The organism is Paenibacillus piscarius, from assembly GCF_022234545.1.
In the GTDB taxonomy this organism is placed as follows: Bacteria; Bacillota; Bacilli; order Paenibacillales; family Paenibacillaceae; genus Paenibacillus_AQ; species Paenibacillus_AQ piscarius.
The window spans coordinates 1-57,671 of the sequence record NZ_JAIEUI010000021.1; the positions used below are offsets into that span (position 1 = coordinate 1).

The 57,671-nt window shown below is 55.2% G+C and carries 52 protein-coding genes (1 of these 52 running past the window's edge); 11 read left to right on the forward strand and 41 right to left on the reverse strand.

All coding sequences use genetic code 11. The features are described 5' to 3' along the window. Positions 1-174 precede the first annotated feature (174 nt). The 3 genes from K1558_RS25675 to K1558_RS25685 form a co-directional block, all read right to left on the reverse strand. The gene (locus K1558_RS25675) at positions 175-873 is read right to left on the reverse strand and encodes an SDR family oxidoreductase (protein WP_238654808.1); all 699 of its coding nucleotides are present in this window, start codon (positions 871-873) and stop codon (positions 175-177) included. Positions 874-896: 23 nt separating this feature from the next. Next, positions 897-1,376 (reverse strand): VOC family protein, encoded by a 480-nt coding sequence (locus K1558_RS25680; protein WP_238654809.1) that lies wholly within the window; start codon positions 1,374-1,376, stop codon positions 897-899. Positions 1,377-1,517: 141 nt separating this feature from the next. Further along, positions 1,518-2,348 (reverse strand): metallophosphoesterase family protein, encoded by an 831-nt coding sequence (locus K1558_RS25685; RefSeq protein WP_238654810.1) that lies wholly within the window; start codon positions 2,346-2,348, stop codon positions 1,518-1,520. A 401-nt stretch (positions 2,349-2,749) separates the two neighbouring features. On the opposite strand from K1558_RS25685, the gene K1558_RS25690 reads away from it, so the two are divergent. Then, on the forward strand, positions 2,750-3,034 hold the full coding sequence (locus tag K1558_RS25690) for a hypothetical protein (protein WP_238654811.1): 285 nt from the start codon (positions 2,750-2,752) through the stop codon (positions 3,032-3,034). A 37-nt stretch (positions 3,035-3,071) separates the two neighbouring features. Here K1558_RS25690 and K1558_RS25695 read toward each other — a convergent pair whose 3' ends face one another. The 3 genes from K1558_RS25695 to K1558_RS25705 form a co-directional block, all read right to left on the reverse strand. Further along, positions 3,072-4,214, reverse strand: a complete 1,143-nt coding sequence (locus tag K1558_RS25695) for an ABC transporter permease (RefSeq protein ID WP_238654812.1) — start codon at positions 4,212-4,214, stop codon at positions 3,072-3,074. Further along, entirely contained in the window at positions 4,211-5,137 is a 927-nt protein-coding gene (locus K1558_RS25700; protein ID WP_238654813.1) for an ABC transporter ATP-binding protein, read from the reverse strand. The genes K1558_RS25695 and K1558_RS25700 overlap by 4 nt, the downstream gene beginning before the upstream one ends. A gap of 166 nt (positions 5,138-5,303) precedes the next feature. Continuing rightward, positions 5,304-7,682 carry an ABC transporter ATP-binding protein/permease gene (locus K1558_RS25705; RefSeq protein WP_238654814.1) on the reverse strand — a complete coding sequence of 793 codons (2,379 nt, stop codon included), beginning with the start codon at positions 7,680-7,682 and terminating at the stop codon, positions 5,304-5,306. 154 nt (positions 7,683-7,836) lie between these two features. Here K1558_RS25705 and K1558_RS25710 point away from each other — a divergent pair, with 154 nt between their 5' ends. Continuing rightward, positions 7,837-8,511: a response regulator transcription factor gene (locus K1558_RS25710; RefSeq protein ID WP_238654815.1), complete on the forward strand. Its 675-nt coding sequence runs from the start codon at positions 7,837-7,839 to the stop codon at positions 8,509-8,511. After that, entirely contained in the window at positions 8,508-9,554 is a 1,047-nt protein-coding gene (locus K1558_RS25715; RefSeq protein WP_238654816.1) for a HAMP domain-containing sensor histidine kinase, read from the forward strand. Before K1558_RS25710 ends, K1558_RS25715 begins: the two co-directional genes overlap by 4 nt. A gap of 554 nt (positions 9,555-10,108) precedes the next feature. Here K1558_RS25715 and K1558_RS25720 read toward each other — a convergent pair. From K1558_RS25720 to mobB, 14 genes are all read right to left on the reverse strand, one after another. Continuing rightward, the gene (locus K1558_RS25720; RefSeq protein ID WP_238654817.1) at positions 10,109-10,681 is read right to left on the reverse strand and encodes a hypothetical protein; all 573 of its coding nucleotides are present in this window, start codon (positions 10,679-10,681) and stop codon (positions 10,109-10,111) included. Between the two features lie 295 nt (positions 10,682-10,976). Continuing rightward, a complete protein-coding gene (locus K1558_RS25725) occupies positions 10,977-12,059 on the reverse strand; it encodes a Gfo/Idh/MocA family protein (protein WP_238654818.1) in 1,083 nt (360 codons plus the stop codon). Between the two features lie 114 nt (positions 12,060-12,173). Further along, positions 12,174-13,778, reverse strand: a complete 1,605-nt coding sequence (locus K1558_RS25730; RefSeq protein ID WP_238654819.1) for a response regulator transcription factor — start codon at positions 13,776-13,778, stop codon at positions 12,174-12,176. Positions 13,779-13,823: 45 nt separating this feature from the next. Continuing rightward, complete coding sequence (locus K1558_RS25735) at positions 13,824-15,587, reverse strand: sensor histidine kinase (protein WP_238654820.1); 1,764 nt, start codon at positions 15,585-15,587, stop codon at positions 13,824-13,826. Between the two features lie 100 nt (positions 15,588-15,687). Next, entirely contained in the window at positions 15,688-16,536 is an 849-nt protein-coding gene (locus tag K1558_RS25740; protein WP_238654821.1) for a carbohydrate ABC transporter permease, read from the reverse strand. After that, on the reverse strand, positions 16,533-17,495 hold the full coding sequence (locus K1558_RS25745) for a carbohydrate ABC transporter permease (RefSeq protein WP_238654822.1): 963 nt from the start codon (positions 17,493-17,495) through the stop codon (positions 16,533-16,535). The genes K1558_RS25740 and K1558_RS25745 overlap by 4 nt, the downstream gene beginning before the upstream one ends. A 171-nt stretch (positions 17,496-17,666) precedes the next feature. Then, complete coding sequence (locus tag K1558_RS25750; protein ID WP_238654823.1) at positions 17,667-19,010, reverse strand: ABC transporter substrate-binding protein; 1,344 nt, start codon at positions 19,008-19,010, stop codon at positions 17,667-17,669. 610 nt (positions 19,011-19,620) lie between these two features. Next, positions 19,621-20,772, reverse strand: a complete 1,152-nt coding sequence (locus K1558_RS25755) for a DUF4367 domain-containing protein (protein ID WP_238654824.1) — start codon at positions 20,770-20,772, stop codon at positions 19,621-19,623. Next, positions 20,754-21,311: an RNA polymerase sigma factor gene (locus tag K1558_RS25760; protein ID WP_238654825.1), complete on the reverse strand. Its 558-nt coding sequence runs from the start codon at positions 21,309-21,311 to the stop codon at positions 20,754-20,756. The genes K1558_RS25755 and K1558_RS25760 overlap by 19 nt, the downstream gene beginning before the upstream one ends. Positions 21,312-21,477: 166 nt before the next feature. Then, positions 21,478-21,969, reverse strand: coding sequence for a pyridoxamine 5'-phosphate oxidase family protein (locus tag K1558_RS25765; RefSeq protein WP_238654826.1), 492 nt, complete (start codon positions 21,967-21,969; stop codon positions 21,478-21,480). A gap of 108 nt (positions 21,970-22,077) precedes the next feature. Continuing rightward, positions 22,078-22,785: a DNA alkylation repair protein gene (locus tag K1558_RS25770; protein ID WP_238654827.1), complete on the reverse strand. Its 708-nt coding sequence runs from the start codon at positions 22,783-22,785 to the stop codon at positions 22,078-22,080. A 52-nt stretch (positions 22,786-22,837) separates the two neighbouring features. Continuing rightward, entirely contained in the window at positions 22,838-23,323 is a 486-nt protein-coding gene (locus K1558_RS25775; protein WP_238654828.1) for a molybdenum cofactor biosynthesis protein MoaE, read from the reverse strand. Between the two features lie 4 nt (positions 23,324-23,327). Then, positions 23,328-23,936, reverse strand: coding sequence for a molybdenum cofactor guanylyltransferase (gene mobA, locus K1558_RS25780; protein WP_238654829.1), 609 nt, complete (start codon positions 23,934-23,936; stop codon positions 23,328-23,330). A gap of 21 nt (positions 23,937-23,957) precedes the next feature. Next, positions 23,958-24,548, reverse strand: coding sequence for a molybdopterin-guanine dinucleotide biosynthesis protein B (gene mobB / locus K1558_RS25785; RefSeq protein WP_238654830.1), 591 nt, complete (start codon positions 24,546-24,548; stop codon positions 23,958-23,960). A gap of 189 nt (positions 24,549-24,737) precedes the next feature. On the opposite strand from mobB, the gene K1558_RS25790 reads away from it, so the two are divergent. Beyond that, positions 24,738-25,460 (forward strand): YwiC-like family protein, encoded by a 723-nt coding sequence (locus K1558_RS25790; RefSeq protein ID WP_238654831.1) that lies wholly within the window; start codon positions 24,738-24,740, stop codon positions 25,458-25,460. A gap of 77 nt (positions 25,461-25,537) precedes the next feature. Here the strand turns inward: K1558_RS25790 and ilvB are convergent, their stop codons facing one another. The 12 genes from ilvB to K1558_RS25850 form a co-directional block, all read right to left on the reverse strand. Continuing rightward, on the reverse strand, positions 25,538-27,217 hold the full coding sequence (gene ilvB, locus K1558_RS25795) for a biosynthetic-type acetolactate synthase large subunit (RefSeq protein ID WP_238654832.1): 1,680 nt from the start codon (positions 27,215-27,217) through the stop codon (positions 25,538-25,540). 31 nt (positions 27,218-27,248) lie between these two features. Further along, complete coding sequence (gene moaA, locus K1558_RS25800) at positions 27,249-28,265, reverse strand: GTP 3',8-cyclase MoaA (protein ID WP_274528897.1); 1,017 nt, start codon at positions 28,263-28,265, stop codon at positions 27,249-27,251. Positions 28,266-28,290: 25 nt separating this feature from the next. Next, complete coding sequence (locus tag K1558_RS25805; protein WP_238654833.1) at positions 28,291-29,535, reverse strand: molybdopterin molybdotransferase MoeA; 1,245 nt, start codon at positions 29,533-29,535, stop codon at positions 28,291-28,293. Between the two features lie 48 nt (positions 29,536-29,583). Beyond that, a complete protein-coding gene (locus K1558_RS25810) occupies positions 29,584-31,074 on the reverse strand; it encodes a nitrate/nitrite transporter (protein ID WP_238654834.1) in 1,491 nt (496 codons plus the stop codon). A 197-nt stretch (positions 31,075-31,271) separates the two neighbouring features. Further along, positions 31,272-31,799, reverse strand: a complete 528-nt coding sequence (locus tag K1558_RS25815) for a hemerythrin domain-containing protein (RefSeq protein ID WP_238654835.1) — start codon at positions 31,797-31,799, stop codon at positions 31,272-31,274. A 25-nt stretch (positions 31,800-31,824) separates the two neighbouring features. Beyond that, positions 31,825-32,472 (reverse strand): response regulator transcription factor, encoded by a 648-nt coding sequence (locus tag K1558_RS25820; protein WP_238654836.1) that lies wholly within the window; start codon positions 32,470-32,472, stop codon positions 31,825-31,827. A 30-nt stretch (positions 32,473-32,502) separates the two neighbouring features. Beyond that, complete coding sequence (locus tag K1558_RS25825) at positions 32,503-33,513, reverse strand: sensor histidine kinase (protein ID WP_238654837.1); 1,011 nt, start codon at positions 33,511-33,513, stop codon at positions 32,503-32,505. Between the two features lie 32 nt (positions 33,514-33,545). Beyond that, complete coding sequence (locus K1558_RS25830; RefSeq protein ID WP_238654838.1) at positions 33,546-34,004, reverse strand: GAF domain-containing protein; 459 nt, start codon at positions 34,002-34,004, stop codon at positions 33,546-33,548. Positions 34,005-34,057: 53 nt separating this feature from the next. Then, positions 34,058-34,744 carry a respiratory nitrate reductase subunit gamma gene (gene narI / locus K1558_RS25835; RefSeq protein ID WP_238654839.1) on the reverse strand — a complete coding sequence of 229 codons (687 nt, stop codon included), beginning with the start codon at positions 34,742-34,744 and terminating at the stop codon, positions 34,058-34,060. Next, positions 34,741-35,307, reverse strand: coding sequence for a nitrate reductase molybdenum cofactor assembly chaperone (gene narJ, locus K1558_RS25840; RefSeq protein WP_238654840.1), 567 nt, complete (start codon positions 35,305-35,307; stop codon positions 34,741-34,743). The genes narI and narJ overlap by 4 nt, the downstream gene beginning before the upstream one ends. Then, on the reverse strand, positions 35,300-36,871 hold the full coding sequence (narH, locus tag K1558_RS25845; protein WP_238654841.1) for a nitrate reductase subunit beta: 1,572 nt from the start codon (positions 36,869-36,871) through the stop codon (positions 35,300-35,302). The genes narJ and narH overlap by 8 nt, the downstream gene beginning before the upstream one ends. Continuing rightward, positions 36,861-40,535 carry a nitrate reductase subunit alpha gene (locus K1558_RS25850; RefSeq protein ID WP_238654842.1) on the reverse strand — a complete coding sequence of 1,225 codons (3,675 nt, stop codon included), beginning with the start codon at positions 40,533-40,535 and terminating at the stop codon, positions 36,861-36,863. Before K1558_RS25850 ends, narH begins: the two co-directional genes overlap by 11 nt. 314 nt (positions 40,536-40,849) lie before the next feature. Here K1558_RS25850 and K1558_RS25855 point away from each other — a divergent pair, with 314 nt between their 5' ends. Further along, complete coding sequence (locus K1558_RS25855; RefSeq protein WP_238654843.1) at positions 40,850-41,266, forward strand: hypothetical protein; 417 nt, start codon at positions 40,850-40,852, stop codon at positions 41,264-41,266. Here K1558_RS25855 and K1558_RS25860 read toward each other — a convergent pair. Further along, positions 41,223-41,711 (reverse strand): RrF2 family transcriptional regulator, encoded by a 489-nt coding sequence (locus K1558_RS25860; RefSeq protein ID WP_238654844.1) that lies wholly within the window; start codon positions 41,709-41,711, stop codon positions 41,223-41,225. The genes K1558_RS25855 and K1558_RS25860 overlap by 44 nt on opposite strands. 267 nt (positions 41,712-41,978) lie before the next feature. Here K1558_RS25860 and hmpA point away from each other — a divergent pair, with 267 nt between their 5' ends. After that, positions 41,979-43,160 carry an NO-inducible flavohemoprotein gene (hmpA, locus tag K1558_RS25865; protein ID WP_238654927.1) on the forward strand — a complete coding sequence of 394 codons (1,182 nt, stop codon included), beginning with the start codon at positions 41,979-41,981 and terminating at the stop codon, positions 43,158-43,160. 67 nt (positions 43,161-43,227) lie between these two features. On the opposite strand, the gene K1558_RS25870 is transcribed toward hmpA, so the two are convergent. From K1558_RS25870 to K1558_RS25885, 4 genes are all read right to left on the reverse strand, one after another. Further along, the gene (locus K1558_RS25870) at positions 43,228-43,620 is read right to left on the reverse strand and encodes a DUF488 domain-containing protein (RefSeq protein ID WP_238654845.1); all 393 of its coding nucleotides are present in this window, start codon (positions 43,618-43,620) and stop codon (positions 43,228-43,230) included. A 57-nt stretch (positions 43,621-43,677) separates the two neighbouring features. Further along, complete coding sequence (locus K1558_RS25875) at positions 43,678-44,310, reverse strand: serine/threonine-protein kinase (RefSeq protein ID WP_238654846.1); 633 nt, start codon at positions 44,308-44,310, stop codon at positions 43,678-43,680. A 151-nt stretch (positions 44,311-44,461) separates the two neighbouring features. Next, a complete protein-coding gene (locus K1558_RS25880; protein WP_238654847.1) occupies positions 44,462-45,499 on the reverse strand; it encodes a Gfo/Idh/MocA family protein in 1,038 nt (345 codons plus the stop codon). Position 45,500: 1 nt separating this feature from the next. Then, positions 45,501-47,033: a DUF5605 domain-containing protein gene (locus K1558_RS25885; RefSeq protein ID WP_238654848.1), complete on the reverse strand. Its 1,533-nt coding sequence runs from the start codon at positions 47,031-47,033 to the stop codon at positions 45,501-45,503. A 271-nt stretch (positions 47,034-47,304) separates the two neighbouring features. Between K1558_RS25885 and K1558_RS25890 the strand changes: the two genes are divergently transcribed. Beyond that, positions 47,305-48,351 (forward strand): LacI family DNA-binding transcriptional regulator, encoded by a 1,047-nt coding sequence (locus tag K1558_RS25890; protein WP_238654849.1) that lies wholly within the window; start codon positions 47,305-47,307, stop codon positions 48,349-48,351. Here K1558_RS25890 and K1558_RS25895 read toward each other — a convergent pair. Both K1558_RS25895 and K1558_RS25900 read right to left on the reverse strand, forming a co-directional pair. Next, positions 48,338-49,777 (reverse strand): PAS domain-containing sensor histidine kinase, encoded by a 1,440-nt coding sequence (locus K1558_RS25895; RefSeq protein ID WP_238654850.1) that lies wholly within the window; start codon positions 49,775-49,777, stop codon positions 48,338-48,340. The genes K1558_RS25890 and K1558_RS25895 overlap by 14 nt on opposite strands. A gap of 152 nt (positions 49,778-49,929) precedes the next feature. Next, the gene (locus tag K1558_RS25900) at positions 49,930-51,198 is read right to left on the reverse strand and encodes a DUF1963 domain-containing protein (protein WP_238654851.1); all 1,269 of its coding nucleotides are present in this window, start codon (positions 51,196-51,198) and stop codon (positions 49,930-49,932) included. A gap of 320 nt (positions 51,199-51,518) precedes the next feature. On the opposite strand from K1558_RS25900, the gene K1558_RS25905 reads away from it, so the two are divergent. Then, on the forward strand, positions 51,519-53,393 hold the full coding sequence (locus K1558_RS25905) for an ATP-dependent DNA helicase (RefSeq protein WP_238654852.1): 1,875 nt from the start codon (positions 51,519-51,521) through the stop codon (positions 53,391-53,393). Positions 53,394-53,604: 211 nt separating this feature from the next. Here the strand turns inward: K1558_RS25905 and K1558_RS25910 are convergent, their stop codons facing one another. Continuing rightward, positions 53,605-54,672, reverse strand: coding sequence for an SGNH/GDSL hydrolase family protein (locus K1558_RS25910; protein WP_238654853.1), 1,068 nt, complete (start codon positions 54,670-54,672; stop codon positions 53,605-53,607). 142 nt (positions 54,673-54,814) lie between these two features. On the opposite strand from K1558_RS25910, the gene K1558_RS25915 reads away from it, so the two are divergent. The 3 genes from K1558_RS25915 to K1558_RS25925 all read left to right on the forward strand — a co-directional run bounded on the left by K1558_RS25915 (position 54,815) and on the right by K1558_RS25925 (position 57,455). Further along, on the forward strand, positions 54,815-55,696 hold the full coding sequence (locus tag K1558_RS25915) for a helix-turn-helix domain-containing protein (protein WP_238654854.1): 882 nt from the start codon (positions 54,815-54,817) through the stop codon (positions 55,694-55,696). Between the two features lie 110 nt (positions 55,697-55,806). Next, positions 55,807-57,087: a glycoside hydrolase family 27 protein gene (locus K1558_RS25920; RefSeq protein ID WP_238654855.1), complete on the forward strand. Its 1,281-nt coding sequence runs from the start codon at positions 55,807-55,809 to the stop codon at positions 57,085-57,087. 161 nt (positions 57,088-57,248) lie between these two features. Next, complete coding sequence (locus tag K1558_RS25925) at positions 57,249-57,455, forward strand: hypothetical protein (RefSeq protein WP_238654856.1); 207 nt, start codon at positions 57,249-57,251, stop codon at positions 57,453-57,455. A gap of 83 nt (positions 57,456-57,538) precedes the next feature. Here K1558_RS25925 and K1558_RS25930 read toward each other — a convergent pair whose 3' ends face one another. Continuing rightward, a protein-coding gene (locus tag K1558_RS25930) for a 2,3-diaminopropionate biosynthesis protein SbnB (protein WP_238654857.1) crosses the window boundary here: on the reverse strand, positions 57,539-57,671 show its 3' portion. 842 nt of this gene lie beyond the right edge of the window; 133 of the gene's 975 nt are visible here — the last part of the coding sequence; its start codon lies off the right edge, out of view — the gene reads right to left on this strand; its stop codon occupies positions 57,539-57,541.

A 57,671-nucleotide genomic window follows, 5' to 3' on the forward strand; every position in this document is an offset into this window, starting at 1 on the left:
GCGTGGCTTTCGCCTTTCCAAGCAGGGGTTCCACCTGCTAAGTTACTCAACCTAGGCTCGGTCGCTCTATGAAATACAATAGAATCTCATTTTACGGTGAACTATGTGTATTCTATTGCACGAAATACAATCAGCTACTTGAATGAATGAGTTGAATCCGGCTACGTGTGCAGCCTATATCTCCATATCCTTGCCCGTGTAATCCACGAACCGGAAATGACCCTGCGGCCCGGTTCTCTGCTCGATCAGATCAAGAATGCCCTCGGCGCTGATGCGCGGGTCAAGCGGTGCCTTAGATCCGCCCATATCAGTAGGCATCCAGCCGGGATGCACGCTGAGCACATGGATGCCCCGGTCCTTGAGTGTGACATGCAGCTTCTGGCTGAACATGTTAAGTGCAGTCTTGGAGATGGTATAGGGGTAGCTGTTCGGGTAAGCATTCGTGATGCTGCCTGCCTCCGATGAGACGTTGATGATCGAAGCCCCAGGTTCGGTAAGCAGCGTCAGGAGGTGCTTGACCACACGCATCGGCCCGTACAGATTGGTATCGATGGCCCGCTGCATCTCCTCCATGTCCAGCGCTTCAAGCACAGTATCTGTGGCATTCAGTACAGCGGCATTGTTGATGATCGCACCAAGCGTCTGCCCCTGCTCCTTCAGGCTGGCGGCAAGCGCTGCGATTCCAGCTTCGTCCGCGACGTCCAGCACAGCAAGTGTCAGCTTGTCCCCGTATGTGGCAGCAAGCTCCGTTAGGGCTGCCTGGCCGCGTGCCGGATCACGTACTCCGGCAATGACGGCATGTCCACGTCCAAGCGCAGCGGCGGTCAGCTCAAGCCCCAGTCCGCGTCCGGCTCCGGTAATCAGAATATTCATAGGTATGGCCTCCTGTATCCGGTTTATTTTGACAATGAATCGTTCTCGTTATCGCGGTCGTTCTCCAGCAGCTCAAGCATCACCTTCAATTCCTTGAACGTATCCATATAAGCATACCGTCCACCGGTGTATTCACCCTTCTGCAGGAGCTGGAATCCCTTGCCTTCAAGCAGCATAATCTTCTCCTTCATACCTTCGACCACGAACGCAATATGGTGAACCCCTTCTCCGTGCTCATTCAGATAATCCCGCCAGGTGCTCGGCTCATGATCCGGTTCAATCAGCTCCAATTGCAGCGAACCCATTTCAAAGAAAGCCAGCTTCGCCCGCGCCCCGCTCCCTCTACCGTTATACTCCGTCTGAGCAATGTCGGCCGTGTCCGTGATGCCGATCTGAGGCTTGTCCAATCCGAAAAAGTCCGCATACGCCTGACTCACCTTCTCAATATCGTGAACCAGGATCCCAATCTGTGTCATGAAGTGATTGCCTAGTAACCCTGACATTCGGCTCTGCCTCCTTATCATCGTGTCCAGACAACCATACCTAACCTGTGAAAGGGCTGTCAAGTTCATCCCTGGCACAGCAGCAGCAACAAAAAGAGAATGTCCTCAGGACACTCTCCCGTTGCCAATCCGGCTTAAGTCTCAGTGCGCGATGTAAGCATCCACTCTGTAGCTTGAACCGCTGCTGGTTAATGTGGCATTATAGTAGCCCATATTCCCGCCAGGCTTGCATTTGTAGTCCCCCGAGCAGCCGGTGACGAAAAATTTCGTCTTCGTATACCCCGGATAGATGTTATTCAGCTTCCGGTAGAATTTATGGGCATGATGAGTGAAGATCGCAAGCACCTTCTCTCTGGCTTTTGGCGGGATAGCCGTGAAGAACTTGGAGGTCTCCGCTGCGCTGAGCACATGGCTGGAATCCACCGTAATGCCCTGCACCCGCAGCGGCCAATGGAAATCAATAATATACGAATGCTTGTCATCCAGATTCCGCAGCAGGTTGAGGCTGGCCGGGGTGAATTGTCCCAGCGCGCAATCCAGCCATACATACTTCACCTTCCCCTGTGTCCCCGGAAAATTCATCTGTCCCGCCACCGGCCCTAAGTACTGCGTGAACAGGGACCGTGTGCTGGCCTCCCAGTTACCAATTGAAGCCTTGTACGGGATGCTTCCCAGCGTACTGGTCACTGTGTCCTTGAATTCCTTATAGTACGTCCCGGCATTATTCCCGTGATCCGCCCCCGCCTGTGTATTATCTCCCCCGAAGATGAAAAACCGTTTGTTCCCGCTGCTCACCGCTTTGGGCAAAAGACTCCTAAAAATACTCAGGCTGTTGCCGTATCCCACATGGCTGTCACCGAATACCGCAAACTCCACTGTCTGTGCCTTGATTCTGCGCTTCACTCCCGGGGCTGCCTTCCGTCTTACGGGAACCACCCGCTTCCGCTTCGCCCCTGTCCGTCTTTTCATCATTCATCCGCCTCACCCTCACAAGATCTGAATCCATATATAAGAAGCACTAAAGCTTTGACCTTGAAGCGTAATCGTCACTACGGTGAATATTTGGACTTCCGGCCGCTGTTGTTAACAGATTTCCTGATTTGATCCGCTGTCTGTGGTTGAAATCCGTTAACAAAGGCGGACGCTACCGCTCCTCCAGCTCCAAATTCCCCCTCCGTTTCTATTCGCTTTTCGTTAATTGCTTTAATGCTTCTTAATATAATATCTTCTATATATATGCCGGACGGACGGGTAGCTCTTGGACCCGTGAATCATGGAGGAACGCCTGCATCTCGCATATCTGTAAGGCTTGTAGTACAATAATGTCTTGGTTGTGCACGACGCATAACACTAGATGAACAAGAGGTGCCTGAATGGCTATTAATTTCACAAGACCGGTGCTGGACCGCTTAAACCAGGAGATCGCAGAAATGGAATCCCGTATTGCCGCATTGCAGAAGAAGACGAAGTCCACCCGCAGCAAGATCACTCAGCTCGAAAAAGACTGCAAGCTCTCCCCCTCCCCCAGCGCCCTCAGCAGCAAAATGACACGGATCACCAAGCACCAGGCCGAGCTCAAAAAAATCTCCCGGCAGCAAACGGAGCTGTCCAAGGAGATTAATAAAAAGAAAACGATGCGGGCTACGTTGCAAAGCTAGACTGCGGTCAGTTTACCGGCTCTTGCTGTCTGTAACCTCATGCGTACATGATTCTACGTCTGAATAAATAGATCCCGGTTAAAAAATATCCTGCTGATAATACCATCAGCACTATAATTTCGGGAAGAACCTCGTTAATGCCTGCATTATTGATCAGAATTTTGTTCATGGCACTTACAGCATCCAGCGTCGGCATGAAGGTCAGCAACTCAATCTCTTTGCCCATAACCGTAAATAACTTCACCGGCGGAACCCTGAAAAAAATCCCGGCCAGGAACATCATAGGTGTCAGCACAACATTGCCAAGGATAAAGGCCTCCAGTGACGTCTTGCAGAAGGCAGCGATGACCAGGCCGATGCCTATAGCTGAGAAGGTGGCAATCAGGCTGACTGCATAAGCCAGAATATAGGAGCCGGAGGATGAGAAGCCCATCAACAGGCTGGAGGCAAATACTAGAGGCAGCATAGCCGCCGCTAGTACCATTTGTGAAAGCGTGATGCCTGCACAGAACTCAAACGCGCTGGCTTTTGACAAAATAATCCGCTGCATCGTCCGGTTCTCCAGCTCTCTGGTCACTACCATAGAGCTTAGGATGAGCAGGAAAAAGACGGAAAACACCATCAGTCCCGGCGCCATATTGGCAAATTCGGACGATACCTGTGCTTCACCGGTCTCCTCATAGATCAGCTGAACCGGACTTATTGCTGTGCCGTATGACCACACAAAGTTATGGATGTAGTTCTCCACCAGACTGCTGATGATGCTGTATGTCAGATTTGCAGGATTGCCGAGCATATTCACCTGTACCGTTGGGGACTGGCCGGACGGCTCATGGTTGAGCAAAGATTTACTGAAGCCGGGCGGAAGATACAAATGCGCAGCGTAGCTGCCTTTTCTAATCCCCTCCAGTATCTTCTGCTTATCATAATCCGTCTGAATGACCGTAAACATCTTGTTTCCATTGGGATACTTGCTGCCTGCAATCTGGTGCACCAGTCTGTTCCCAAGCTTCCCCTGATCTTCATTAGTAATCCCGAGCGAATACGTATAGAACCCTTGCCCGAAGGCCAGTCCAAAGATGACTATGAACACAATCGGTGACAGAATAGTTAGCAGAACTGCCTTATAGTCCCGAAACTGCTCGACCAGGCTTTTCTTGAATACAGCCCATAGCCTCATTCCCGCAAGCTCCTTCCAGTCAGCTTAATAAATACATCTTCAAGTGTACTCTGCCTCAAACTGAACGTAAGAGGATTACCGTACAGTGCTGCCAGCTTATTGAGAATATGCGGGACATACTCTGTCAGATGGTCTCCGGTAACTTGGAGGCTTGATTCCTTGAACTGTAAAGTATATTCCGGGGTATTTAGCTGTACGCTCTTCTGCACAGGCTCCTGATAATAAATCTCCAGCGTCTCTTCAGGAGCATACCTCTGCTGAAGCGCAGCAGGCGTGTCGCATACCAGCACTTGTCCATGGTCCATCACCGCCACCCTTGAAGACAGCCGCTGGGCTTCGTCCATATTATGGGTGGTAAGCAGCACAGCACTGGAACGTGACAGTGATACAATGAAATCTCTAACCAGTACTCTGCTCTGCGGATCAAGCCCGGCTTCCGGCTCATCCAGGATAATCAGGTCCGGGTCATGAATAATAGACAGAAGGATATGCAGCCTTCTCTGCATACCGCCTGATAGATTCTTTGCCAATGTCTTGCGCTGATCAGAGAGTCCGACGCTTTCCAGCAGCACAGCAGTACGCCTTGTAATCTGTTGCCTGTCCATTCCATGCAGTCTCCCTGCAAAATGAAGCTGCTCCTCACAGGTCAGCATCGGCCATATCTGTAACTCCTGACTGCACACTCCCATCTGCTTATGTTCAGAACGGTTATATCGGGAAGTTGTGCCTCCGATCCGGATATCCCCGCTATCAGGCTTAAGTGTTCCGGCAATCAGGCGAAGAGCCGTTGTTTTACCTGCACCGTTTGGGCCGAGCAGACTAAAGATCTCCCCCTGCTTGACGATGAAGGTTAAACCATCCACCGCTTTAAGGTGACCAAAGCTTTTATTCACTTGCTTCAATTCCAGCAGTATTCCATTCACCTCCAACACCTCTATCCCAAGGAATTCCAGTTCCTGTTATCTTATCCGACCCTGTCTATGCTTGTCTGTGATCTATGGTAATCAACGCAAAAAGAACCAAAGGAACGGATTCCCCTGGTTCTTCGTCATTACGTTATTACTATCTGATGGATCAGACTACACCTGCTTACTCACTGCGCAGCGCAGCCACCGGGTCCTTTTTCGCGGCCATCTTGGCCGGAACGGCACCGCCGAGCATGGTCAGCAGCACGCTGATGACTCCCAGAATAAGCGCATGGAGCGGGTTCAGCTGCGCTACATTCTTCAGCTCCGTCAGGTTGAACAGGATCGCGTTCACCGGAATGGTCAGCAGGTAGGTAATGCCGATCCCCAGTATGCCTGAGCAAGCCCCTATGATGAAGGTCTCCGCATTGAATACCCGCGTAATATCCTTCTTACGGGCCCCCAAGGCGCGCAGTACCCCGATCTCCTTCGTACGCTCCATCACGGAAATGTAGGTGATGATCGCAATCATAATCAGGGACACCACCAGGGAGATCGCGGCAAAAGCAATCAGCACCATCGTAATCCCGTCCATTATTCCCCCGGAAATATTGGTGACAATGGCCGCCAGGTCGGTGTACTGTACCTGATCCTCCGCTGCCTTGCCTTCATTCCATTTGTCCAGATAAGCATTTACGGATTCCTTCGCACTGAAATCAATCGGGTACAGCGAGACTGCTGTCGGGATATCCGTAGCGCCGAGAGCCGCAAGCGCATTCTCCTTTGTTACAGTGGCCATATTGCCTGCCGCTGCCATTCCGGCATTCATGAGCGGAGAGCCGCCCATCGCACTGCCGGAGCCGCTGCCTGCAACTTCATCGGCCAGTCCTTGACCTGTCAACACGTTAATGTCCGCCTTCTCCTGAGCCTGTACAATCTCGGATTCCCGCGCGTCGGCGATGAAGGATGCAGCCAGCTCATCAGAATAGACCAGACCTGGAGACAGGGTCGAGATCTTGGAGCCTTCCTGCCCGCGCACCACTCCGGCAATTTTCAGCGTAACTGCCCTAGGACTGTCGTAGAGGTCATCCAGGTTGCCGCCGGGAGCATTGACCACGAATTGTTCGCCGTTCTTTTTATAGTAATCGTTGTTCATAATCAGCTTAACCTGCTTGCCGACCAAGCCGTTCAGATCGATGCTCTTGGCTTCATAATCCAGCCCCAGCGCATCCACTGCCGCATTAGTCAGACGGTTATATTCATCGACGATCAGGACCAGATCGGTCTTATCTGCCGGGAATGAGCCTGCCAGCAGATCGTAATATTGCTCCAGATAGCTGTCCGAAGCGCTGCCCTGCTTGCTGGGGTAGGGAGCCAGAGTGATTTTGCTGGTATCCAGCGCGACCGTCTTGTCCCCATCCTTGACCAGCATGTTCATCTTCACACTGCGGGTATACGACACACCGTCCAGCAGCTTGGGATCGATCCCGTCCAGATACTGCATATACTCCTTGGTCAGCACATTCACATGCATAGCGGAGTTAACCGTCGGATCGTACGGGTAGAGCTGCTTGTCGGCAGGATAAGCTGGAAGCTCCGGATTCTCCTTGCCGGGAGGACCGGCATTCTGCAGATTGACCGCCGTCTGGTTGATTGAGACCGGGAAGTTGGACAAAGCTCCGGTCTCGTAGGAGCTGATCTGCTTATCGAAGCCATTGGACAGGGACAGGATCAGGGCAATGCCGATAATTCCGATACTGGAGGCAAAAGCGGTTAGCCCGGTGCGCCATTTTTTGGTCGCAATATTCTTGCCGGATAGTTTCAGCGCCGTGAGGAAGCTCATGCTTGTCTGCTTCAGCTTGTAAGCACTTGAGAGCTTCTGGGTAGCCAGCGGATTGCTGTCGGCGATGGCATGTCCGTCTGAGAAGCGGATGACACGGTCAGCATAATTCTCCGCCAGCTCGGGGTTGTGGGTGACCATGATAACGAGCTTATCCTCCGCAATCGATTTGATCAGCTCCATGATCTGTTCGCTGGTCTCGGAATCCAGGGCCCCGGTCGGCTCATCGGCCAGGATAATATCGGGATTGTTCGCAAGCGCCCGTGCGATGGCCACACGCTGCATCTGTCCGCCGGAGAGCTGGTTCGGCTTTTTGTGCACATGGTCCTTCAGCCCGACCTTCTCCAGTACCTCCAGCGCCTTGCGGTGCTTCTCGGCTGCCGCCACTCCGCTGAGCGTCATCCCCATCTCCACGTTATCCGTGATGCTTAGGTGCGAGATCAGATTATAGCTCTGAAAAATAAAGCCGACACTATTATTGCGGTACGCATCCCACTCGCTGTCCTTGAAGTGCTCGGTCGATTGGCCGTTGATGATCAGCTCTCCGCTGTCGTACTGGTCCAGCCCGCCGATGATGTTCAGCAGCGTGGTTTTGCCTGATCCGCTCTGGCCCAGAATGGCGACGAACTCGCTTTCTCTGAAATTCAGATTGACCTTGTCGAGGGCAACCTGGGTGAATTCGCCGGTTTTGTAGCTTTTGGTGATGTTTTTTAATTGCAGCATGGTCATTCTCCCTTTCTATGTCTATACTCTCACAGTATAACCGCCTAATATCAACTAAACCTAAACTCATAGTTGAGCTTGAGTTGATCTGAATGAGGTATACTACTTACAAACTGTTCGTTCTATTACTTGAGCTGTCCCAGGAGGAAACCTTATGTTTACGATTCTTGTGGTTGAGGATGATGCCAAGCTGCGGCAATTGTTCTGCACCGTACTGACCCGGCACGGCTACCGTGCGGTCCCGGCCGGGAACGGCGAGGAGGCGCTGGAGATGCTGGATAAGGAATACATCGATCTGTTGATCTGCGATATTATGATGCCCCGGATGGACGGCTTCGAGCTGACCCGGACGCTTCGCGATCACAACCAGCAGCTCCCGATTCTGATGGTGACAGCGCGGGAGCAGTTTGCCGATAAGCAGCAGGGCTTCCTCGTCGGTATTGACGATTATATGGTGAAGCCGGTCAATGTGAACGAAATGATCCTGCGGGTCGGAGCGCTGCTGCGCCGGGCCAAAATCATCAGCGAACGCAAAATCGAATGGGGCGGCACCGTGCTGGACTACGATACGTTAACTGTGCTTCAGGGGCCGGAGAGCACCTTACTGCCGCAGAAGGAATTCTATCTTCTCTATAAAATGATCTCTTATCCCAATAAAATTTTCACCAAGCAGCAGCTCATGGATGAAATCTGGGGGATGGACTCTGAATCGGACGAGCATACCGTGGTGGTTCATGTGAACCGTCTGCGGGAGCGCTTCCGGGACAGCGCGGATTTCGAGATTGTTACAGTCAGAGGGCTGGGCTACAAGGCGGTGAAGCGGGGATGATCCGGAGGAAACACAGAGGCTTATGGTGGTATTTCGTATCGATGGTGTTCGTGAACATATTATTCTTCGCCTGCATTCTGTCTGCGCTGGCCTACTTATATCTCCGTGTGGGCCATCATACGATCGGGCACCGCACGATGTTTCCGCCTCTCCTGACCACGGTGCTGTTCAGCCTGGTTGTCGGGACTACGATCAGTATTATGGTCGGCAAAAAAATTCTCGCCCCGATTACCGACTTCAGCCGCGCCGCCAAAGAAATTGCCAGAGGCAACTTTGACATCTATCTGAATGAATCGCACCGGGTCAATGAGATCAGCGAAGTAGCGCATCACTTCAATCTGATGGTACAGGAGCTGCGGAGTATCGAGACCCTGCGCAATGACTTCGTGGTGAATGTCTCCCACGAGTTCAAGACGCCGATTGCCGCGATCGAAGGCTATGCCATGCTGCTTCAAGAGGAGAATCTAAGTAAGGAGGAGCATGATGAATACACCAGGATGATTATCGAGAGCTCGCGGCAGCTGTCCAATCTGTCCGGTAACATCCTCAAGATATCCAAGCTGGAGAACCAGGAGATGCTCACCGGGCTGGCCGAGTATCCTCTGGATGAACAGCTCCGTCAGGCACTGCTGCTGCTGGAATCCCTGTGGTCAGCCAAGCAGCTGAACCTGAATATTGAGCTGGGGGAGCAGCGCTATTACGGCAATGAGGAGCTGATGATGCAGGTGTGGCTCAATGTGCTGGGCAATGCGGTCAAGTTCACGCCGGCGGGCGGAACGATCTCGGTCACGCTCCACTCGGACGGGACCTGGATCTCGGTGGTCATCGCGGACACCGGCATCGGTATGCCCCCGAAGGTGCGCAAGCACATCTTCGAGAAGTTCTATCAGGGCGACCCCGCCCGCGCCGAAGGGGGCAACGGCCTCGGCCTGCCGCTGGCTGCGCGCATCATCAGCCTGAGCAAAGGCATGATCGAGGTGCGCAGCGAGCCCGGGCAGGGCTCGGTGTTCACGGTTAAGCTGCCGGTGGGAGGCGCTTGCTAGGCCTGCGCATGGTTGCGGCGGGCGGTATGAGGGATTTATCCCTTTCATTTCCTCGTCACGCGCGCTTATGGCGGAATCAGAGGGATTTATCCCTTTTATTTCCTCGCCACGCGCGCTTATGGCGGGATCAGAGGGATTTATCCCCCTCATCTCCTCGACACGCCCACTTTCGGCGGGATCGGAGGGATTTATCCCTCTTATTTCCTCGTCACGCCCGCTTATGGCGGAATCAGAGGGATTTATCCCTTTTATTTCCTCGCCACGCGCGCTTATGGCGGGATCAGAGGGATTTATCCCTTTCATTTCCTCGTCACGCGCGCTTATGGCGGAATCAGAGGGATTTATCCCTTTCATTTCCTCGCCACGCCCACTTTCGGCGGGATCAGAGGGATTTATCCCTTTCATTTCCTCGTCACGTCCACTTTCGGCGGGATCAGACGTTGCTATCTACGATAATTCATTATCCATAACAGATGGAACAAGCTCATACCGGCAGATTCTATTACTCCCTTGCAGTAACACTGGAGTTAGCTTGCCTTTCTCACACAAACTATTCAAGTTTTCTTCACCGTTCGAGGATCAATCCCCAGCCCCCTCACCACATCCACCGGCCGCAGGTAACCCTTCATCCGGCTCGCCATGCGCAGCATGTCCCGCTCTATCCTTGTATACTGGCGGTCCCCCTCAGCGCTCTGTTTCAACAAACATGGGGTGAGCAAAGCCTTCAGCAGCGGGATGATTAGTTCGGGTGCAGACTCCAGATCATCGTACGGGATGGCGATGACGCGGTATCCGGCAATCTGCAGATAGGTCTCCCGATTCAGCTCCTGGCGGTAGCGGGTGCGGTCCGTGTTCTGGACATGCGGCCCATATCCCTTCACCTCGATTGCTACTTTAACCGCTCCCGGGTTCCACACAAAGTCAACAAAATACGGCCGTCCCCGCCAGTCTGCTACCTCATACTCCGGGTACAGATCATCCATGTTGCCGAAAATCGGCCACCATACCCGTTCCACAAACATCTGCTCCCCGTGCCGGTGCCCCCGCTCCAGCCGGTCCAGACGCTCGCCGGTCCTCCGTTTCTTATGATGCTCCAGCCATTTGTCACGCTCCTCAACAAACCCCATTCCCACTTCCTCCTCTTCAAACTTACTTGCATAAGCACGCACAAAAAATCCCGCACCCAATCAGCCGGGGTACGGGATGTGCTTCATCCGTTTGTAGAATTATAGTACTGGCTTGCAGCCGCCGTCAATGAGAACTTCCAGTTCCGGGGGAATTACGCTCAAACGCAGATGCTTTAATCCTAACGGTCGTTGTAGCGGTGGTTGTAACGATGGGTGCCGCACAGGAGTGGATAACGTTCAAGCAGACTATTAACCCAAGCCGCCTATGTCGCCCAAGCAACCTAGCCACATCCCCCTACTTCCCCTCCGCCCAGCACATCCGCTCTGCTCTTACCGTGCCGCCGGTCTCAATCGCCTGCTGCATCATCTTCCCGAGGTATACATCCTGCGAGGCTTCCGGCAGGCCGTAGAAGCCGGGTCCGCCGGCGGCGTAGAGCGCCATCTGGTCCAGACAGGAAGCAATGGCGATCTCATCATCGTACAGCCGGGCCGGGGCGAACGGGTTGTTATACAGCCACTGCTCTCCGCACAGGATGCCTTGCAGATAATAGCCCTCCGCATTCTCCTGCTCGCCTTTGTTCATGCGCTTCAGCTCCAGCTCCAGCGGCACGAGGTTCTCCTGCTGGATCAGCACCCGGTTATCGAAGATCTCCCCGCGTTCTCCGCGCACGCTAAGGTGATTCGAGCGAGTCCAGGAGCGGTGCTGGTCCTTGGTGAAATCGTAAATGCCTAAGCGGTCGCCGAAATCCAGCCAGGCCAGCTCCCGCTCCAGCGGGATCAGCCTGTCCTCTGTAGGCGGACCGCTGCGGGTGGGGCCGCCCACCCAGCTGGAGGTGAACTTCATCGCCCGGATATCGGCCTCCTCGAAACCCAGGCCCAGCATCCGGCGTATCAGGGCCGCCCCATGATACAGATGCGATACCGAGACGGTGGCCTCGGTGATCCGGCCCAGCCTGCCCGAGCGGATCAGCGACAGCCTGGCCTCCTGCACCGGATGGTACGGGTACTGCTCGGCGACCTGAACCCAAGCCCCATGCACGGTCAGCTCCTTATGCAGCAGCTCCAGGTCCGCCACACCGGCAGCGGGAGGTGTCTCCACAAGCGCCGGAAGACCAATCCCGGCCAAGCGGTACAGATAGTCCATGATCGCCTCTCCGCTGACAGAGACCACCGCGAAATCCGGCTCCTCCTGCCGCAGCAGCTCTTCCAGAGTGCGGTACGTCTGAACGCCCCACGCCGCTTCCATCGCCTGTCCCTGTGCCCGGTCCCTGACAACAAGGCCGCCGACCCGGAACAGCTCCGGCAAGGCTCTGGCAATTCTTAAGTAATATTGCGCGCGGAATCCCGCTCCGCCGATAATGCTGAAGTTAACGGGCATACCCCTTCCCTCCCTAATCACACATTGATGTTGTTGCAGGCCAGCCATAAGTCCGGCTGCTCCTTCATAGCGGCTTCTACAATCATACTCTTGTCCGTTGGATTGTATGTGTGGTCATTTGATCAGCTCGGTGGGATTCATGCCGGTGATCTTTTTGAACAGGGTGCTGAAATAAGGGATGTTCTTGTAGCCCACCCGCTCCGCCACCTCATAGACCAGCATATTGCGCTGCATGAGCAGCTCCCGGGCCTTCTCGATCCGCACCCGGGTCAGATAGTTATTGAAGGTCTCACCGGTAATATTCTTGAAAATAATTGACAGATGGTTGCGGGAGATAAACACCTTATCCGAGAGATCGGCCAGTGTAAGCTCATCGGCATAATGCTCATGAATGTAGTTGGTCATGAAATCAACCACCTGCCTGTGCTTGCTGCTGCCCTTCCACTGGCGGCTGGCACAGATTGCTGTGATCTTGGCGGACAGCCAGCCGGCCAGCTGGTCCGGCAATACCAGATTGCCGATCTCCTGGGCGATCTGGTCATTGGTGAACAGATCGTCCAGCACAAAGCCCGACTCATATAAGGAGTAGGTGATGATTCCCCATAGCTCACTGCCCAGCATCTGCACGTAGCTGGCAGATACCCCTTGCTGCGCTTGCAGCTCTGCAATGTATTCATACACAAGCTGCTGCGCCTCCGCCTCCTGTGAAGCCTTCATCGCCGCGGCCAGCTTGTAGGAGAACTTAACCGGGAACATGGCTCCACGTTCCTGCGTGCTGCCGTGGCTCTCCCGGTAGCGGTACACTTCATAGGACGGACTGATCCGTGCAGCTCCCTGATCCATGGCACGGAATGCCTCCTCCGTGGATTCGGATATTCGCGTCCACGTATTCTTCACCCCTCCAATGCCGACGCGGATGACCAGCTTCAGATAGGAGCTGATGCTGTCAATCAGCCGCGTCCCCAGCTCCTCCAATTGCTTCGCACATTCCCCGGCGGGATGGACTATCAATAATGCCCTGTGGCTGTTCAGCTCCGTGTATTCCATCTCCGGATAGACTTTACGCGTCACCTCACAGGCAATATTACTGACCGCGAAGCGGAACAGATTCCAATCGGACACCGAGAACGAGCAGGCCCGGTCATCGCGGAGCATTTCAATCCCGATGGTGACATGGCCCCGCTCCAGCCAATACTTATAAGTGGATGGAATATGAGTGTCCGTCCTGTAGGCGGGGTCCAGAGTGCCGACAGCGGCGGAGCGGACCCACTCCTTCTCCACGAAGGGCTCGTACAGCATCATTTTCAGCTCCAGCTCGCCCTGCCGGATCTGCTTCTCCTTCTCCTGCACCAGCTCGGCGATGACCCGCTGGAGGATCGTTCTTAGCGTAGGCAGGCTGATCGGCTTGGAGACATAGTCGCTGACCTGAAGCCTGAGCGCCGCTCTGGCATGCTCAAAGTCCGAGTATCCGCTCAAAATAATAATTTTACCCGTGAACCCCTCGTTCCTTAAATGCTCCATCATCTCCAGGCCATTCATGACCGGCATATATATATCGGTGATTACAATGTCCGGGCTGACCCTACGGATCATCTCCAGCCCGTCCTCCCCGTTCAGCGCCTCTCCGGCCCATTCCGCCTCCAGCTCCGCCCAGGGAATCGCACGCTTCATGCCCTGTAACACCTGGCGCTCATCATCTATAATCGCGATCTTCCACATCTCTTGTCGCCTCCTTAAGCTTCTCTAGCTCCTGCTGCAGCGGGATCATCCGTCCCTCCTGGTGAGAGAAGCCGGCAGCTTCTGCGCTGGAGCCTCCGGGAGCAGCGGCAGACTGATCTCTACCCGGGTCCCTCCCTCTTCACGCTCCATCAGCGTAATCCCATAGCCGGTTCCAAAATATCCGGCGATCCGCTCTCTCACGTTGTGTATACCGTAGCCGCCGGTATGACGCTTGCGCGGCTGCTCCTTAGGCTGCTTCAGCCCGGCTCCGTTATCCTCAATGACAATCTGCAGCGCCCCACCCGCCGTGGCCATGCGGATGATAACCTGGCCGCTGCGCTGCTTGTTGAACCCATGAACAATAGAATTCTCCACAAAGGGCTGCAGAGTTAGCTTGGGGAGGTACAGCTTCTGAAGCTCCGGCTCCACCTCAATTCTGTACTCCAGCCCTTCTCCCCAGCGGAGCTGCTGGATCTCCAGATAACAGCCGATATGCTCCAATTCCTCCGAGACCTTGATGAAGCTTGCCCCGTTGGATAAGCCGATGCGGAACATCCGGCCCATCAGCTCCAGAATCCGGCTCAGCTCATCCTGCCCGGCTTCAATCGCCATCCAGTTGAGCTGGTCCAGCATATTATAGAGGAAATGCGGGTTGATATTGGCCTGCAGCGCTTCAATCTCCGCCTTGCGCTGCTGCTCATACCGCTGCTCGAGCGACCGGTACAGCTCCTCGATGCGCTCATTCTGCTTGCGGTAGCCGGAGAATAAATAACCGAATTCATTCTCGTAATCCACGGGCAGCTCCTCTTTGCTTGTGCCAACCGAATACATTCTCATGGCACTGACAAGCTGCTTGATCGGCTTGGTGAATTGCCGGCTCAGATAGTGGGTCAGGAGCAGCACCAGCAGAATGGCGCCAAGGCCGATCAGGCCGATCCATTCCGCCAGCTTCAGGCTGCTTGCCGTAATCTGGCTCCAAGAAGTGAATTCGATCAGCGTCCAGATCGAGTTGTCCATCCGCGAATAGACGAGCAGCTTATTACCCGAATCCTCATTGCCGGGAATATGGACATAGCCCGATTTGTTGCTCTTCAGGTCGATCCACTTCGACCACTCCCCGGGCTCGAGCGTCTCCCCGATCTTCAGAATCTGCTTGCCCCCGCTGTCGGTCATAATACGGTTCGACCCGGAGGAGTTGCCGGTCAGCAGCTCGCGGATTTCCTTTGCTTTGATATGGATGACGAGCACACCCAGGTAATCGTTCTCCACCATAATTTTGCGGGCGAAGCTTAGCACCGGAACGTCCCCCTGAATACTGGGAATGCTATGCTCCCCGGACCAGGCGAAGTCGCTCTTCTGCAAGCTTGCGGACCAAGGCTGCTTATCCATATCGGGCAGGTTGCGGAACTGGATGTAGCTCTGGCTGTCGTTCGGCACCGGCTGATCCATATACAGGTCAATCCCCTGGATTAATGGAATGGCATAGGTCAGATTACCGAGCGCACTCTCTACGCCGACGCGCTTGCGGTAGCGTTCGAAATCATCCTGCCTGTTCTGCAGGTAGGCCGTCAGCTCATTGTCCCGCGAGGTGGACAGTGAAATCTGCTCAATCATATTCAGCCGGGTCGAAATCTCATTGTTCAATTCATCCAGCAGCCGCTGCTGATAATGCGAGGTCGTCTTGACAAGGGCCTTCGAGGAATTGCTGTAGCTGGTCCAGGCCGTAACAGCGATTACAAGAATCAGCACAATGGCGAAGCTGTGAAAAAACAGACGGTCGATCCTGTACTTCTTAAAAGGATTGGTCAAGCGCTTCCCTTCCTTTGTCTCCGGTTCACACTAAATAAACGGTAAAGCGGCGTATAAGAATCAGGCGCTTTACCGTTATCGGAGTGATGTTTTTTACATCTTATCCCTTTATGCCCGTTGTCGCAATCCCGTCTACGAAATACTTTTGCAGGAAGGTGAACACCAGGGTGGCCGGAATAATAGAGACAAGCGACATCGCCAGGAGCTGGCCCCATTCAGCCGCAGACTGGGAGTCATTGATCATGCGCAGCGCAAGACCGACCGTATATTTCTCAACCGTGTTGATGTACAGCAGATGGCCCAGGAAGTCATCCCAGTTCCACAGGAAGCAGAAGATGGTCACCGTAACGACCGCCGGGAAGGCCAGCGGCATAACCACTCTCCAGAAGATGCCGAACCAGGAGCAGCCGTCGATTTTGGCCGATTCGTCCAGCTCCTTCGGCACACCGCGGATGAACTGGATCAGCAGGAAGACGAAGAAGCTCCCGCCGGCCCCGCCCGCCAGCAGATGGGGAACGATGAACGGCAGATACGTATTCACCCAGCCGAGCTGGTGGAACAAGGCGTACTGAGGGATGATCAATACTTGTCCAGGCATCATCAGTGTCAGCATCAGAATTGCGAACCAGAACTTTTTCAGCGGGAAATCCAGTCTTGCAAATCCGAAGGCCACCAGTGTCGTCGACAGCAGAGTTGCGATCAGCACCATAATTTCCAGGTAGAAGGTGTTAACGTAGAAGTCCGTGAACGTATGGCCGGGAACCGAATTCCAGCCGTTGGTGAAGTTCTCCCATTTCAGGGATGACGGGAAAATTCCCGGCGAGCCCAGCTCGGTGCTGTCCTTCAGCGAGGCACCAATCCACCAGACAATCGGATAGACCATGACGAAGCTGAAGAGAATCATGAATACATGCCGCAGTGCAGGCTTCCAGTTCAGAGATGTTGTCATTTGCGTTTTTTCCCTCCTGTGTCCGTTTCGTAGAATACCCAATACTTCGAGCTGAAGGAGATCAGGAGCGTTGCAGCCACAATAGCGATCAGCATAATCCAGGCCAGAGCAGAAGCATAACCGAGTTCATAGCGGCTGAATGCCCTTTCATACAGATACATCGCATATACATAAGTCGCGTTCATCGGTCCGCCGTTCGTAATCACGAAGGCTGAGGTGAACATCTGGAAGGCGTTGATGACGGCCATAATCAAGTTAAAATAGAGAATCGGCGACAGCATCGGCAGGGTGATCCGGAAGAATTGGACAATCTTATTGGCTCCGTCCACCGATGAGGCCTCGTACAGGTCATTCGGAATCTGCTTCAGCCCGGCCAGGAAGATCACCATGGTGGAGCCGAACTGCCAGACCGTCAGCAGAATCAGTGTGCTAAGCGCCGTATCCGGGTTAGTGATCCAGCTCTTGCCCTCGATGCCGAAGACCGCAATCAGCTTATTGAACACGCCATCTACGCCGAAAATATTCCGCCACAGCAGCGAGACACCGATACTTCCTCCGATCAATGAAGGGAAGTAGATTGCTGTGCGGTAGACGCCAATCCCTTTTACGGCTTTGCTGAGTACCATCGCCACGAGCAGGGCGGCGGCAAGCTTCAGCGGCACGGAGGCCAGCACATACATGAACGTGACCTTGGCGGACTGGATAAATTTCGGGTCAGCGGTGAAGATCCGTTCGTAGTTGCGGGCCCCGATCCATTGCATCGGCTGCATCAGCGTGTAGTCAGTGAACGAATAATACAGGGATAAGAATAACGGATACGCCGTCAGCGCCAGGAACCCGATCAGCCAGGGAGAAATAAATAAATAGCCGGCAAGCGGAGCGTTCCATCGGCTTTTGAAGTATGAGCTTTTCTTCAGCGATGGCGCGCCTTCGGCTATAGTGGTTGTGGAACGGTTCATCTGTGGTCACCTCTTGTCGTCAGTTTTATAGCTTAAGTATATAATTCACAAGCGCTTCTGCTAAAGGAGGGCAATGCTCGAATTCTTTCAAAATATAACGATATGTTCAGCAGCGGATGCTCAAAGCAAAAGCCCGGGCATCTGTCTGCCCGGGCTTCCCTGATCTTTCACTTATTTCTCGTAGGACATGGAAGCTTCTTTAAGCTGCTTGAAGGCTTCTTCCGGTGTAACCTTGCCGAAGCTGAGCTGATCGCGGACAAGCACCCAGTCCTTGTCGATGAAGTTCGTCCAGCCGCCGGCTCCGGCAGACCAGACTTGACCGTCCGGCTCAGTGGCACGGAGAAGACCGAGACCCACCTTATCCAGATCGCTCATGTTCGCTTCCAGCAGAGCGGCATTGTCCTTATTGGCCGGCAGGCCGCGGAAGGTTTGGGTAATCTTAGCCGCTTCAGCATCATTCACGAACCAGTTAATGAATTTCTTCGCTTCTTCTGCATGCTTGGAGGTCTTGGTTACCGCCATGTACATCGACGGCTTCAGCCAGCCACCGGCTTCTTCGGCGCGCGGCATGGTCACCAGAGCGTAAGCGCCCGGCTTGATACTGTCCCAAGTCCCCAGATTGTTGGAGAAGCTGTAGCGGAACAGCACTTTGCCGGCAGCCAGCAGGTCAAGCTGCGGGTCATTCTCCTTATCGGATGCGTTCACATCTGCCGGAGGAACCAGTCCCTCCTTGCGCAGCTCTTCGAACTTGCGGGTCCAATCCAGATAGGTGGGTTCATCTACGTTGAAATGACCGTCATTCGTGATGACCTGGCCTTTGCCTTTGGCATATTGGTAAGCGGAATACATGAAGTAGTTACCGCCATAATCCAGAGTGAAATATTGGCCCTGCGGCAGCTTGGACTTGGATTCCTTCGCCAGGGCGAAGAAGTCATCCCAGGTCCAGCCGTTGGCCGGATTGGCAATGCCCAGCTTATCCATCGCGGCTTTGTCGTAGACCATACCGAAGGCTACAGAACCGAGCGGAACAGCATACTGCTTGCCGTCCAGCTGTCCGCCGGACAGCAGCTTGGCATCGAATTTGCTTACATCCACTTCGGGAGCCAGGTCAGCCAGCTGCTGGCGTGCCATCCAGTCCGGCATCCAGCCCGGATCGAGCTGCACTACATCGGGAGCGTTATTGGCTGCTGCCTGGGTGGACAATTTGTCCAGATATCCGTCCATCCCGGAATATTCCGGCTCGAACGTTACATTAGGATTGTTCTTCGTATACAAGTCCAGCGCTGCCAGCGTAGCCTCATGCCGCGGCTGGGAGCCCCACCACATAATCCGCAGCTTCACCGGCTCGCCGCCGCTGCTTGGCGCTTCCGTAGCAGCCGCTGCATTGGTGCTGGCAGGCGCTTCCGTAGCTGCACCCGCATTATTCGTTTTATTCCCTCCGCCGCCGCAGGCAGCCATGGTTCCCAGTATAGCTGTCATGGCCAACACCGAAAGAGAACGCTTCCATTTCAACATCTTTAACCCTCCTGTATACATCTGTATTCTCTTGCTACATAGCTATAGTAACAATATGGAATTAAAGTTCATAGGAGAGCAATGCACGAATTATTATAAAATCTTACGGAAAAATCACTCTGAGCCAGCTTGTCGTGTTCGGTTTTCCGATTACATTTACCCCACGCGCCGGGCATAGTGCTTGTGTGGACGTTTGTGTATGGGCGACGCTGCGATTGTATTTCCTGCAATAGATTATGATTTCATTGGTCCAATAACTCATTCTGCTGTATTTCATACACTAGATTTCTGCATATATGCTCCAAATGGCCGCCTGTGCAAAATTCTACTGTACAGAATGCAGCAGATGCTATTTTTCGAGAGATTTTTGAGGAATCTAGTGTACATAATGCAGTTGCACCATCTCGGGTTGAATCTCACAAGCAGGAATGGCTACGTTACGTGCCCTTAGGACTGCTATCCTCTCTGCTTGCTCCCATACACAATCTTCTTGATTCTGTCATCATAGTCAAATTGTGTTCGGCTTTCCGATTACATCAGCTAACAAAAACGCCAGAGCTGCCCCCCATCTTAGATAAAGAGCAGCCCTGGACAATATAGAATGATATACCTATTTCATCATGCTTGCGGCAATCTGGATGATCTCATCCTTCGTCAGCTCCGACTTCTCCTGGCGGACCGAGATATTATAGATGATCTTCGCTTCCGGATCTGCCCAGACCAGTCTATTCTTAAACCCTAGCTCGATCTTCTCGTTAGCCGAGGTTTCGAGATAAATAAGCTGCTTGCCGTCAATCTCAATGTTCTCGACCTTGGTCGTTTTGGTCCACATCAAGCTCTCTCCTGGCTTACTTTCATCAAAACGTGAGGCACTGATTTCCACATTAGCCTCACCCTTCTTGTACAGCAGGAAAGAATAATTATAGGCAATGTTTTCCGCTTTTTCTTTTCTCCAAGTCATCTTGAACTTATCTCCCAGGTCAATCTCCTTCAAGTCTGTAAGCTGCAGAATTTCATCCATCTTGATGAAAGAGGGAATGATGGTTGCCTGCCCGAAACCGTAACCGTCCGGCAGATACTCAGGCTTGTTCAATGCCGGAGCTTTGTACTTCTCCACAGTGGTTTTGAACGCAGAATATTCCTTTAACTGAATCGGAGGGCAGTAGATGCCAAGAAGAGATTCTTCCTTCGCTCCTCCGCTTTTGACTACAAAAGTAGCATATTCTCCGGGAAGCAGCAGCTTCTCTATAGTATCGTGGCCCTTTTTAAATTTTAATTGGAAAAGTTCGTCTTCCTTGCTTGGCTTTGTCTCCCGGGATAGGTCCTTGCCGGGGGTTACCGGGTATTTCGATTTCACAATCATGGCACCTGAATTCGTTACCGGAATCGGTTTGTACGGCAGTACCTTGTACTGGAATTTAGCTCTGGTCCACTCCCCCAGTTCACCGGAGAACTGGATATACACGCCGCCCAGCAAAACCAGCACAAGGAGCGCCGCCACCCAGCCCTTCGCAGGAATCCGCAGGAATCTCTTCCGTCCAGGCCCCGGCACAGCTTCTGCCTCCACTCTGCGCATCACTTTAGGAGCCCCTCCCCTTGGCGGGAGTACCTGCAGCAAGGTATTCTCGCCCTCAGCAGGCAAAATGGCCGCTAGACCCAGCTTATGCATCACCGAATCATGGACGTCGACAGGCGGGATACCGGCGGCCAGGTCTCCCTCCTTCAAGAACTGCTCTTCTGGTGTCAATTCACTCTTGCCCATAGCTGCTGCTCCTTTCTCTCCATGACGATTTTCAGCTTGACCCGGGTCCGTTCATATCTTTTCCGCGCCGCTTCCGTATTGATCCCCAGAATCTCACCGATCTCCGCAAATGACTTGTCCTCGAAGATCCTCAGAATCAGCAAATTCCGCTCCTCTACTTTAAGCTTCTCCAAGGCGGCAGCGACCGGCCCGCTGAACAGACGGTTCTCCACCACCTGCTCGGCGCTCTTCGCCGTAACCTCCTGCCGGAGCAGCCTCCGTACCTGAGACTGGAATTTCTGCCGCCGGAGCTGGTTCAGGCAGTGGTGATAAGCAATTTTGTAGAGCCATGAAGTGAAGTCTGCCTGCGGCTTGTATTGCCCGATATTCTGGTAAGCCTTGATCAAGACATCCTGCACGGCGTCTTCCGCCTCCTCCCTGTTATTCAGCAGCCGGTAGCAGTAGAGGTAGATGCGGTGCTGGTACAGCCTGATGACATCCGAGAACAGGTGGGCCTCTCCAGCCTGTATTCTCTTAATTTTCTCCTCGGTAGAGTCCACGATAATCTCCTTTCGCTTTCGTTCTGTAATTCATACTGATATAACACATGAGGCGTATGTAACGTGACATTTATTTTCCTGGCGGCAGCAAAAAGAGACCAACAGACAAATGCTGTTGATCTCCCGGGGTAGGACTGCTTGAACTGACTGTTTATTCGATTCTGCTCTATTCCAGCTCAACCGTCTCATTCAGATTCAGCGTGTCCGTGTCCTGGCCCGTCATCCGTTTAAACATATATACCGCCTTCTCGGCCAGGTTGCCGCTCTTCCAGTATTCGGCCGCTTCGGCATGAACCTTGATCAGAATGACATTCGGGTCATCATAGCTTGTCTTCAGGAACGCCTCGTACCCTGCACTCCAGAGCTCTTTCTTCTTATTCACATCGCTTACGATTTCGGCTCGCCCGCGGATGGATACATAGGACTTATCTGCATAGACCACGTTCACCCGCGGATCATACAGAATCTCCCCGAACTTGCTCGTATCCTTCTTGGTCAGGAACCAGAGGTCTCCGTCAAATTCAACCTCCTGGGTCTTCATGGGCCGGGAGACCAGCCCTTCCTCCGAAATGGTGGTCAGCATCGCCAGATCGATGCCCTTGATCAGCTTGCGCACCGTCTCCACGGCTTCTTCATGAGTGTGGTGAGTCGTTGACATCTTTACCGCCTCTTTTCTTCCGGGATAGGGAATAGGTTGTCCAAACGCATAGCATTTATTAACCAGAAAAAGAGGAATGTTACCGGATGATACAGCGGCTCCTGCAGATTAACATCTCACATGCTTGCGTTTGAAGCCGATACGCTCCTTCTCCACAGCCTTCATTATATTGTCATAGGCGCTGATGAGCTTGCTCTTCGGCTTGTCCTTGTCCACCTCGACCGGACCCACCCGCTCCGCCGTCTCGCGTGCTAGATCATGCAGCGGCGAATAGGATGTCGCTACAGTATACATAAAGTTGTTCATCGAATACCGGGTGCGCTCCGGCGACTGATGGATGCTCTGTTCCACCTGCTCCAGCATACCGGCCAGCTTGGCCTCAGAGAATTCCCGGTCCGGGCGGCTTCCCAGCAGCCAGCAATAACAGCTCCAGCCCGCTGACATCCGCAGGTCCTCCCCGCTCCTGATCCAGGCATCCGCCACCTGCCGGGCGATATCCGCTTCAGCCAGTGTAACAGCCACCACAAAATCGGACAGCATATAGAAATAAGCCCCGCCCATCCAGCGGTTGTAATCCGCCTCTGTCATGCCGTTCGGGTCGGCAATGATCCCGGCAAAATACATCGCGTCATAATTGCCGGTCGCATATAGCTGCTCCGCCAGCGGCTGGTTAATACCGGTTCGCTTGAAGAGCGGCTTCATAGCGCCTGTAGCTACACCGAACAGCGGCTCCTGCGCACCGTTCGCACAGTACATCTTCTTCGTCCGTTCCTTGCCAAGCGCTTCAAGCTCCTGCATGACCTGTTCAGCGTTCATAATGCAACACTCCTTCATATGAAGTATTCCCTTGGCAAATGTGCGGCAGCCGCTATTTCCGGTCCTCCGCCGGAATATCCGGCAGATCGGGCCGTCCCTTGGGGTACGTCTGCTGGCCGAGCTGGTCGCCAATCCAGGCCTCGCCGTCCTCGCCCATCTCCTTCTTCCAGATCGGAACGATCTGCTTGATCCGCTCAATCACGTATTCATTCGCTTCATAAGCAGCCTTGCGGTGAGGTGAGGAGACAGCTATTACCACGGCAATATCGGTAATCTCCAGCCTGCCGATCCGGTGGGTAACCGCCACCTTCGCCTCCGGCCAGCGTTCGATAACCTCTTGTCCGATCCGCTCAAGCTGGGCGACAGCCATCGAGGGATAAGCTTCGTATTCCAGATATAAGGTCCGCTTCCCCAGCGTGATCTCTCTTACCGTGCCAATGAACAGGGTAATCGCCCCTGCTTCACGCCGCACCACTTTATCTGATACCTGGGAAGGTATAATAGGTAAGCTGGTAATTTCAAATAATGCACTGCCCATAGGCTCACTTCCTTTCGATAAAATGCAGCAGCTCCGCATACTGCTCCGGTGTATCCACATCTGCCGCGAAATCTGTGCTCAGCCCTGCATCAACCAGCCTGTCCCGGTCTACCCCCAGCCAATGAAGCGAATCGAGCAATCCCCCCAGCCGGTACTGCCGGGCCTCCAGTCTGGCTGTAATCTCCGGCAATATCCTGCGCGGCCGGTATAACCCATGCAGCATCTGATGCCTGCCGTCCATAACCGGAACAACGGCAGCATAATCACCTTCCGCAAGCTGTGCCAGCATCCACGAGGCAGCCGGAGCTGAGATATGGGGACTGTCACAGCTTACCACCCAGGCCGCTTCCGTCTCCACTCTGGCAAAAGCCGCATGGAACCCGCTAAGCGGCCCATGCCCGGCATATACATCCGGCAGGTATAGGATATCTGCGGGAAGAAGACTGGTATACAGCGAAGGATCGCCGGTTACCACTATGATCTGCCGGCAAATGCAGCGCATTCTCTGCACCTGCCGGACAATGAACGGCTCCCCCTGATAGGTGAGCAGCGCTTTGTCGCGTCCGCCCATTCGGGAATTCTGTCCCCCCGCCAAAATAACTCCCGTCAGCATCCTGAACCCCTCCTGTCTGTATCAGCCAAGCAGTGCCAGCGCCAGATTGAGGACCGCGCGGTCCACTAGCTCCTGATTGCGCATCGGCAGCACCCCGGGACTGATCTCACCGGCGGCAGCTGTGGCATTAGCTCTAGCTTCCGTAGTCCCGGCAGATGCGCCGTACCCATCCGCCGCCCCGTCCCGGCTCAACCACAGGCGGATATTGGTTGCTTCCTGCTCCAGTGAAATTCTGTCATCCCTATGGCGGAGCAGGGCAATCTTGGGATATGGCGCAGACTTGAAGCCTTCGGCAATCACCAGATTTACCCTGCCTTGCATGGATTGCACAATCTCTTCCAGGGAAGTCTCCGCCTGGCGCATAACTCTTGTAGCCCCCGGCGAGGTCAGAACCGTCTCCACCGCACCGTGCAGCAGATGCCTGCTGCTGTCTGTCCCCGGATCATCCAGCGTGAACCCGTGGACATCATGCTTGGCGGAGCCGACACGTATGCCGCGGGCGGTCAGAGCATGGATCAGGCGGCAGGCAAGCGTGGTTTTGCCGCTGTTTTTGTACCCGATGATCTGTAATACCGGAACCTGCCCTTGTGCTGCTGCATGATAAGAATCCATCGTTAAGGTATATGCTCCTTCTGCTTCAGTCTCTCTACCGATTATACCACTGATCCGCCGGTTCCCGGTGACCCGCGGCACACCTGTGCTTCAAATCACCTGCCCTCCCCGCATAGACCCGGTATAGTTAAAGAGTCCGGCATCTGACATGCCTTGACACTTCACTTCAGGGAAGGAGTCCCGTTCCTCATGAGAAAATATATCCCGAACCAGCACGGCGCCTGGGCGATGCTGATTCTCCCCTTTGCCCTGGGGATCGCCGCATCTGCTGCCAAGTGGAACCATCTTCCGCTGTTCATCTGCTGGCTGCTGATCTATCTGTTCAGCTTCCCGCTGCTGCAGGGGGTCAAATCCAGACGATTCGGGCGTTACGCCGGGCCGTTGAAGCTGTATGGGGCGCTGCTGGTCCCGTCCGCCGTCTATCTGGTTATCGTCCAGCCTGCCTTGTTATGGTTCGTGCTGCTGCTTCTGCCGCTGTTCGCCGTCAACCTCTATTATGCCAGAACCCGCAATGAACGGGCCCTGCTTAATGATATCACCGCTATTGTTGCATTCTGTCTGGTGATTTATCCGGTCTCCTACATGGGACAGGGGAGTAGCTGGGACAACTGGCGGGTCGTGAATGAGCTGTTCGTGCTGGCCGTGCTGTACTTCACCGGAACTGCTTTTTATGTCAAAACCGTCATCCGTGAACGCAGCAATATCCGCTTCTATTACAGCTCCGTGCTGTATCATCTGCTGTTCGCCGCAGCAGGACTGCTCCTGTTCCCATCGCTGATGGTTCCCCTGCTGATTCTGCTGCTCCGGGCCTCTCTCCTGCCAAAGACAGGCATCAGTGCCAAGCATACCGGCATAATGGAGATCGGCTTCTCTATGATGCTGTATGTCTCTGTTCTGGTATTATATTTCTAGGCTATCGCCTTTCTGAAAGTCAGGAAGCTCCTCCGCCAGTTACCCGGACGTGAGGAGCTTCCTTCTTGTCTGTCAGCCTACTCTACGATCATATCCTGGTTGCTGGCACCCGGCGGCACAATGGGATAGACATTGCTCTCCTCCGTGATATCGAATTCCATCACCACCAGCCCCTCAGTGTGCAGGCCTTGTTCAATGACCTGCCCGGCTTCAGCCAGCGTGCGGGCCCGGAACCCATGAGCACCGAAGGACTTCGCCAAGGCGACGAAATCCGGCGAGCTGATCTGCACCGAGGAATATCTCCGGCCCAGGAAGAGCTGCTGCCACTGTCTGACCATCCCCAGATACCCGTTCCTCAAGATCGCCACCTTGACATTCAGGCCATAGTCCACGGCGGTCATGATCTCCTGCATATTCATCTGGAAGCTGCCATCTCCTGTAATACACACTACATCACGCTCCGGCCAAGCCACTGCAGCGCCTATCGCCGCAGGCAGCCCATACCCCATGGTCCCCAGTCCCCCGGAGGTCAGGAAGGAGCGGGCTTCCGTGAACTCATAATGCGTCGCCGTCCAGATCTGGTGCTGCCCGACATCGGTGGCGATGATCGCATCGCCTGCGGTAGCCTTCTGCAGGCAACGGATTACCTCCTGCGGGGTCAGCTTCGGTTCCCGCTCCCGGCTTGCCTTCATCCTGCGCTTCCGCCACACCCCGATCTGCTCCTCCCAGGCCGGGTCCTCCATAGGATGTACCAATTCCTGTATACCTCGAAGCAGTTCCCCGCAGGACCCGGTTATAGCCAGGTCAACGGGGATGTTCTTGTTCAGCTCAGAGGGGTCCAGATCGACTTGGATTTTGTAAGATCCCGGGGAGAAGGCCTTCCGCTTGCCGGTCACCCGGTCACTGAAGCGCACACCGAGACACAGCACTACGTCAGCGCCTTGAAGTGCGCGGTTAGCCGCCACCGATCCATGCATGCCCACCATGCCCAGGTGCAGGTAATGTCCCGAGGGAAAAGCGCCAAGCTCCATCAGCGTACTCGCCACAGGCAGGTGATGCCGCTCCGCGAATGCCCTTAAGAGCGCAGGCGTATCTCCCTGGATACAGCCGCCGCCGGCCAGAATAAGCGGACGCTGCGCTCCGCTGAGGCGTTCGGCGGCAAGTTCAAGCACCGCCGGATCAATCGGGTGATCCGGCTGGTAGCCCCTGATCCGGGGTGGAGAAGTGCTAAGTACAGCCGCATCATTCTTCATGGTGCACAATGCATTCATCACATTCTTCGGCAGATCAATCAGGACCGGACCGGGTCTGCCGGTCGTGGCCACATAGAAGGCTTCGTTTATGATTCTGGACAGCTCAGAGATTTCTCTGACGATATAATTATGCTTGGTCACCGGCATCGTCATTCCGTAAATATCTACCTCCTGGAAGCTGTCCAGACCGATAAGGTCGGTAGCAACCTGGCCGGTAAGCACAATCAGCGGAACGGAATCCATGAACGCAGTAGCGATTCCGGTGACCGCATTGGTGGCGCCGGGACCGCTGGTCACCAGAGCCACCCCCGGACGGCCCGTGGCTCTGGCGTATCCGTCTGCGGCATGAACCGCAGCCTGCTCGTGCCGGACCAGCACATGCCGGATCCGGTCATTGCCATAGAGCGCATCATATAGAGGCAATACGGCACCGCCGGGGTAGCCGAACAGGGTCTCCACCTTTTTCTCGATCAGCATCTCAATCAACAGCTCTGCTCCGTTCATGAATCCCTTCGTCTCCTGTCGTATAGTTAGTTTATCCGCCAATATAGGACATGCCGATCTTGGCCTTGCGTCTGCGCGTCTCTTCGGTGCGTTCATCTGAATACCGGTCTGCGCGCTGCTCCCATACCTTACGGATGGCTGCCAGCAGACTGGCATCGTCCGCCCCGCTCCGCAGCAGCTTCTTAAGGTCGAAGCCTTCTGAAGCGAACAGGCAGGTATAGAATTTGCCGTCAGAGGACAGCCGGGCACGCGAGCAGGCAGCGCAGAACGATTCGGATACGGACGTGATGAAGCCGACCTCGGCCGGGCTGCCCAGATAGCTATAACGCTGCGCCACCTCGCCGCTGTAATGCTGCTCCAGCGGCTTCAGCGTATATCTGGCTTGCAGCCGCTCCAGGATTTCAGCCTTGATCACGACCTTGTCATAGCTCCAGCCATTGTCATTGCCGGCATCCATGAACTCGATGAAGCGAAGCATGATGTTCCGCTGCTTGAAGTAGGCCGCCATCGGCAGAATCTCCGATTCATTCACATCCTTCTGGACGACCATATTGACCTTGACCTCGAAGCCGGCGGCAACAGCCTGATCAATATGCTTAAGAATCAGTCCCGGGCGGAAGCCGCGCCCGTTCATGCGGCCGAACAGCTCCGGATCAAGCGCATCCAGGCTGAAATTCAGCCTGCGCAGGCCCGCAGCATACAGCGGGCCTGCCTGTCCGCCAAGCAGCACCCCGTTTGTGGTCAGGCCCATATCCGTTACACCCGGGATGGCACCAAGCCCTGCAACCAGCTCAGGAAGACCCGGCCGCATCAGGGGCTCGCCTCCGGTCAGGCGGATTTTGCTGACGCCCAGCGAGACGAACAGCCTCGCCAGCCGGGTAATCTCCCCGAAGCTAAGCAGCTCGCGGGCCGGAAGAAAGGCGTAATCATCTCCGAATACTTCCTTCGGCATACAGTAGGTGCAGCGGAAATTGCACCGGTCGGTGACCGATATCCGCAGATCATGGATAGGCCGCCGCAGCTGATCCTGCATAGGATGTATGTTCATGTACGCCCCTCTCCTTCCGTTTGCCTTACAGTACCCATTCCTTCGTGCCTTCTTCAGCGCCAAGCAGCAGAACATCCACCTGATCACCGGCGGCGTAGCCTCTGCTCCCGCCCGGCAGCACCATCAGCGCATTGCCGCGCGCAATAGACGATACCGCATTCGATTTATTGAAGCCGGCGGGCCGCACTGCCGTGCCGTCATATACCGCCCGGATGAACCGGATGAACGGATTGGCCTTGGGGAAATCCTCCGCCAGCACGGCTGTAGTATGCGGCAGATACAGATGATTCGCCCCCATCATCCGCAGCAGGGCCGGTCTTGCGAACAGCTCGAAGCCGGTGAAGCAGGCGGAAGGATTGCCGGACAGTCCGAACAGGATTTTCTCCCCGGCAACCGCCACTGTGGTCACGCTGCCCGGGCGCATCGCTACCTTGTTGAACAATACCTCAGCCCCAAGGCGCGTGTAGATCTCCGGCAAGTAGTCATAATCGCCCACCGATACGCCGCCTGTCGTGATCAGACAATCCGCCTCCGCGAGCGCCTGCCGGACTGTGCGCAGGCATTGCGTAAGCTGGTCCGCTTCCGTATCGTAGATCCGGTAAGGGATGCCCATCCGGGCGAGCTGGGCGGCAATCATCGGCCCGTTGCTGTTACGGATTTTGCCGGGGGCCAGCGGATCTGTCACTGCCAGCAGTTCGGTGCCCGTTGAGAGAATCCCTACCACCGGTCGCTTCCCTACCATCACTTCCCCGTAACCGAAGGTCGCCAGCAGCGCCACCACTCCGGGATGGATAAAGCTGCCTGCCGGAAGGATTCCCTCGCCTGCTTGCATGTCTTCTCCTTGCAGGGACAGATTCTCCTGCACCTTAAAAGCCTTGCGGACAGTAAACGTATCTCCCTCCGCCACCGCCTGCTCGAACATAACGACCGCATCTGCGCCAGCGGGCAGCGCCGCCCCGGTCATCAGCCGGACCGCTTCTCCCCGGCCGAGTACAGCCTGCGAAACCTCGCCTGCACCGATGTGGTCCACCACTGTGAAGCGGACCCGGTTACTGCCGGAGGCACCGGCTGAATCTCCTGATGCAATGGCATATCCGTCATACGGGGAACGGGTGAAATGCGGCACATCATGGGTTGCGGTCAGCGGCTGGGCCAGAATCCGCCCATAGCTTGCTTCCAGCGGGATACGCTCTGTGCCTATACATCTGGAGCTTTCCGTTACCCGGAGCACCGCTTCGGCTACCGTCACCGGAGTTCTGCTGTTTTCCACCTTCATCTGCTCCTTGCTTAAGACCGCCATTCTACCCGGCTGATCCGTTTATTTCTGCGTAATATCACTGAAGGTGCCCACATACCGGACATCCTCACCGGTCTCGTCCTTCACCGCGCTGATATTCAGCCATTGCAAATATTCTTCGCCGTTCTTGCGCTTGTTCCAGATCTCGCCCTGCCACATCCCCTTCTCCTTGACCTCTGCCCACATGGAGCTGTAGAAGTCCCGGGACTGGCGGCCTGACTTCAGCAGGCTGGGCTGTCTGCCCAGCACCTCCTCCTCGGAGTAGCCGGTGAGCTTCGTGAAGGCCGGATTTACGGTTTTGATATGGCCGGAGACATCCGTGACCAGAATCCCCTGGCCGGTTGAATTGAACACTTCAGAGGTCAGCGCCAGCCGGTCCTGGAAATACAGCCATACGACCAGTACCAGACTTGCCAGCGCCACCTGGGACAGCAGCATGAAGCCGATCGAATACTGCCCGGTCATTCCGTGGATCACAGACAGCATAATAGGAGGGAAGAATCCGCCCAGACCGCCCATCATCGATACAATTCCGTTGGCAATCCCCGCCTGCTTGTTGAAGTACAGCGGAACCAGCTTGAAAATGACGCCGTTGCCGATACCCGCACTGACTGCAATCGCCAGACAGCCTGCGGTATACAGCCCCATGTCCGGCATAAATGCCAGAATGATCGCTGCTACCGTATAAATACTGAAGGTGAAGATCAGCAGGAACAGAGGCTGGAACTTGTCAGCCAGCCAGCCCCCGATGGGACGGAAGAAGGTCGCTACCGCAATGAAGCCGGCGGTGCGCATTCCGGCATCCACCTTCTCCAGCCCAAAGCTGGACACCAGAAAGTTCGGGAGATAGATCGTGAAGGCCACGAAGGATCCGAAGGTAATGAAATAGAACAGGGAGAACAGCCAGAGCTTCTCGTTCCTCGATACACCCTTGATCTGTTCGATAATCGGTGTTCTGAGCTTGGGTTCATGCCGGTCGCCGAAGAAGAAGTTCAGGGCGATGAACACCAGCAGGAGGATCAGATACAGCTTGACCGCAGTGGCCCAGCCGAACTGTGCAGCCAGGATGGGCGCCGAGAAGGTCGTCACCGCTGTGCCGAGATTCCCGATCCCATAGATACCGTTCACCAGACCATGCTTTTCCTTAGGATAATACTTCGGCAGTGACGTTACTCCTACGGAGAAGACGGCCCCGCCGACGCCCAGGAACAGACCGCCGATAATCAGATGGGTTACTGTAGAAGCGACACTGATGAAGTAGACCGGGAACAGCAGCAGAATGAAGCTGAACATGAAAATCATCCGTGCCCCCAGCACATTCGCATAATAGCCCAGCGGAATTCTCAGCACGGAGCCGAGCACTACCGGAATCGCCGTCACCATTGCCAAGCGTCCCTGCGGGATGCTGATATCCTCCGAGATGAACGGCATCAGGGAGGAGATAATCACCCACACCATGAAGCCGGTAATCAAATTTAGGGTTTGCAGCGGCAATTGCATTTTTTTAATCATTCGTTTCACCTTTTCGCCGTTTTTGTCTTGTGAATAATTGCTGTAATCTACCTTCCTGTACTCATTGTATCCGCCGCCCCCCGGCTCAGATATAGGGGAGTCCCCTTTCCCTGACAGGGGAAACCCTAAATAAATAACGCCAAAAAAACTGCCCCTAATTGGAGCAGCCTGTTCAGCGTCTGTATTGTCACTCACTCTCACGTAATCAGCGTATTTAACTGTTCACTAAGCCGCTTCTTGTCCTTCGGGCTGAGCTGATTCTCGGCCATCGGGAAGATGACGGTCTCTTCCTTGACGAAATGAACGGTCAGCACCTCGAAGGCCTCCCCTGCATCCCGGACTGCAGCGCGTATCGCTTCAAGCGGCATCTGCTCGATATCACCCTCTGAGTGATGCAGGAAATGCCCGATATATCCGTCGATCTCACGGTGCTCCTCCTGGATACCCGCCAGCGGACCCTGGTCGAAGCCGATGTACCTGCCAAGCAGCGGAAAGAAATACGTCTCTTCCTTCTCCGTGTGCCGCTTCAGCGGAATCCCGAACGCAAGCACCGCCTGGCGCAGCCTGCGAAGCTGGGCTCTGGCCTCTTCAAGCGTAATCTGTTCCTGCTCAAACCAGAGGACAAGCTCATGCCACTCCCCCATGAGGAAAGACAAATAGCGGTGTTCATTTTCCAGGATGCGCATTGCAGGCAGCGTAAACCTGAGTCCAGCATGATCCGTCATACCGCCGCACCTCCCATGATGCCGTTTAGAAATCCAGCATTTTTTTTCTCAAAGCATATTCGACCAGCTCCGGCCGGCTCTTGAGGTTAAGCTTCTCCATAATCTTAGCCTTGTGGGCCTCCACCGTCTTCACGGAAATATACAGCTTCTCGGCAATCTCCTTATTCCCGTACCCCTTGGCGATCAGCGGCAGAATCTCCAGCTCCCGCTTGGACAGCAGCTCGAACAGATCCTCGGTGCCTGCGGTCTTGTCCTGCTTGATGAACTCGCGGACCAGCGAGGTAGCCATCTTGGGATGGATGTAAGTTCCGCCCTCATAGATGGTCCGTACCGCCAGCAGCAGCTCCTCGTCCGGTGCGCTCTTCAGCACATAACCGGAGGCCCCGTTCTTCAGCACATGGAAGAGGTATTCATCGTCATCATGCATGGTCAGAATCAGAATTCTGGTATCGGGATAATCCTCCTTAATCTTGCCGGTAGCGGTCAGCCCGCTCTCTCCGGGAGGCATACTCAGATCCATAATCAGAATATCCGGGCGGAGCTTGGCGACCATCGTATAGGCTTCCCTGCCGTCAGCCGCCGCTCCAATCACTTCGATATCATCCTGAAAATTAAGAATCATCGAGAATCCGCTGCGCACAATCGCATGGTCATCTGCAATGACGATCTTCATCAGAAGCTCCTTTCTTTCTCCCTGGGCCCATCATACCGGAACCTGCAGGCTAATTCTCGTGCCCCGGCCTACCTCTGAATCGATGGTGACCGTGCCGCCCACCAGCTCTGCCCGTTCCTGCATCCCGAACAAGCCCAGCCCGGTTCCGGCCGGCTCATCCCCCTGGCGGAAGCCGATGCCCTCATCCTCCACCAGAAGCTGAAGCCATCCGCCGCTCTCGGTAAGCGAGACCTTGACATTGTCCACCTCCGCATACTTCAGCGCATTCAGCACGGCCTCCTGGCATATCCGGTAGATGACGGTCTCAATCTCGCTTCCGTAGCGCTTATCCGGCAGCCGGAAATCATAGTCGATCACCAGGCCATAGGTCTGTTCCACCCGCTTGAAGTGGGAGCGGAAGGCAGCCTCCAGCCCGAAATCATCCAGCGCCGCCGGTCTAAGCTCCACCGAGAGGTTGCGTATATCGCTGAGCAGCCGGGTCATGGAGACCTCGGTCTGCTTCACCTTCTTCAATAGTCCGTCATCGGCGGTCATATATTTCAGCACACGCAGATCGATTACCGCACTCATCAGCTCCTGGGCCACGCTGTCATGCAGCTCGCGGGAGATCCGCTTGCGTTCATTCTCCTGGGCCTCAATGATGTGCTTCATCATTTTGTTCTGGTAGAATTTCTCCTGTGTCTTGAACTGCCGGCTGAGATCCCGGAGCATGAACACCCGGATTCCGTTCTCTTCATCTATTGTGTGAAAGGTGGCCGCATACGGGACCATCCCCTTGTCTCTGGTCTCCAGATAGACCTGGTAGGAGGTGAATTCCTCAGAGTCCGGGGTATGAAAATAACAATTCAGGCAGGTCCGCAGCTCGGTCTCACTCGTATATCCCCGGCAGGTACCGCAGAGCGCCCCGGGATTCCCCTCATACAGCTGATTCAGAATATCCTTATCGACGATATTCTCGGCAGCCGGATTCATCGCCAAGGCCTTCCCCTGCCGGTCAAAAAAGAAGATCGCCTCCGAGCTGTTCTCGAACAGCTTCGTCATGAGCACACTCCGCATATCGGTTCCGGGATGTATCAACTGAGCAACAATTCCTTCCCGTTCAAGTCTCCGATGCCTCCGCGCACCATGGCTTCCAGGTCGCTCAGCATCGCGGCGGTAACCTGCCGTTCATCCCGGAAGCCGCCGAGAAGCACGCCTGCGACACGGGCATCATTCCATACAGGCACCGCCCCGATGCTGTTCAGATTCTCCATCCGGGTAATCGGATAATTGAACAGCGTATCCGGCTGAACCACGAGCTCCACCGAAGGAATCAGGAACGGCTTGCCGGTCTTGAACACGATGCCCGCAATCCCTCTGCCGGATTGCAGGACAATCCGTTTGTAGCGGTCACTGATATTGCCTGAGGCATATTTCCACCGGATCGCATAGTCATATTCCGCCGGTTCCGCGAACGCCAGCGACATGAAGTCATATCCCAGCGCCGCACGGATCTGGTCCAGCCGGGTCTGGTAATCCACCTTACTTATCATCGCTTTCTCTCCTCGGACAGAACAGGGGGAAGCGTGCACACTGCTCTTTTCCGTTAATTTGATTTATTTCTTCTGTATAGGATATAACTTCTGCCTATATAATTCAACGGAACACTCCAGACATGGACCAGCCGGGTGAACGGCCAGAAGGCGAAGATCGCAAACCCCGACAGGATATGCAGCTTGAAGGAGAACGGCACTCCGCTCATCAGCGACGGGTCCGGGCGGAACATGAACAGGCCGCGGAACCACACAGAGATTGTATCCCGGTAATCGAACTCGGGCTGTACCGCATTCGTGACAATGGTAGAGTACATTCCCATGAACACGATGAACAGCAGCAGCGAGTTGACGATCAGGTCGGAGGCGCTGCTGAGCCGGCGGACATTCTTCAGTGTGAAGCGCCGGGAGGTTAGAATCAGCATCCCCAGCAGGGTGGCCGCGCCGAAGATTCCGCCGATGTATACCGCGCCGATGTGGTACATATGGTCGCTGACGCCGATAGACTCCAGCCAGGACTTAGGCACGGCGAGACCGCCGATGTGGCCCAGAATGACCGGCATAATGCCGAGGTGGAACAGAATGCTGCCGAATTTGAGCTGTTTTTTCTCAATGAATTCACTGGATTTGGCCGTCCAGTTGAATTGATCCCTGCGGTAGCGGGCAATATGTCCGCCGATAAATACGACCATACACATATACGGGAAAATCACCCATAAAAACTGACCCATCATATTCATTGACTTAGGGCCTCCTGTTCCGCACAAGCTTTGAAGGTTTCACGCAAACCTTTAACCAGATGATAATAAGGACTCTCATTCCGTTCCAGCGCCTTGACCAGATGATACGTGCCATCCTCAAGAATCGCGATCAGCATCTTGAAGTTCTCCGGTGCTCCGGGAACCTCGAGCCAATCTGCGGCATAGAGAAATTCACACATCAGCGGCAAATAGTCCGGCAGCTCACCCTCCGGCATTTCGAGGCCGAACATTTCGTACAGCAGCTTCAGCTTGGCGAGCATCTGCCCGCGTTCCTTGGCATCCTCGAATTTGAAGTAGGTCATATACAGCGCACAATCCTTCTGAAAATCAAACGTAGCCGCGTAGTTCTCCTGAATCTCATCCAGGCTGAAGGTCTGCATCAGCTTCCAGTAGGTCTGCACATGAGTGTGCCCCGGGTGATCCGGGGTAAACGCCTCTTCCAGAAAAGCCGGATGGAAATCCAGCTTCTCCGGATACATGAGCTGCAGGGCGAAATAACCGAAGGATTGCTTGTAATCATGCAGTCTGATCAGATCAATCACGCCAGATCCCCCCGTAGAAATTCTCTTCGTACATCTCCTTGCCGGTCTTCATCGTATCGCCGGAAGACTCTGCCGGTCCGCAGCCGTCACAGCCGGAGCCAAAGCCCGGTCCGCCCATGTCGCTGCCGTAGCCGGCGGCGCCCTGCGCACGATAAGGGTTCATGTGCTGCTCCTTGTGGGAGGTCGGGATCACGAAGCGGTCTTCATATTTGGCAATCGCTAGCAGTCGGTACATCTCCTCAGTCTGCTGAGCGGTCATGCCGACACGGTCCAAACGGCTGAGGTCGAATTCCTGGCCGGTGGACTGGGCGCGCATGTAGGAACGCATCATTGCCATCCGCTGAAGCGCCTGCTTGACTGTCTCCGTATCGCCGGCAGTCAGCATGTTCGCCAGGTACTGGATCGGTGTACGCATCTCTTCGATCGCCGGGAAGATCATATCCGGGTTCTTCAGCGAATCCTTGCCTTCAAAATAATTCATAATCGGGCTCAGCGGCGGCACGTACCATACCATCGGCAGTGTCCGGTATTCCGGGTGCAGCGGGAAGGCCAGCTTGTGCTCGATCGCCAGCTTGTAGACCGGAGAGTTCTGGGCAGCCTCCAGCCAGTCCTCGGAGATGCCGTCTTTTCTCGCCTGCGCTCTGACTTCAGGATCATGCGGATTCAGGAACAGATCACACTGGGCCTGATACAGATCCTTCTCGTCCGGGGTGGACGCGGCATCCAGCACCTTATCGGCATCGTACAAGAGAACGCCGAGATAGCGGATACGGCCGGTACAGGTCTCGGAGCATACGGTCGGCAGGCCTGCCTCCACACGAGGGAAGCAGAAGGTACATTTCTCCGCCTTGTTGGTCTGCCAGTTGAAGTAGACCTTCTTGTACGGACAGCCGGTCATGCAATATCTCCAGCCGCGGCAGGCTTCCTGGTCCACGAGGACAATGCCGTCCTCATCGCGTTTGTACATCGCGCCGGACGGGCAGGAGGCCACACAGCTCGGGTTCAGGCAGTGCTCGCACAGGCGGGGCAGATAGATCATGAAGGATTTCTCGAAATTGAACTTGATCTCTTCCTCGATCTTCTGGATATTCGGGTCCAGCGGTCCGGTTACATGTGCGCCCGCCAGATCATCCTCCCAGTTCGGTCCCCACTCCAGATCCATCTTCTCGCCGGTGACTGCGGAATGGGCCCGGGCAACCGGGGAATGCTTCTGCTCCCCGGCGTTCGTCAGATTCTCATAGTTGTACGTCCATGGCTCGTAGTAGTCCTTCATCTCCGGCATGTCGGGATTGTAGAAGATTTTGCCGAGTGCGATCTTGGACAGCTTGTTGCCGGATTTCAGCTCCAGCTTCCCCTTGCGCAGCTGCCAGCCGCCCTTGTACAGCTCCTGGTCTTCCCAGCGCTTCGGATAGCCGATGCCCGGCTTCGTCTCCACGTTGTTGAACCACATATATTCCGCACCCTTGCGGTTCGTCCAGGTGGTCTTGCAGGTCACGCTGCAGGTGTGGCAGCCGATGCATTTATCCAGATTCATTACCATTGCCACTTGCGCTTTAATTTTCAAGCCAGTTGACCTCCTTCATTTTGCGAACGGCTACGTAGACATCACGCTGGTTGCCGATCGGACCGTAGTAGTTGAAGCCGTAGCTGAGCTGTGCATATCCGCCGACCATCTGGGTAGGCTTCAGGTGGATGCGGGTTGGCGCATTGTGGCTGCCGCCGCGCGTATCCGTAATCTCTGAGCCCGGCACCTGAATGTGCTTATCCTGGGCGTGATACATGAACATGGTGCCTCTCGGCATCCGGTGGCTGACCACCGCGCGGGCGGTAACGACACCGTTGCGGTTATAGACTTCAAGCCAGTCATTATCCGCAATGCTGTGGGCCGCCGCATCCTCGTTGTTGATCCACACGGTTGGACCGCCGCGGAACAGGGTCAGCATGTGCTGGTTGTCCTGGTAGGTCGAATGGATGTTCCATTTGCCGTGCGGGGTCAGGTATCTCAGAACCAGCGCATCGGTTCCGCCTTTTACCGCCTTATCGCGCGGACCGAAGACCATCGGCGGCAACGTTGGCTTGTAGACCGGCAGCGCTTCGCCGAACTGCTGGAAGATCTCATGGTCAATATAGAAATGCTGCCGTCCGGTCAGGGTACGGAACGGAACGAGACGTTCAATATTTGTAGTGAACGGCGAATACCGGCGGCCTTGCTTGTTCGAGCCGCTGAAGACCGGTGTCGGAATGACCTCGCGCGGCTGTGCGGTAATGCTCTGGAACGTAATTTTCTCCGCTGCCCGGTCTGCTGAAATATCCCGCAGCTCCACCCCGTGATCCTTCTCGGCCGATTCATAAGCCTTCTGGGAGACACGGCCGTTGGTGGCGGAAGACAGATGCAGAATGGCATCCGCTGCCTGGCGGGCCGTCTGCAGCTTCGGCAGTCCGTTCCGGATCGTTTCGTCGTAATGCACACCGCTGATCTTCTTCAGCTCTTCATACTCTTCGGCAACCGAGAAGCTGACGCCGTGTGCGCCTGTTTTGCCGGTAGCCAGATTGGGTCCGAGCGAGCTGTATTTATGATGAATTTGCGTGTAATCCCGCTCGACAATGGTAAAGTTCGGCATGGTTTTACCCGGAATGGCCGGCACTTCGCCCTTGGTCCAATCCTTGACCAGACCCATCGGCTGTGAGATTTCACTGATGGAGTCATGGCCGAGCGGCGACATCACCACATCTTTATAGACGCCGGGCAGCTGCGATTTCGCCATCTCGGAGAATACCTCCGAGAGCTGGCGGTAGATATCCCAGTCGGATCGGGATTCCCACAGCGGATTCACGGCCGGATTAAACGGATGGACGAACGGATGCATATCGGTCGACGACAGGTCAGTCTTCTCATACCAGGTAGCGGCAGGCAGAACAATATCGGCATACAGCGGCGTCGTGGTCATCCGGAAATCCAGGGCGACCATCAGATCCAGCTTGCCTTCCACATCCTCCCGCCAGACGATCTCCTCCGGCTTCTGCTCCTCATTCGGTTCGGCCAGCAGACCGTCCGATGCTCCGAGCAGATGCTTCATGAAATATTCCTGGCCCTTGGCAGAGCTGGAAATCAGGTTCGAGCGCCAGATGAACAGGGAGCGCGGGAAGTTCTCCGGTGCGCCGGGATCCTCCACGGCAAACCGCGTCTTCCGCGAAGTAATCTCTTCAACGGCGTGGCTGATAATCTCGGCATTCGTCTTCTTGCCCTGCTGCGCCGCTTCCTCGGCGAACAGCAGGCTGTTCTTATTGAACTGCGGGAAAGACGGCAGCCAGCCCAGACGCGCGGCGAGTACGTTGTAGTCTGCCGGATGCTGGTAAGCAACATCTCCGCCGGTCGGCGATTTCAGCGAATCCGTACCGCTCTCCTCATACCGCCACTGCTCGGTAGCGAAATAGAAGAACGAGGTAGCATTCTGCTGCCGCGCCGGACCTTGCCAGTCCTTGGCGAAGGCCACGGTGGACCAGCCCTCAATCGGACGGCATTTCTCCTGGCCGACATAATGCGCCCAACCGCCGCCGTTGACGCCCTGCGAGGCGGTCAGCACCACCAGGTTCAGGATCGACCGGTAGATGGTATCGCTGTTGAACCAGTGGTTGATCCCTGCGCCCATGATAATCATGGAGCGTCCGCCTGTATCAATGGAGTTCTGGGCGAACTCTCGGGCAATCTGCACAACCACGCTTGCTTTTACTGTAGTAATCTTCTCTTGCCAGGCCGGGGTGTAATGGGACATTTCATCCTCATACCCCTTAGCGTTCAGCAGGCTGTCTCTGCGTTTAATGCCGTACTGGCTCATCATCAGATCATAGACGGTAGCGACATAACGTTCTGTGCCGTCCGCAAGCTTCATCCTCCGGGCCGGAATGATCCGGCTGAAGGTGCCATTACCGGCATTATCGAAGTACGGGAATACGATTTCCGTCCATTCTTCCCCGTGCCCCTCGATGGTCAGAGCAGGCTCAACCTTGCTGCCGTCCTCCCGCTCCAGAATCAGGTTCCACTTCTTCCCTTCCTCCCAGCGCTGGCCCATCGTCCCGTTCGGCACGATCATCTCGCCTGTGGCTTCATCGAAGATCACCGGCTTCCAGTCTGAGTGCGGGGAAGCATCGCCCAGATCGCTGGCCCGCAGGAAGCGTCCGCCCTTCAGGCTGTCCTCATGGGGATCAAGCAGGATCAGGAACGGCATATCGGTATATTGCTTGGCATAATTCAGGAACATCGGCTCCTGGCGTTCCTGGTAGAATTCCTGCAGGATGACATGCGTCATCGCCTGGGCGAGCGCTGCATCCGAGCCGGGGTTCGGCGCCAGCCAGTTGTCAGCGAATTTCACATTCTCGGCGAGATCGGGGGCGACCGATACAACCTTGGTGCCTTTGTAGCGCACTTCGGTCATGAAGTGGGCGTCCGGCGTCCGGGTCAGCGGCACATTCGAGCCCCACATCATCAGGTAACCGGCATTGTACCAGTCCGAGGATTCCGGGACATCCGTCTGCTCGCCCCAGATCTGCGGTGAAGCCGGAGGCAGATCGGCATACCAGTCATAGAAGCTCAGCATCTGGCCGCCCAGGAGCGAGATGAATCGTGCGCCCGAGGCATAGCTGACCATCGACATGGCTGGAATCGGGGTGAATCCGGCGATCCGGTCCGGTCCGTATTTGCGGATCGTATAGATCAGCTGTGCTGCGATCAGCCGAAGGGCATCATCCCAGGCCACGCGGACGTGGCCGCCTTTGCCGCGCGCCTTCTTGTACTGGCTGGCCTTGGCGGGATCTTCCACGATGCTGGCCCAGGCATCGACATAGTTGTCATGCTCCTGAAGCGCGCTCTGCCACAGCCGCCACAGCTTCCCGCGGACATAAGGATATTTCACACGCAGCGGACTGTATTCATACCAGGAGAAGGTAGCTCCGCGCGGACAGCCGCGCGGTTCGAACTCCGGCATGTCCGGCCCGCAGGAGGGATAATCAATCTGCTGGTTCTCCCAGGTGATAATTCCGTTCTTCACGAATACCTTCCAGCTGCAGGAGCCTGTACAGTTGACGCCATGGGTGGTGCGCACAACCTTATCGTGAGACCAGCGCTGGCGGTACATGTTCTCCCACTCTCTATTTTTCTCTTCTAGAATGGACCAGTTCCCGGAATAGGTCTCTACCGGCTTAAAAAAGTTAAGGCCGAATTTCTTCTTCATCTGTCCAGAACACTCCTTTGTACGAATCTATTCAGTTACTCTCATTATGGAGGTGCCCGGCCGCGCTTCCCATTAGGGAAACACCTATTGAACCTCGGGAAATCCCTTGATCTCAGCGCACAGCAAACAAGCCTTCCGCCCGGAGGAGAAAAGCTCTGACTTCTGCGCTGCACTGCCTTGCCAGGAGTTCCATCAGGGACTTCCCTCTTTCTCTCGGGGGGAAGTTCCTAGCGGGAATTCCATAGCCGCACTGTATGCTATACTGACCAGTAGATACGTCTGAGATAGTTATAATAGGGGAGGTTGAATACAGGATGTCAGGACCCTCACTGCGCCAGCTCCATGCCCACCATGCGATACATCAGGGCGGGCTCTCCGGCGCTGTAGCCAAGACAGAAGAAGTGGAAGAATTGCTCGCGGTGAAAGAAACAGAGGTGGCCCGCCAGGCGGCTGACCACTTGATTGAATACTGGGAGACACGGATTCTCAGCCATGCCGAGGCGGAAGAGGACGGCTTCTATCAGGAGGTGGTGGCGAAGAACCCCGCTCTGGAAGAAGCCGTTACCCGGCTGAAGCGGGATCATGAATTGCTGCGGATCATCGTGCAGGATGTCAAAAGCATGCTCGCCGAAGACGGCCTCACCCCGGAGGTACTTCACCAGTTCCACGCCTTACTGGTCGTGAATGCTATTCATAGCCGGGATGAGGAGCGTCTGCTGTTTGCGGAATAACCCCGCTGCCGCCCTCCTGCAGAATAGCGCGCAGATCATCTTTGTTCCAGAGCAGGTCTTGAAGCGTATACTCGCCCAGGACCTGCAGATAGGCGTGCAGGGCTCTGCCCAGCACGCCCTTCAGTCTGCAGGCCGGAGAGATAGGACAGCTCCCCCCGGAGGGATTGAAGCACTCCACCAGATAGAAATCATCCTCCATCCGGCGCACGACCTCCCCGATATTAATCTGCTCCGGCGCAAGTGCCAGCCGGATTCCTCCCCCGCGCCCTCTTACCGTATCGATATAGCCCGCCTTGCCAAGCTCATGCGAGACCTTCATCAGATGATTCTTGGAGATGCCGTAGGCACCAGAGATATCCTGGATCGTGGTCAGCTCCTCCCGCTGCTTGGCCCCCAGATACATGAGAATTCGCAGGGAATAATCGGTATATAATGTAAGCCTCATCTCTACTCTCCATTCTGTTCACATACACCCGGTTTGTCTTATATCCCTAACTATACCACGCTGCTTCCTATTCCGGCTTGTCCAATAGCTCTCCTCTGCAACAGGCTATCATAAACCAGAAATCACAACCGTGCCTATGTAAGTGATATTTATTACAGATAATATTGTATTTTTTGTCCAAATTGTTAAAGTGGTATTTTAAATATATCTTTTCTCCTCAAAACCGTATATATTAATTTTGTACAATTCGGAGAGGGGATGATCGGCATCTTAACACAAGAGACTCGGGACATTGTCAAATCCACAGCGCCTGTCCTGGCGGAGCACGGCACAACCATTACATCGGTGTTCTACCGGAATCTGTTCGCAGCCCACCCGGAGCTGCTGAATGTGTTCAACCACGCCAACCAGGCGCAAGGCCGCCAGCAGGCGGCACTGGCCAATGCGGTCTATGCAGCGGCCGTCCACATCGACAACCTGGAGAATATCCTCCCGGCCGTGGTCCAGATTGCCCATAAGCATGTCAGCTTAGGCATCAAGCCGGAGCATTACCCGATTGTCGGGGAACATCTGCTTAAGGCGATCAAGGAAGTACTGGGCGATGCGGCTACGGAGGAGATTCTCAGCGCGTGGGAAGCAGCCTACGGCGTCATCGCTGATGCGTTTATTGGCGTTGAAGACAGCATGTACAAGGAAGCCCGTGAGCAGGAGCATGGCTGGAACTTTTTCAAGCCTTTTACCGTGGTACGCAAAGTCCCGGAGAGCAGCAGCATTACCTCGTTCTATCTGAAGCCGGATGACGGCTCGAATGTGCCGGACTACAAGCCGGGCCAGTACATCTCTGTCCGCGTTCTGATTCCTGGAGAGCAATATACTATGATCCGCCAATACAGCCTGTCCCAAGCGCCTAAGCCGGATGAATTCCGCATTTCGGTGAAACGCGAGGAGACGAATGACCCGAATGGCGTAGTATCCGTCTATCTTCATAACGGGGTGAATGAGGGCGATACCGTTGAGGTGAGCGCCCCTGCCGGTGAGTTCCTGCTGGATACTTCCATTACCACCCCTGTTGCCTTCATCTCAGGCGGCGTAGGGATCACCCCGATGATGAGCATGTTCGAGACGGTCGCTACGGTAACTCCGGACCGGCCGGTTGTCTTCCTGCATGCTGCACGGAACGAATCGCTCGCTGCCTTCAGTAAGGATATTGAGCAGCACGCAGCGGCAATGAGCAACGTCAAGACCCGAACCTTCTACTCCGGCGGACCGGATGGCGTCATTACTGGCGACATTCTGAAGAGCTATGTGGATGTTACCGGGGATGCCTACGTCTGCGGGCCTGTTCCATTCATGGAGGCGATGATCGGGGAACTGCGGAGGCTCGGAATGAGCGAGGCTCAGATTCATTATGAATTCTTCGGGCCGGCCATGCAGCTAAGCCACGCGTAGATCGCTTCTATATAAAAGCACACGGGCCACCCGCCGAACCATGCAGGTTCGGCGGAGGCCCGTTTTTTCAAAGTGAGATCAGCCATTCATAGAGTACCTTCGCATGGTTATGAACCGGGTCCTTCGCGGCATAGACCAGCGTGACCTGCTGATTACGCGCCCGCTTCCGGATGGATTCCGCGAGCCTCCCGCATTCCGGATTCTCCTCCAGCTCCCGGAGGTAACGGTCACGGAATGCCGTGAACCGCTCCGGCTGATGTCCGAACCACTGGCGCAGCGCCGGGCTTGGTGAGATCTCCTTCATCCACTCGTCAACGGCCGCCTGCTCCTTCGTCACTCCGCGCGCCCACAGCCGGTCCACCAGAACCCGGTATCCGTCTCCTTGGTCCGCCGGTTCGTAGATCCGCTTCAGATTTAGCAAATATGGGGATTGGCCGTGCTTCTCTTCAGCCGGTTCCATGCCGTATCCCTCCCTGGTATCTATTCTTCACTGCGGTGAACATTTGGACTTCCGGCTTCAGTTCCACCGCCGCCACAACCGGTACCCTCTGCGGACCGTCTCCAGCACCGGGCGGGGCAGCGGAAACACCCGGCGGGAGGCCACCGGCCAATATAGCCGGTAGTACAGCTTCTTGAAGTCCTCCCACATGCTGCAATCGTCATCCTTCAGGAAATCGGAGATATCCACGATCAGCCCTCGGCCGTCCCGGAGCATCACATTCTTGGCGTGAATATCATGCGGGCGCAGTCCCCGGGACCTTGCATAGCGAAGGGCATCATCAACGTCTTCAATGGCCTGTCCTGTAATGAGAATGCCCCGTTTCATGGCATCGTAGAAGGTAACTCCGCCCAGCCTTTTGAGGATCAGAAAGTCCGCTCCGGCATAATAGCATTCCGAGTAGGCGGGGTGGCGGCCGAGGCGGCGGTACACCTCCGCTTCCTCCTCAATGCCGGGCCTGCCCGGCGCGTAGATTTTCACTGCATATTGCTCCGCCCCCTGACGGCAGAACACCGCCGCATAATTTCCGGTTCCGAGAACCCTCCAGGACTTGGGGATACTGTGAACCTTCACCGGCTCCAGCGGATTCACGCTCTCAATAATAACTTGGCCTAACAGCTCGTCCGTGATCTGCTCCAGCAGCTTCTCCATGCCTGACACCCCGCAGCTAAGGTTGTTATGGACTCTATTTAGCTTAGTGTACGCTATTCTGCGGCGAACAGCCAATGTCAAGCCTGACCCCAAAACATCGAAAAGAACCGGACACCAGTTGTCCGGCTCCCCGCCGCCAGCTATGAAACGATCACCCCAAATGAATAACCTCATGCTCCGCCGCGCTCCGGTACGTGCCGAACACCAGCTCCAGCGTCTTCAGATTATCTTCCCCGCTCGTCTGGAATTCCTCACCCGTGTTCAGACATTCAATGAAATGCGATTGCAGGCGGTAATGGCTCTCTTCAAAATCTATGTGATTGTCCTCTGAAACGACCGTCTCGGTCCCGCTGTTATCGATCACGCTGAGCGTGCCGCTGCTGTACAGCTTAATGGTAGCCTGGTCGCCTTCAATAATCAGCTGCTCCTTATGGTCCGGCAGCACCGGCAAGGTCAGCGGGCCGGGCAGATTCTGCCGGGTGGCCCAGCTCATATCCATCAGGCCCATATACTCGTCATAGCCCAGGGTAATCAGCCCGGCATCCTCTCCGGCAATATAAGGGCTGACCTTCCGGGTCTCCGCATACAGCCGTTTCGGCTCTCCGAACAGGAAGCGCCATGTATCAAACCAGTGAACCCCCATCTCATAGAACAGCAGCTGGGGCATGTCCCGGAAGAATGGCTGAGGAAGCTCATTCTCCGGCGCAAAACGCGGTGAATAATAATCCGTATGAATATAACGGATCGTCTGAAGCCGCCCTGGCACTCCCTCATCCAGCAGCCTGCGGATCGTCTGGACCGGCTGGAGCCAGCGCCAGTTCTCGGTGACCATCAGCCGGACGCCCGCTGCGCGGGCAGTCTCCACCATCGCGCGGGCCTCCTCCATGGAGCGGGCGAAAGGCTTTTGGCACATGATCTGTTTCCCGGCCCGTGCAGCCAGTCCGACCAGCTCAGGATGGGTATCCGGCGGGGTAATAATATCTACGATATCGATGTCAGCAGAAGACAGCATCTCTTCCAGCGTAGAGTACAGCATATCCCGGGGAATTCCATATGCCTCAGCCTTGCTGTGCAGCTTAGCCGAATCCTGGTCGCACAGGCCCAGAATCTGAACGCCGGGTATACGCTGCCATGCCTGCAAGTGCTTGTCTGACCAATACCCGGCACCCACTATACCAATCTTCCACATTCTATTTAGCCTCCAAGTCATGCTCATCGTGCAGGCGCGTTATTCTTACGGCCATATATGTCCGCCCCGGCAGATCCACCCGGAAGGTTCCTTGATAGCTGCCCGGAAGCGTCTCCACCGTCATATTCCAGGTATCCAGCAGCTCCACCTTATAGCGGAGCTCCGGGTTCATCGTGAACTGGCGGAACTTCGGCCGGTTGAAGCCGAAATAGTAGAGATAATATTCATCTTCCACTCCGGCTCTGGGCAGATCCCATTCCGACGGTAGCGGGTTCAGCCCCTCTGAAGGCCCTTCCTCCAGCACACGCCGCAGAAAAGCAATCCGCTCCGGACTCGTCCCGTAGAGCTGCCCGCCCTTGGCCCACCAGAGCTTGTCTTCCGGGTGAAGATAGGTCTCACCATGCCCGACATAGCCTCCGCGGACCGCCCCTTCCCAGAAACGGCGGACTAACTCTTCCCCGGTAATATTCCCCCAGCCGTGCTCGACATTGCCCTCATAGACACATTCGTCGATGACGACAGGCTTGTTCCACCGCTGTCTCCATTCATCTGTATTCTCAGAGGTTTTGTAAGCATCCACCCGCTGGATACTGCAATGTGTAACCCATGGCTGGTTGAAGTCGTAGAAGGCGATGCCGTTGTGATTAGAGATCAGATGACTGTACGGATCATACGATGTTACGATGTGGGCATACCGCTCCCAATCCGCCAGCGTTTTGTTCCGCATGAAATCATATTCATTGGCGAGCGACCACCAGACATGGCGGTAAGCCGACAGCCGGGCCACCAGATAGCGGAGATACCGGTCGTCCGCTTCCTTGCCCATATCGGCGAAGCCCCAGCGGTCATACGGATGGAACAGAATCAGGTCCGCCTCGATCCCCAGCCCGCCCAGATCCGCAATCCGCTCCTCCAGATGCCGGAAGAACGCCGGATTGAACCGGCTGTAATCCCAGCCCTCCTGGACCGAGCCTTCGTAGGGATAATATTCGGGCTCATTCTCGTTGTAAGAGTAGGATTTGGGGAACACGCACATTCTGATTTTGTTAAAAGCGGACGCCCGCAGTGTCTCCAGGGTCTGCCGCTCCATCTCCTCGCCCTGATGGGTCCATGCATAGCAGGTGGTACCGACTGGCAGATAGCGTGTTCCGTCCTCATAGGCGAAATGGAAGGTATTCTTCACCCGGACCGGTCCGTGATTTCCTTCCGTAGCAGCGGTACATTCAAACGTCCCCTCAAGCTCATCCAGATCAGACTCATTGCTGCTGGTGCGGAACGACCACTTGCCTTCACTGTCCGGCATGAACCGGATGCGGTACACACCTTCCCCGTCATAGAAGCCCAGAGCCAGAACGGAACGTTCTCCGAAGCTGAATTCCGCCTGCAAGGCTACCCCGGTAAAAGGGTTCCCCCGGCTTGGCCCGCCATGCAGCACAATCTCATACACACTCCATTTGGCCGCCTGCGCCGGGAATGACACCTGCACCTTCCCCTTATCTGCAGCTGCTTGTCCTGCTTCCTCCTGATTCGCCATACATCCTACTCCCTTCTGTATGAACCGCCATTATAACTAAACAATCACTAAACAATTGTTGCGTAAAATTATTTGAAATCGGATACAGCTTCATCCTACCTCATGTAAAAACACTCGTCAATAACCTTGTTCCCCAAAATAAACTGGCACATATTTATAGATAATCAACTAAACATAACTAAACAAAATGTTAAACACCAGCTAAATTGCTAAATCGGCTCTCTTCCCCTACACTAAAGATACGGAGAACGAACGGAATGGAGGAATTGTATTGAATATGGAGGAGCTTGCCCGGCTGGCCGGGGTCTCCAAGGGGGCTGTCTCGCTGGCGCTGAACGGCAAACCGGGGGTAGGGCCGGAGACACGCAAGCGGATCCTGCAGTTGGCCGAAACTTACGGCTATGCAGGCAGGGGGAGAGCGGCAGCCGCTGAAGGCCATGCCAGAACGCTGCGCTTTCTGGTGTTCACGAACGCCGGACTGGTGCATGAGGAATATTACCAGCAGCCTTTTTTCCGCGAGCTGATTCATCACATTGAGGAACGCTGCCGGATGGCCGGGTACAGCCTTATTTTTTCTACTATTGAAGAAAAGCACTATGACCAGGGAATTCAGACATTAGTGGAGGAGCGGACCAACGGGGTGATTCTGCTCGGCACCAGCCTGGATGCCTCCAGAATCGCGGATCTCGCGGAGAAGCTGTCCGGCTTGATCGTACTGGATACCTGCTTCGATTGGCTGCCTGTGCCCTTTGTGGAGATAAACAACTATATGGGGGCGTACCAGGCGGGGAGCTATCTGGCGCGGCAGGGACACCGGAGAATCGGGTATATCGCGTCCGAGGAACGGATCCATAACTTCGAAGAACGTAAGCGCGGGTTCATGGCCGCTATGGCAGAGGTTCAGGTGGAGCTTCCGGCCAGCCGCATCCTGACGGTGCCTCCGACAATGATCTCTTCGCAAGGCCCCTTGCGGGACAAGCTTAGGCGTCTGCTGGACAGCGGCCAGCCCTTCCCCACTGCATGGTTCTGTGAATGCGACTATATTGCCATCAGCGCCATGAAGGCGCTGGGCGAGCTGGGCCTGTCCATCCCGGAGGATGTGTCCGTCATCGGATTCGATAATATCAGCGAATCGCAGATTGTGACCCCTGAGCTGACTACAGTGCATGTCGAGAAGGAGCGGATGGCCGCATGGGCGGTGGATCTGTTCACTGCCTCCCTTCATGCCCGGCCCGCAGTCAGCACCAAGGTTAAGGTGGATACGCTGTTCATCGAACGTAGCTCCTGCCGGAGAATGGAGACCTTTACGGAGCTGTAAGCTTAGATGGCTGGAGCACCGGCAATTTAATTTCCACCGTAGTCCCCGTTGGCTGCTTCCGATTGAACTGAAAGGTTCCCATATGATTATGTATGATTTTTTTGCTGATCATGACACCAAGTCCATTGCCCCCGGATTTGGTGGTGAAGAACGGAGACCCAATCTGGCCCAGCAGCTCTTCGGGAATACCGGGTCCGCTATCCGTGATGCGAATCACCCCTGTATTGCCCTCATGGTCCAGCCCTACGTTAATCTCTGCACCCTGCGGGCTTGCTTCTATTGCGTTCTTCAGCACATTGATAAAAACCTGCTTCAGCTTATTCTCCGCACACTTCAGAGGCAGGCAGTGCAGGTCCGTCTGCATGATAATCTCATTATCCGTCATATGCGCCTGGCCATTCAGCAGTACGACGGCCTGTCTTAACAGCTGGACCAGATCACATTCATGCATTGCAGACGGGGCCTCCTTGCCCAGCAGCAGCAGTTCGCTGATGATGGAATTAATCCGGTCCACCTCGGACAATACAATCTCATACAACTCTCTATTCAGCTTCGATTGAGCGTACAGCAGCTGGACGAACCCCCGGATGCTGGTGAGCGGATTGCGGATTTCATGAGCGATACCGGCCGACAGCTCACCGAGCATGAACAGGCTCTCATTGTACCGGAGGAACTCTTCTGTTTTCTTGCGTTCGGTCAGATCACGGGCAATGGAGATCACCATTCTCCGGCCATTCAGCTGAAAGGGCTTGGCGCTGATCTCCACCGGAATCGACCTGCCTTCCTTCGTAACATGAACCCATTCGACAAACGCCCTCTCCCCCAAATGAATATCACGAAAGGTATGATCTGCCTCTGGTATCAACGCTTCAGCAGCTATTGTGAGAGGTGTGATGTCCAGCAATTCCTGGCGTGTATAGCCCAGTACCCGGCAGACCGCTTCATTGACATCGAGGAATTTGAGCGGCTTGCCTTGCTCATCCTGTTCGTAAATATACATGGAATCATTGGCTTCATTAAATAATTTATAGTATTTCAGCTCCGAGAACTTGATGTCCGTTACATCTCTCAGCACACACACATAAGCCGTTACACGTCCTTCCAGATCTTTCACTGGAGAGATCGTAATTTTGACGCTGATCAGTTCACCATTCCGTTTATTCCTGAAGGTATCCAGGGCAAAGAGACGCTGTCCCTGATCAATGAAGATGTACATCCGGTCCACCTCATCCCTGAGCTCCTGGGGAACATGAGGGAAATCATACTCATTCAACTCTTCAGCGGTCCAGCCATATAGCTCCACAAAGTTGGAATTAGCATAACATACCTTTTTGTCCGTGCTTAGAATATACATCGGGTCCGGACTATACTCGGCATAAGAATAAAGCGAGTAATGCATCTTGTGATGAACTGAGAAATTACTCATATTTCAGCTCCCGCAGCCAGTTTATTTCCATCCATGTTAGCATTTCCAGCGAAACTTATCTGTGACAAATTAAGGATGCCGGAGTGCATTAATTAACAACTTCATGGAAATTCATTCAAGACAAGGATGCCGGCCGGGGAGCAGTAAGCCCCTTAAGTCTGCTGGTAATTCACCGCTGTAATCAGGCATTCCGGGCAGACAAAAGCATAATAGATCCCCTCATCCTCCGCCACTTGCCCCATATCGGCCTGGGCCACAAAGGTCATCGTCCGGGAACAGCAGGGGCAATCGGGATAGTCCGCATCCTGAATCCAGGCCGGATGTCCCCCGATCTGCGAGGCGGGCGCTTCCAGCGTCCATTCGGCACTCTCATAGGTACCGGCAGGCTGTCCGGACAACCGCATCTCCCGCCAGTCCGCTTCATACGTCCCTCCGCCATGTTCAGGCAGATAATCCGGGACAACATTATATTCGCTCCAGGAATACCCGCCCTCCAGATCGGCCTTCATATACACGGTTCCGTAACAGTTACAGAGCATACAGGCTGCAATGCGCAGGCGTTTGCCGGGAAGCTTCATGAACCCAAGCTGTGGATGCTGCAGGTCGAAATCGAACAGGACGGTCAGCCCGTCTCCGCACCATGGACAGGAGTGTGTTCCTGTCTGAAGCATGGTAACGGCTGCAGGAGCACCCGGTGCCTCGGCAACCTTGAACGGGTAACATTCGCGGTGGAACAGCCACCGTTGCCCTCCCTCTGCATCCAGCTCCCAGCCCGCAAAGCGGGCATAGGCTTCAGGCGGCTGATATAACGCGGACGTCCACTCTGGCGGAGATTCCCGCCAGGCCGCGAACTGCTTGACCACCGCTTCATCGCCAATCCAGGCGAGCGCCAGCAGCAGGTGATTGCGGTTCGCCGCATCGGACCCTACTTTTTCTATAAGCTGCTCCCGGATGTCAGGCCCTGCCTCCTTAAAGAGGATCGCAGGATGATACATCTCTTCGCGCATGAACGCTTCCAGACCCTGCCTGATCTCTCCAACGGTGAAGCAGGCGAGCGATAACAGAATCATCTCCGCCTGATCCGTATCTTCTTCTAGTAAATCTACCGCATAGCTCTCCATCCGGCCCCGTTCTTCCTCCGTCAGACCCTGATAGATTTCTTGTGCCGTTCGGGGGTAGGGCACCTCCCGGATCAGCGGATCAAACTTGCGTGGACCATGCATGATCTTAAGAATTTCAACCGGATCATCGATCCCGGCATACCGGTTAACCTCTTTCCGGTTCTGTTCAATATAAGCCTGGTGCTCCAGCGCCTTCTTCTGCTGATAGCAGGGCATACAGATGCCTCCGGTTTTCTGTGCAGTTGCCGGAAGAATGGTTCCCGTGCAGCCCGGAGTCTGACAAGGCAGACGTTCGCTCATTGTACCTCTCCCTTCGAGATGGATATGCAAGAATCAGAAACTTGTCTACTATTATAGTATATTTACCGTACCCGTTCGAATGAGGCCTTGACTATCAAGGCCCGATCTGGAATAATAACAGCCTCATGGGAATTCATGCAGGACAAGACAATTATTGATATAGAAAAGGGGCGGTCGTCATTAGCTGGTTACAGGATTTATACAACTCACAGAAGAAGGAGCCGGTCAAAGACATCGAGACCGCCCTGATCAATGCTATCTTCCGCCTGTACGACCGCTTCCCCAGACTCGGACTCACCGCGCGGACCGGCCAGCAGGATATGTCCCTGGATATTGCAGACGCTTACATCCATGGCCGCAATGCGATGATTGAAGCCGGTGTCGGCATCGGCAAATCCTTCGCCTATCTCATCCCCGGCCTGCTGATCAACCAGCTCTCCCGGCAGCCGGTCATCATCGCCACCTCCTCTATCCAGCTCTCGGAGCAGATTCATCGGGACCTGCGGTTCATCGGCAGCCGGCTTGGCTTCTCTATGGTCCGCTCGGTGGTCGGTAAAGGGATGGGGCAATATGCCTGCCGGCTCCGGGCAGTGGAGCTGCCCCGGCCGGAGGCCTCCGCCTCCCCTCTTACGGCACTCGCTGAGCGGATTATACATGGAGAGATTAACGAGCGGGCCGATCTGAAGAGCGGAGTCAGTGACGCCCTCTGGTCAAACGTGTGTGTCAACGATTGCCGGTTCGAGTTTTGCCACTATCGTAGCACCTGCTCCTTCTATGAGATGAGAGCGAAGATTAACGCCGGAACCGCTGAGATGGACTTCATCATCGTGAACCAGGATCTGCTGATCCGCGATCTGATCAAGAAGAAGGAAGGGACCAAGGGCCTGATCTCAGACCGGCCTGCGCTAATCGTCATCGATGAAGCGCATAATCTGGAGGCCAAGGTCAGGGATGCCCAGACGCTGGAGTTCACCTTAAGAGGAACCTGCCGCGCGCTGGAGGATGCGGTGCAGCTTCTGGTCAGGCAATCCGCTGACCGCACTCTGATGTCCTCCCTGCAATTGGTCACTAGATGTCTTCGCGGGGTGTTCAGACAGGTCGAAGATGACCTGCGCCAGAACGCCAAGCAGGACAATGACCGGATTAAAGTCTCCGAGATTACAGGAGTGCCGCTGGAGCGGGCCGTGCAGATTTTGCAGGAATTCCGCCTCAGTCTTGCGGTGCTGGTGTCCCGGCGTGAGCGGGAGATCGACAATGCCTATGAAGCCGTCGGCGGCATGATTCACCTCTTCCAGGTGCTTGCCGGGACAGAACAGCGCTATCTGCTCTGGGCCAGCAGCCCCCGGGGAGAAGCGGCCGTCAGCATTTGCCCCAAGGGGATCAGCCAGTTCCTGAAGCACAGCCTGTTCAATGGCAAAACCCCGGTCATCCTCACCTCGGCCACGCTGTGCCAGACCGGGGAGACGCTGGAGGAGCAATACGCGTACCTGACACAATCGCTTGGTTACCGGGGAGAATATATGGAGCGTCAGGCGTCCCCGTTTGATTATAATCACCACACGATGATGTACATTTCCAGGAATGTGCCCTACTATACTCCGGGTAACCGGGAAGCTTATCTGGAGGCGGCGTACAAGGAGCTGCTGCGGCTGTGCAATGTAACGGACGGGCGGGTTTTGGTGCTTTTTTCGGCTAAGGAGGATATGAAGTACGTTCATAAGAGGTTAAGTGCGGAGAAGCTGGACTGGGCGCTGCATATGCAGCGGGAAGGCTCGTCCCAGGACGGGATCATCGCTGAATTCCGGAAGAGCAAGGGGGTGCTGCTGAGTACCGGCGTCTTCTGGGAGGGCGTGAATATTGAAGGCTCCGACCTGTCGCAGCTGATCGTATTCCGGCTGCCGTTCCCGGTTCCCGCTGATCCGGTCTATGAGTACAAGGCGTCCAAGGCGGGAGATGCGATGCAGGAGGTATTCGTGCCGGACATGCTGCTGCGCCTGCGGCAAGGCACCGGACGCCTGATCCGCAGCGAGACGGACCTGGGCATTGTCAGCATCCTCGACTCCCGCCTGTCCGCCGGAGCACGCAACCATTACCGGGAGCAGGTGCTTGCCGCGCTGCCGTTCCGCAAGGTAACCGAGGATTTCGGGGTGCTGGAGCAGTTCGTGCGGGAGAAAGGGATACATCGTAAGGGATAGCGGGTGGTTTTATACACCCCATTGCCGCCCAGCGCCCACTTTTGGCGAATTCGAGTGCATTTATACACCACATTTATGCCCAAAACCCGCCAACACCAGATTCAAGTGTATTTATACACCTTATCCTAGCCCAGCGCTCAATTTCGGCGAATTCTGGTGTATTTATGCACCTTATTCCCACCCAACGCCCGCTTCCCCCGCCGTAACCATACTACCAGCTCATCAGCCTCCGAATCTCAGCCGTCAGCTTGTCTGCCGCTTTGCGGTGAGTCGCCTGGGACGGATGATAATCGACGGCGTAGCCGTCTGCCTCCAGTTGCACCTCAAATCTCATAGTGCTGATCCTGCTGTCGCCGGTTTCCCGGGAATAACGGGCCACCGCTTGCTCCAGATGAGGATACAGTCTATCTCCCATGATCCCCAGTGTGCATAGAATCGTAGAATCGGGGTTGTTCCGTCTGACTTTTTTCAGAAAAGCTACATAGTTCTCAGCATAATCCGCCTGCTTCGCGGGGTCATCCTTGGTGTAAGAATCATCGTTCGTGCCCAGATTAATCACTATCAGCTCCGGGGTGAATCTGCTGAACTCCCAAGGCACTTCTTGGGGCAGCAGGCGGCCGCCGAATTTTCCTTCCGACTTGCCTACCTTCTCATAATAGTCTGGCAGCAGATGCGTGGTCAGCTTCTGGTCGTTCTCCGTATAGCCGGTAATAATTCCGTAGCCGCTGTAACATACCATGCTGTAATCTGCTCCAAGCTGCTCTGCGGTCAGATACGCATAGGCCTTCGTTACATCCTCAGTAGCCGTGGAAAAAGAATGCAGCGCCTCCTCATCATCCACGCCATAGCCGCAGGTGATCGAATCGCCGATAAATTCAATGGTATGTACTTGGGGTGGGGTGGGCTGAATGCCATCAGCAGCATCTACGGCAATCTCCCGGATGCCCACCGTGGACATCGCTGCCTCCGAGAGCTTCATCACTCTGACCGTAACTAGTTGCTCTGTCTCGCTCTCAAACACAGTATAGCTGCGGAACTCCTGGTCCACCTGATCATCAATTACCCGCCGGCCGTTCACACTGATCCCGATCCGGGCCAGATTATTGCCGGTCACAGCGATATCATCACCCTCCAGGGTGATCCGGGCCGCGCGGCCGTAGAACGAGAACTCTACCCCGCTCCCCGAAAGAGCCAGCCACAGCACATCGTTGAATGAGTGGGTCCGCCCGATGATTTTGACATGGTTCTCTGTTGGTTTGTACACTTGCATGGTAGACATACCTGCACCATCCTTCTCTGATTCTATCTGTACAGTAACAAAGGTACTCTTAATTATCAATGAAGATTAGTGCCAAGTCAGGTATGATAAAAATACATGCGGTGAGCAACAGCTATACCGTCCCTGAGATAAGGAGGACACTATGGACATTCCCAGAGGAACCTACGGCTTCCGCTTTGCCGAAGACAAGGAGCTGCAGCTATGCGTCTTATTTGCAGCCGGATATGATGCGGTCTCTGATCCCGCTTACCGCTGGGACGGTCTGGAGCGCAGCGATGGCCCGCTGCTGCTGTTCCAGTACACCCTTTCCGGTGAGGGGGTATTTGAGTCGGAGAACCGAACCTACCGTGTCCGGGCGGGGCAGGCGCTCTTGGCGGAGATTCCCGGGCCGCACCGGTATTACTATCCGGCGGATGCAAGTGAGCCGTGGGAGTTCCTGTTCCTGCTGCTGCGTCCGAAGCTGATCCTGCCCCACTGGCGCAAATTCCTGCGCGAAGCAGGAGAGGTCCCGCATTTGCCCGCAGACTGTGCCCCCGTCCGGCTGGCGCGGATGATTGTGATGGACGCCGGTGCGGGCAGAATCTCCGATCCGCTTATCGCCTCGTCCAGCGTCTACCAGTTCGTGACCGAGCTGGCCAGAATGCAGGCAGCCACACTGCAGAACAGGGACAATTGGTCAGAGAGTATCAGGCGGGCAGCCGAATTCATCGAGCAGCATTATTCGCGGATGATCAGCATGGACCAGCTGTCCGAGCATGTCTCCCTGTCCAAATATCATCTCATCCGCCGCTTCTCGGCCAGCACCGGCCTGACGCCCGGAGCTTACCTGACCCGGGTGCGCACAGAGAAGGCCATGGAGCTGCTGCGGGGGACCGGCTTAAGCATTGAAGCGATTGCTGAGCAGGTCGGCTACTCCAGCGGAAGCTATTTCATTAAGGCCTTCCGCAGCCTCACCGGTCTGACGCCGGGCGAATTCCGCAGCGGGGATGAGAGTCTGACCTACCGCCGCCTCTTTTTCGATTAAGCGCAATATAGTGCTATTTCACTCGTAAGATTACTATAGATATTAGGATTCTCCTTGATTATGATGAACATGACAAGAGCAATCATCTATTCGCCAAAGGAGATTATACAATGAATCATAAGCTTGCAGCACCCACCCCGCCGCTGGGCTGGAACAGCTGGGATTGCTACGGCGCAGCCGTAACGGAAGCGGAAATCCGCGGCAATGCAGAATATATGGCTGAGCATCTCAAAGACTTCGGCTGGAGCTACATTACCGTTGATATTCAGTGGTATGAGCCTGGTGCCGTGTCCTCCCTGTATCGCCCCTTCGTCCCGCTCGTCATGGATGAATACTCCAGGCTGATGCCTGCCGAGAACCGCTTCCCTTCCGCAGCCGGCGGACAGGGCTTCAAGCCGCTGGCCGATTATGTGCACAGCCTGGGACTGAAGTTCGGCATTCATATTATGCGCGGCATTCCGCGCCAGGCCGCCCATGCAGGCACCGCTATTCTAGGTACGGCGGCAACTGCCCGCGAGATCGCGCACACGGCCTCCATCTGTCCGTGGAATACGGATATGTACGGTGTCGATGCTTCCAAGGATGGCGCGCAGGCCTACTATAATTCACTCTTTGAACTGTACGCGCAGTGGGGCGTCGATCTGGTCAAGGTGGATGACATCGCTGCTTCCAGGCTGCACGACACCCATCAGCCGGAGATTGCCCTGATCTCGGCGGCGATCGAGAACTGCGGCCGCCCGATGGTCCTGAGTCTCTCCCCCGGACCCGCTCCGGTGGAATACAAAGAGCATTTCATTCAGCACGCCAACATGTGGCGCATCACTGATGACTTCTGGGACCGCTGGGAGCTGCTGCTGGACATGTTCAGCCGCTGCCGCAGCTGGCAGGGCGTCCCGCAGTCCGGCTCCTGGCCGGATTGCGACATGCTGCCGCTCGGCCATATCGGCGTACGCTCCGTCGATGGCGGCGGAGATGACCGCTGGACCCGCTTCACCCGGGACGAGCAGCTGACGATGATGTCGCTGTGGAGCATTTTCCGCTCACCACTCATCTTCGGCGGCGAGCTGCGCGACAACGACGACTGGACCCTGTCGCTGCTCACCAACCGTGAGGTGCTGCGGATGCAGCGCGAGAGCCATAGTGCCAGAGAAGCCCTCTACAGGGATGACCTGATCGTCTGGACCGCCGCTCACGATGATGGCACCCGTTATGCAGCCGTCTTTAACATTGGCAGCAGCCCTTTGCCGGTTGACCTGAGCCTCGAAGAGATCGGCCTCGGCGGCGTGACCGCAGGCACGGAGCTGTGGAGCCAGACGCCTGCTGAACTGAACTCCGGCTCACTTCAGACCACTATACCTGCGCATGGGGTGCGGTTGTATAGCATTAAATAGTAGAAAATAATAGAAAGCCGGGAGTTCCAGACAAACTGGATTCCCGGCTTTTATTCCCTCTCCGCATGGTTCACCCGCCCCGCCTGCGGTTATCGTTACATAGAAAGGCTGTCCCAGACACATCCTAAGACAGAGACTGCACTTAGAAGGGAGATTTACAGATGATGGATGAGAAGAAAGCTCCGCTCGACGGACGCACGGCAGGTGTCCACCCGATCCCGGAAGGCGAATCCAGTCCGGCGGATGGCCAATCCGAAACAGACAAGCTGGATGAGATCGTAGGCGCTGTAATGGGGAATGACCCGGAGGTAGCGGCTCCCGGCCTTGAAGCTGACCCCGATCAAGAGAAGGACCGCAAGAATCCATAGCTTCACGGCAGGGCTGTACACAGACTGGGGCGGATAAGAGTATCTCTTATCCGCCCCAGTTATATTATATATGCTGATCCCCTTTATTCCTCCAGTTCCTCGCCACACCCCGCACTCAGCGCTTCGCGGTAGAATAACGAGCCGATGGCAATGTCGAACGCAGCCATGCCCATGGGATTGAACATCACCGCTTCATGTGCCGGGAACTTCGCCAGC

Bases quoted from the DNA above. Each gene is read 5' to 3' on its own strand.
- K1558_RS25710 (WP_238654815.1), top strand. From the start codon at position 7,837: ATGTTTACGATTCTTGTGGTTGAGGATGATGCCAAGCTGCGGCAATTG.
- K1558_RS25685 (WP_238654810.1), bottom strand. From the start codon at position 2,348: ATGATGAAAAGACGGACAGGGGCGAAGCGGAAGCGGGTGGTTCCCGTA.
- K1558_RS25820 (WP_238654836.1), bottom strand. From the start codon at position 32,472: ATGAAGATCGTCATTGCAGATGACCATGCGATTGTGCGCAGCGGATTC.
- K1558_RS25680 (WP_238654809.1), bottom strand. From the start codon at position 1,376: ATGTCAGGGTTACTAGGCAATCACTTCATGACACAGATTGGGATCCTG.
- K1558_RS25925 (WP_238654856.1), top strand. From the start codon at position 57,249: ATGATGGATGAGAAGAAAGCTCCGCTCGACGGACGCACGGCAGGTGTC.
- K1558_RS25790 (WP_238654831.1), top strand. From the start codon at position 24,738: ATGAGAAAATATATCCCGAACCAGCACGGCGCCTGGGCGATGCTGATT.
- K1558_RS25690 (WP_238654811.1), top strand. From the start codon at position 2,750: ATGGCTATTAATTTCACAAGACCGGTGCTGGACCGCTTAAACCAGGAG.
- K1558_RS25720 (WP_238654817.1), bottom strand. From the start codon at position 10,681: ATGGGGTTTGTTGAGGAGCGTGACAAATGGCTGGAGCATCATAAGAAA.
- K1558_RS25910 (WP_238654853.1), bottom strand. From the start codon at position 54,672: ATGTCTACCATGCAAGTGTACAAACCAACAGAGAACCATGTCAAAATC.
- K1558_RS25755 (WP_238654824.1), bottom strand. From the start codon at position 20,772: ATGGGCAAGAGTGAATTGACACCAGAAGAGCAGTTCTTGAAGGAGGGA.
- K1558_RS25715 (WP_238654816.1), top strand. From the start codon at position 8,508: ATGATCCGGAGGAAACACAGAGGCTTATGGTGGTATTTCGTATCGATG.
- narI (WP_238654839.1), bottom strand. From the start codon at position 34,744: ATGAATATGATGGGTCAGTTTTTATGGGTGATTTTCCCGTATATGTGT.
- K1558_RS25825 (WP_238654837.1), bottom strand. From the start codon at position 33,513: ATGACGAAGCTGTTCGAGAACAGCTCGGAGGCGATCTTCTTTTTTGAC.
- K1558_RS25745 (WP_238654822.1), bottom strand. From the start codon at position 17,495: ATGAACCGTTCCACAACCACTATAGCCGAAGGCGCGCCATCGCTGAAG.
- K1558_RS25705 (WP_238654814.1), bottom strand. From the start codon at position 7,682: ATGCTGCAATTAAAAAACATCACCAAAAGCTACAAAACCGGCGAATTC.
- K1558_RS25750 (WP_238654823.1), bottom strand. From the start codon at position 19,010: ATGTTGAAATGGAAGCGTTCTCTTTCGGTGTTGGCCATGACAGCTATA.
- K1558_RS25900 (WP_238654851.1), bottom strand. From the start codon at position 51,198: ATGAGCGAACGTCTGCCTTGTCAGACTCCGGGCTGCACGGGAACCATT.
- K1558_RS25815 (WP_238654835.1), bottom strand. From the start codon at position 31,799: ATGACGGATCATGCTGGACTCAGGTTTACGCTGCCTGCAATGCGCATC.
- K1558_RS25765 (WP_238654826.1), bottom strand. From the start codon at position 21,969: ATGTCAACGACTCACCACACTCATGAAGAAGCCGTGGAGACGGTGCGC.
- K1558_RS25905 (WP_238654852.1), top strand. From the start codon at position 51,519: ATGTCCCTGGATATTGCAGACGCTTACATCCATGGCCGCAATGCGATG.
- K1558_RS25850 (WP_238654842.1), bottom strand. From the start codon at position 40,535: ATGAAGAAGAAATTCGGCCTTAACTTTTTTAAGCCGGTAGAGACCTAT.
- K1558_RS25725 (WP_238654818.1), bottom strand. From the start codon at position 12,059: ATGCCCGTTAACTTCAGCATTATCGGCGGAGCGGGATTCCGCGCGCAA.
- K1558_RS25730 (WP_238654819.1), bottom strand. From the start codon at position 13,778: ATGTGGAAGATCGCGATTATAGATGATGAGCGCCAGGTGTTACAGGGC.
- K1558_RS25775 (WP_238654828.1), bottom strand. From the start codon at position 23,323: ATGGGCAGTGCATTATTTGAAATTACCAGCTTACCTATTATACCTTCC.
- K1558_RS25675 (WP_238654808.1), bottom strand. From the start codon at position 873: ATGAATATTCTGATTACCGGAGCCGGACGCGGACTGGGGCTTGAGCTG.
- K1558_RS25875 (WP_238654846.1), bottom strand. From the start codon at position 44,310: ATGGAGAAGCTGCTGGAGCAGATCACGGACGAGCTGTTAGGCCAAGTT.
- K1558_RS25915 (WP_238654854.1), top strand. From the start codon at position 54,815: ATGGACATTCCCAGAGGAACCTACGGCTTCCGCTTTGCCGAAGACAAG.
- K1558_RS25880 (WP_238654847.1), bottom strand. From the start codon at position 45,499: ATGTGGAAGATTGGTATAGTGGGTGCCGGGTATTGGTCAGACAAGCAC.
- K1558_RS25810 (WP_238654834.1), bottom strand. From the start codon at position 31,074: ATGATTAAAAAAATGCAATTGCCGCTGCAAACCCTAAATTTGATTACC.
- K1558_RS25695 (WP_238654812.1), bottom strand. From the start codon at position 4,214: ATGAGGCTATGGGCTGTATTCAAGAAAAGCCTGGTCGAGCAGTTTCGG.
- K1558_RS25855 (WP_238654843.1), top strand. From the start codon at position 40,850: ATGTCAGGACCCTCACTGCGCCAGCTCCATGCCCACCATGCGATACAT.
- K1558_RS25885 (WP_238654848.1), bottom strand. From the start codon at position 47,033: ATGGCGAATCAGGAGGAAGCAGGACAAGCAGCTGCAGATAAGGGGAAG.
- moaA (WP_274528897.1), bottom strand. From the start codon at position 28,265: ATGAACATACATCCTATGCAGGATCAGCTGCGGCGGCCTATCCATGAT.
- K1558_RS25770 (WP_238654827.1), bottom strand. From the start codon at position 22,785: ATGAACGCTGAACAGGTCATGCAGGAGCTTGAAGCGCTTGGCAAGGAA.
- K1558_RS25860 (WP_238654844.1), bottom strand. From the start codon at position 41,711: ATGAGGCTTACATTATATACCGATTATTCCCTGCGAATTCTCATGTAT.
- K1558_RS25740 (WP_238654821.1), bottom strand. From the start codon at position 16,536: ATGACAACATCTCTGAACTGGAAGCCTGCACTGCGGCATGTATTCATG.
- K1558_RS25920 (WP_238654855.1), top strand. From the start codon at position 55,807: ATGAATCATAAGCTTGCAGCACCCACCCCGCCGCTGGGCTGGAACAGC.
- K1558_RS25830 (WP_238654838.1), bottom strand. From the start codon at position 34,004: ATGATAAGTAAGGTGGATTACCAGACCCGGCTGGACCAGATCCGTGCG.
- mobA (WP_238654829.1), bottom strand. From the start codon at position 23,936: ATGCTGACGGGAGTTATTTTGGCGGGGGGACAGAATTCCCGAATGGGC.
- ilvB (WP_238654832.1), bottom strand. From the start codon at position 27,217: ATGAACGGAGCAGAGCTGTTGATTGAGATGCTGATCGAGAAAAAGGTG.
- K1558_RS25895 (WP_238654850.1), bottom strand. From the start codon at position 49,777: ATGAGTAATTTCTCAGTTCATCACAAGATGCATTACTCGCTTTATTCT.
- mobB (WP_238654830.1), bottom strand. From the start codon at position 24,548: ATGGATTCTTATCATGCAGCAGCACAAGGGCAGGTTCCGGTATTACAG.
- K1558_RS25870 (WP_238654845.1), bottom strand. From the start codon at position 43,620: ATGGAACCGGCTGAAGAGAAGCACGGCCAATCCCCATATTTGCTAAAT.